The sequence below is a fragment of the Symplocastrum torsivum genome, from assembly GCF_059505465.1.
The window spans coordinates 1-57671 of sequence record NZ_JCACKQ010000027.1 but is presented as its reverse complement, the minus strand read 5'-3'; the positions used below and the strand labels follow the sequence as shown (position 1 = coordinate 57671).

Here is a 57671-nt window from a genome sequence, read left to right as displayed (position 1 = left end):
GGAGTAATTGAGACACCGTGCTGGTCAAGAAGTTGCTCAAGCGTTGACTGCTGTTCCGGTTCAATATCATAGATGATGATATTGTGGTTTGCTGTAAGCCGCATCGGTAGGGCAAATTGCTGAGCGATTTCTCGCAAAGCGGTCTTGAGGCGGAAATTCCCTTCATCCTTCACCCGACCATTCTCAATCGAAATCCCTAAAAACAGTTTGCCGTCTCCCTGTTCATTCCACCCCAGGTAGTCGTGATACTTGAACGCGGGTAACGGTTTGTAGGGAGCAATCTTTTTACCAAAGTAACCCTCAACCGTTTCCCGGAACTTATCCACACCCCAATCATTAAGCAGGTATTTCATCCTCGCATGACGACGATTTACGCGATCGCCATAGTCACGCTGTGTTGCCACAATCGCCTTCATCAAGTCGTAGACTTCATCCTTCGACACATAGCCAATGGCATCCGCCATCCGGACAAACGTATCTTCTTTATTGTGAGTACGGCCTAAACCACCACCTGCAAGAACATTAAATCCTTCCAGTTCCCCTTGGTCATTCGTAATTACCACCAGACTGACATCTTGCGTATAAAGGTCAATCGAGTTATCTCCGGGTACCGTTACCGCACACTTAAACTTCCGGGGCATATAATGTTCCCCGTAGAGTGGCTCTTCTTTATCGTGGAAGATGGTACCGTTCCCATTACGCTGACGCGCCGCCTTTACTTCTGGGTCTTCTTGGGCGCTAATTGCCTTTTCACCATCCAGCCAAATCTCATAATAAGCACCCGTTTGAGGAGTCAAGAGGTCGGCAATTTTATCGGCATACTCCCAAGCATATAAATAGTCTGGGCGATTTTTGTATGGGGCTGGGGGAGCCATGACGTTACGGTTTAAGTCACCGCAAGCGCCTAACGTTGAACCCATGTTGCGGATAATGGATGCGATCGCCGTTTTCAGATTTTTCTTCAGAATGCCGTGAATCTGAAAGCCTTGGCGAGTTGTAACCCGTAGTGTATGATTACCATACTCTTCTGATAACTTGTCGAGGGTCAAATACAGTTCAGGCGGCATAAATCCACCCGGACTGCGGGTGCGTAGCATGAACTGATAGTCTTTTTCCTGACCCTTAACTCGATTATCCCGGTTGTCTTGCTGGTAAGAGCCATGATATTTAAGAATTTGAATAGCATCTTCACTAAAGTGAGTCGTGTCTTGCCGCAGCTCAGTCGCCACCGGTTCACGCAAGAAGTTGCTGCGTTCTTTAAGTCCTTCTACTTTAGATAGTTTGCGGCCTGAGGAAATCTGAGAGTTAACCATTGGAGCTACAAGTCTGAACAAGTGTACGTTATTCCCGGTAAACCGAGCGGAATTTTGGTGATTACTATAGATCTTAATCTTAGCTATGTTAGCTTTCCTAATGAAGGGAAAGGATGAAAGAAATCCTAAAATCTGTACTATAGCCGCTAGCCGCCTAACCCAAAAACCCTACAGCTAGGGTTTTTGATAGTTTACCGACTTCAGCAACACATTACTAGCGATTCATCCTGGTTCGTCAGCCCTACGAGCCATTTTAGAAGCGCTGCGGAAATCAAACGTTATATTCCCCATTCCAACTTTCAAGATCGGTTATAGGCGCTAGACTGTTGCCAATCCTATAAGATTCCTCTTGTCTCAACATTTAGTTACATTTATATACGGCTTTGTAGAGTTTTATCTCTACCTTTTTGATGGTCAGCATTAACATCTTAATCATCTAGACAGAATGAGCAGCAAACCAAGTTTTTTATTGTCCGAATTATTTTCTAAATCTCTCTGACGACAGAAGATCCGTGTTGAATAAAATAACAAACTATAGTCATGAGCAAAAAACTATAAATTGCTCCCATTTAAAAAAAACAGTTTTCTGAGTTTAATCATGCACTCTTTAATGGATTCTTCTCCCGGCATTGAACAGATATACAGCCAGTCTCTGTGTTCTCGTCAAATCTCTCGATTCCATCTCCATCAGCTTCAATCCATCAGCCGAGACTCTAAGATAAACCCACAACAGAACCGCCTCATTAAGCGATTGCTTCACGCTTGCCGAAGAGGCTGGCTTAACATTACTGATTAAGCTTAGTCCTGTAGTAGAGACTAGCTTTAACTGTAACAACAGTTTTCTTCAATAATTGTTACAGACAGGGCGCATCTTAGCAATTTTTAATGAAGGGTAGTTAACAACTTAGCTCTCACCTAGAAGACGAAATATCTTTTCTCTAGGCAGAGTATTTTGAGAAGTCGCTTTATACATTTTTTTAACATCAACTAAAACGAAAAGGACAGGCTTTATAATAGCCTGTCCTCAATTATTTCTAAACTCGCTAGAGCGCCTTTATTTGAAATCTTATTCAAATAAAGCGCTAGCGAATCTAGAAGCGGAAACCAGCACCAGCTTGAACACTCACAGCAGTATTAGGGCTATTTTGATAAGCGTCAATGCCTATTTTGGTATCACCATAAACAACAATATTTTGACCAATCTGTGCTTCAGCGCCTACTGAAACTACAGGAGCATCTTGGTTACCTAAAGGTGTTGGTTTTCCATTCTCTTCTACAAAGGAATAGCCAGCACCGACGTAAACGTTGGCATTGTTAGTGACAGGAACATCGTAAGAAACCATGGGGATAATTGCACTGGTTTCATCACTAAATAGTACAGAACCACGTACAGAAACAGGAGCTTTATCAGTTGTGATACGGCCTTGAATGTTGCCACCAAAAGTTGCCGCATCACCATCTTGTCCGCCGTTAGTAACACCGGCTGCAACCCCAGCGCCGATGTAGTTTGCATCTGTTCCAGCAGGCTTAGCAGAAGCACTACCAGCAGATAGCAAAACAGGAGCGATTACAACAGTGGCTAATGCCGAGAGAGTTAGAACAGACTTAAGTGTGCGTTTCATAGTTCCTTTCATCAACAGGTAGAGTGTATTTTTGCGTTGTTACTACTAAGGTCGTTGGAAAGAAACAAAAGGTTCCAAGAAATTACAACTTTTTTTGTAATAAGGTTCTTTTTTTAAAAGTCAAGAGGAGCGTTATATTATAGACTATGTACTAATTTCTGAATTGTGTGTCCTCTAAAGATAGAAGAAGTTCTTCCTTTGTATATATAGGTAGACAATGAGTAAGCGAACTATCACTAAAATGAATTAGTTAATCGAGTTAGTGGACTATTTTTTAATTGGCACATTCAAATCAGTTTGAGAAGCTAATCTAACTGAGATTGATTTGTTTGAGGTACTGATTGAGTAGGGTTTAATCAGGTAAGGAAAAGGGCAATTGTTCATCCCTATTCTTACGTTGTAGTCCTCATAGACTATTTTCCTTCTGTCTCACCTGCAACAAATTGACGGTGCGATCGCCTTTAAGTGCCTCTGACGGGGGGAATAACTCTGATTTCCTGATTGCCTAGCCGTGAGAACAGCACTTGAAGGTTGACACTCCAGCGTACTGGAGGGTTCAGAATGAGAGAAGGAAACGCCTTATTGAGTCTTAGATGAACCTGAAGATGAAACCTATGCAACCAATCTCCTTGAAAAGTGGATTTTTAGCGTTTAGCCTTGTTGCGATCGCATCCGTAGCAGGTGGAGTTCTCTCAGCCTGTTCAACCCCCTCAAACCAAGCTCAAAATCCTCCGGCAAGCGATGCGGGTGGAATGCCTGGGATGAATCATGACGGCATGAATCATGGAAGTGGTGACAGTGGGATGAACCACAGCATGTCTATGGATTTAGGCCCTGCGGATGCTGACTACGATTTACGGTTTGTTGATGCCATGACACCACACCATCAAGGTGCAGTTGAAATGGCAAAAGAAGCATTAGAGAAATCTCAGCGTCCTGAAATCAAAAAACTTGCCGAAGATATCATTGCTGCTCAGGAGCGTGAAATCAACCAGTTAAAGCAGTGGCGACAAGCCTGGTATCCAAAAGCTGGCGATACCCCAATGGCTTATCACGCTCAGATGGGACACATGATGCCTATGTCTCCTGAGCAGATGCAGAGCATGATGATGAAGGGAGATTTAGGGGCAGCCAATGCTGAGTTTGACTTGCGCTTCATCAACGCAATGATTCCTCACCATGAAGGAGCGGTAACAATGGCTGAAGATGCCTTGAGTAAGTCTAAGCGCCCTGAAATCAAGCAACTTGCTCAAGATATTGTCGCTTCACAACAGAAAGAAATTGACCAAATGAAGCAGTGGCGACAAGCCTGGTACAAGCAGTAAGCCATGGGACTTACGCAGTAGCTTCACTAGTGGGGTGCGTCGTGACGCACCCTACGACATATAGAGTTTGATGAATGATTTTGCTCAAATCCTGAGCTGAGGCAACAAACTGTAGTTGATTTCACGGTGTTTTTTAGAGAAGGGCAGAACTAAGATCTGCCTAAACACCTCTTTGGATGGAGCTATCCACCACCATGACACCAATGCTATCTCAGTGCCAGAATCTGCAAGAACAGGTAGAGAGTCTGTTACATCTGTTACATCAAGAGCCATCATTACGGACATCGCAGGATGTGACAGTGGTTCAGGCATCTCTCCGAAAAGCGATCGCTCCTACATTTGAGATTGTCTTTGCGGGTGCCTTTAGTGCAGGAAAGTCGATGCTGATTAATGCACTGCTGGAACGAGAACTCCTCTACAGTGCAGAAGGACACGCGACGGGTACGGAATGTTACATCGCTCATGCAGAACCTAGTCAGGAACGGGTAGTACTGACATTTTTGAGTGAGGGGGAGATTCGGGAACAGGCAGCAACGTTGTGTCAGCGATTGGGATTAGTGACGGCTAATGTTAATCAACCGGAAGTGATTGATATGCTACGCCGGGGATGTATGGCAATTCTCCAGCAGGAAGGTGGGGAGAGTAAGTCAGAGAGAGCAAAGCAAGCGAAGGCGCTAGATTTGTTGCTGGAAGGGTTTGTGAGCAATCGCGATCGCATCCACACTGTCACCAATGCCACCTACTCAATGGAGCAATTTGACTTCTCTAATCTGAAGGAAGCGGCTGGTTATGCGCGTCGTGGGAGTAATAGCGCCGTTCTCAAGCGGATTGAATACTACTGCAATCATCCCCTCTTACAAGATGGCAATGTGCTGATTGATATGCCGGGGATTGATGCACCAGTCAAGAGGGATGCCGAACTGACGTATCGCAAGATTGAAGATGAGGAAACGTCAGCCGTGGTGTGTGTACTGAAACCTGCGTCTGCTGGGGATATGACGACGGAGGAGACGGAACTGTTGGAGAAGATGCGGGGTAATCCAGGGATTCGCGATCGCGTTTTCTATATCTTCAACCGTATTGATGAAACTTGGTACAACAACCAACTGCGGCAACGCTTGGATGATTTAATTAGTTCCCAGTTTCGGGATACACCCAAGGTTCATAAAACGAGTGGATTACTCGGATTTTATGGCAGTCAGATAAAAAGTACGAGTGGACGCGATCGCTTTGGTTTAGATTCTCTCTTTGCTGCTAGCGTCAAAGGCATGGCTGGCGGGGAGGATACTCCGCAATTTGTCTATGAATTTCTTCGCTACTGTACCAACTCCGGCAAGTTATCTGCTAATCGGTTCCGTATTTCTGTCAACAATTACGAAACACCCAACCAAAACTATGTACGGATTCTTGCCGAACAAGGAACGCCACTGATCGATCAACTGATTGAGGATAGTGGGATTGAAGAGTTTCGTGCAGCGATTACTCGTTATCTCACTGAAGAAAAGCGCCCCCAACTCTTTGCGAATCTCGCTGATGACTTACAACCGTTGTGCATTAGCTTAAAGAAACAGTTACTGAGCGTTCATCGAGACTTAGATAGTCAACCCCAAGAGATTGAGGCGATGAAAGCGCGGGAGTTGGAACGTCTCAACCAAGAATTACAGCAAGTTGGCAAAGAGTTTTGTACCCACATTGCTGAAGAAGTCAATCAAGTCGTGAATAACGCTTGCCCAAATTTTGAGGCAGATTTTCGCCAACTCCAAAGCCGAATGATCCAACGCCTCGATGAGTTGCTGAATACTTTCTCTGTTGCAGAAGCTTACAGCCGTGCCACTCGCAACCATCCTCGTAATGCTACAGCACCACTACTTGCAGTTTTAGTGGAAGCACTTTATTACCTGGCTAATGAACTAGAGGATGTTTTGGTAGAGGTGTCACTTGAGGTGGCTTCTTGCTTTTTTCAACGGTTGATCGAGCAAGTGCGTCGTTCCGATTACTATAGTCACCTCTATCGCTTGCTAGGGAATGATGGGGGGATTGAGCAACAGCTAAAGGTGCTGGAGAAGCAGGTATCTCGCGCTTTGATGAGTGCAGCAAGAACAGAATGCGATCGCTTTGTGCGAGAAAGCCCTCGTTTTTACGATGAAGGCACCTTTTCAATTTACCAATTCCGGCAAACCTTGCAGCAAACCTCTCAAGGCTATGATGCCGAGAGCATGATTGAAGCTGAACCAGCAATTCGGCAATTACTAAAGTTAGATTTTGAGCCAAAAGTTTCTCAAACAATCAAGCGCAGTTTCCGCCAAACTATCAATCAAACTATCAAAACGCTGCTATTACCAATGGCAGATGAGCAGGCGGATGCAATTTTACAGCAATACAATCAGGCACGTACTTTTTTAGAGCAAACTCTGGAGAAAGAAGCGGAGGGAAAGATTAAATCTAATCGTCGTTTACAGGATGAGGTTGAGCAAAAGATCGAGGTTTATAGCCAAGCAGTAGCTGGGATTAATAGCTGTCTGCAAGGGATGCTGTTAAACAGGCATCAGTTACCTGCGATTGGAGAATCTGATTTAATAGCAATTCCTATTTCTGTTGAATCAGAGGGGTTCGATGTTAGCCCAGGCTTTGATGCTGTATCAGATTCAGATGATGTGGTAGATGCTCTAGAACCGGAGAGTTGAGGAGAAGATATCCGGGTGAGAGGAAATCGCGGCTACACAAACAAAACCCGCGTAGGCGGGTTTCAACTCTATTAGTCCGCGTAGGCGGACTTCGTTTGTATAGCTGCGAATTCTATTCGCCAAGTAGATTAGCTGAGACACCCCAAATATTAAGGTAAAATAATTTTAAGGAGTAGAGATTGATATGGAAGAAAAATTTTCTTTGCAAAACTGTGATGAGGATGATGTTTTATTATTTGGGGATGATACTTTCAAAGTAAGTAAATTCAGGAGAGCAGTAAATGCAGCATTTGGAAATAATTTAGGAGATCAGCTTAATCGTCAATTAAGCTCTTATCATGGAATAAAAATAGATAATGCAATACTAGCTCCTAAGGGCGTAAATGAGCCTTATGCGAGGTGGTTCACTGATGGTATAGACTGTGAGATGCTTCAGCTTGGCTCAAAAAGCTGGCAAAAAGGAAAAGTAAGAATTAAAGTCAGTGTTGAATTTTATGTTGAAGAAGATTCAGAACAACAACTTATTGAGTCATCCGAAATTGAATTACCAGAATCACCACTAGACGATCTTCGCCAGATGATGAACCAAGAAAATCAGCAGTCATAGTTATGGCAAAAATACCCAGAATTCCCATTCCTTCAGAAGTGAGGAAATATGTATTTGAATATCTAAATTGCCACTGGATGACATTCGTTGAATGATGAACCAGAATAGTTAACAGGAAGATTGTTTAAACTGGAGCTTGACATGGACACCAAATTTGAACAATTGGGTCAGGATGATATTTTGTCTTTACACGCGCCAACTTATGGTAGGGAATTTAATGTGTCATCTAACAACTTTGCCAGCATCTATCTCAAATCACCTGAGTTTATCGAAGTAATTAAAAGGCGCTTAAGCATAGGGGAAGGAATTAAAAATTCTTTGTTTGCTAACGGTCTAGATTCTGAAGTTTTAAGAGTTGGTAAAAAAGCTTGGCAAAAAGGCAAAGTCAGAATCAACGTGTCCGTAGAGTTTTGCCCTGATGAGCCTGAAATTGACGAAACAGCGCCAAGCAATGAAATTCCCCAACCCGAATCCCCGCTTGATGATATTCGCCAGATGATGAACCAGGAAAATCAGCAGTTATAGTTATGGCAAAAACACCCAGAATCCCCATTCCTCCAGAAGTGAGGAAATACGTATTTGAACGCGATCGCTACCAGTGCCAAAGCTGTAGTAAAACTAAGCTAGAAACTCAACTAAGTATTGACCACATTATTCCTCTTGCTCGTGGTGGTCAAAATGACATTAGTAACCTACAAACCCTCTGCATTTCCTGTAACCAGCAGAAAAAACACCACCTTGACTCCCGCTTCCGTCGTTACTTCAGTGATTGAATAAAACTGTGAGATTCTATTTAGGGTAAAGATACATCCACTGGTGAACTAGAATTAGCGAACTACGGAGCGCAAGTCTGAGGAAAGTAGGTATTGCGTCCTGCGGCTTTTGCCTGATACAACGCCGCGTCAGCAGAGGCAATCAGCATTGTTGGTTCAAGGTTAAGGTTTGGCTGGGTGCAAGCGATACCCAAACTAAGCGTAACGTGATGGCTCACAGCAGACTGAGCATGAGCAATCTCTAAAGTATTAACAACTGCCCGAATTTCTTCGGCAACTTGAGACGCACCAGCAACGGTAGTATCCGGCAAAATCACCGCGAACTCCTCTCCACCGTACCGTGCTACCAAATCTACTGAACGTCTTGCACAAAAGCTTAGAGCATCAGCAACTCGACGTAGACAGGCATCACCCGCTTGATGACCATACGTGTCGTTGTATTTCTTAAAAAAGTCAATGTCACAGAGAATGAGAGATAGCGGCAAATTCTCCCGTGCCAAGCGTTGCCACTCCGCATCAAGGTATTCATCAAATCGGCGTCGGTTGGCGACACCTGTGAGTCCATCCAGATTAGCCAGACGCTGCAACTCCCTAGTCGCTAGCTCTAGTTGTTGATAAAGCTGAGACTGTTGCAGGAGACGCCGTACTCGTTGACGCAGCACTGCCCAATGAATCGGTTTGGTGAGGTAATCAGTTGCTCCAACAGCAAACGCTCTATCTACCGACTCTTGGTCATCAAGACCCGTAATCATCAGTACAGGTGTGCGTGAAGCATCTTGTAAGCTCTTGATGTGGGTAAAAACCTCAGCATCCCGTATACTCTCACTAGCGATTAATTGCAGTTGAGTGCAGCAAGCAAAGCCATCCATCACGGGCATCAGCGCATCTAACAGGACAAGATGCGGCTGAAGGCGTTTGTAGACTTCTAAGCCCTGTTCACCATTAACGGCTTCCACGACTCGATACCCGTCTTTTTCCATAAATCTGCGTATTACTGCACGCATAGACGGGTCGTCGTCCACCACCAGAATCACTGGTGGGTCTTCGGGGAGAGAGACTACGTTCATCCTTGATATCGCTGATATGGCTGCCGTTGGGTATCTAACGTTACCTCGACCCGCTTATCGTCAACCTTTATCTGGGACACCAGCTTCAGTGCCGCATTTATCGTGCCATGCTTGCTCATGTCTTTGGGAGCCTGAGACAACTTGTATAGCCTTAATGCACCCAGTTTGGCACTACTTGACTGAAAAGTGTAAGTCCTATCAAGTAACACCATGACATTGCCCTTGTTAGCGCCTATGCTCCTCACTTGTAACAACTGAGGAGCATCTTCTAGGTAGCGATCGATTACCAGCACTGTCATCCAGCGTCTTTACTATAGTATCAAGGCAGCACTTGTAGTGCCTCTGCGTCAATGGCAGTCTGGGCTACCCGTTATATCAGAAGAGCTAACTGAATCAACTGTTCCTAGTTCTGAGCGGCTGCTTTATCTTTAGGAGCTTCAGGAGGCTTTTTGTTAAAGTAAGCTTCCATCACTTGACGCACCATCGGTGCTGCCACCTTACCACCACCACCGCCAGAATGTTCTGCAAACGCCACAACAACGATTTCTGGTTTATCAAATGGTGCATAGGCTCCAAACCAAGCATGAGGCTTGCCAGGAGGAGCCTCTGCTGTCCCACTCTTCCCCGCAACGGGTGGGAGATGTGGCACTTTCAAGGCTGCCCCAGTCCCATCAGCAACAACGGAGCGCAAACCCTTTCGCAGCATTTCTAAGGTAGTTGGCTTCAGATTCAGCGACACTCGCGAATTTTTCGCCTGCTCATTGTTCTTGAAGAAGTGAGGTTTGACTCGATAGCCGCCATTCGCAGGAGCAGCAAACATCACAGCGACTTGTAGCGGTGTGGCTTGGGTAAATCCCTGACCGATAGACATATTGACCGTATCGCCAACCGTCCACTCCCAGTCGAATTGCTTTCGCTTCCAAGCGTCATCCGCTACTAATCCAGTGGCTTCGTCTTCCAACTCAATCCCTGTTTTTTGACCAAAGCCATAATTCCGCGACCATTTAATCAGCGTTGGTCCGCCAACACCTCTGCCGATTTGACCGTGAAATGTATTACTGCTCATCGCCATAGCGCGAACATATCCTATAGCACCAAAGCCAGCATGGTTCCACTCGCCAAAGGAAGTTCCACCAACGTTCAAAGCAGCAAACGTCTGCAACACAGTACTAGGTGAATATTTACCAGATTCCATGCCAGCGGTTTGGGTGACAACCTTGAATGTACTGGCTGGTGGAAAGCCTCGCATGGCGCGATTGACGAAAGGAGTGCCTTTAGCTTGCAGTTGTTTCCAAGTATCTGCTGTAACACGGGTAGAGAAGATGTTGGGGTCAAAGGTTGGGCGGCTGACCATTGCCAAAACCGCACCCGTGTTGGGATTAATGGCAACAATCGCACCTTTTTGATTGCCTAATGCCGCCTCTGCTGCTTTCTGGGTCGTCAGATCTAATGTAGTTTGGACATCCTTACCCGATTTTGCGTCTTTCTCACCGAGAATCCGCAGTACCTGACCTGCACCATCAACCTCAACCTGCTGCCCCCCCCATTCTCCTCGTAGCAGTTGTTCATAGGACTCCTCGATACCCATTTGTCCAACAATGTCACCGAGGCGGTAGCCTTCGGCTTTACGCTTTTCTAGCTCTTGATCGTTCATCTCTCCGGTGTAGCCTAAGATATGAGCCGCCAAATCACCGTTGGGGTAGTCCCGCACGGCTTCAATATCAACTTCTACGCCTTTAAGCTGGCTGCTATACTCTGCCAACGCCGTAATTTGGGCAGGACTGATGCCCCGCTCAATCCGGATGAGCGAAAGTGAGTTAGATCCTGCTTTTTCAACACGCTTTTGGATCTCGTCTTGAGGGAGATCCAATAATTTGGAGAGGAGTTGACGGGTTTTTGGCCACTCTGCCTCTTTGATGGCAATCGGCCAGAGAAACACAGCGTGAGACAACCGACTACTCGCCAACACTTTCCCCTTGCGGTCAAAAATATTGCCCCGCACGGGTTGTTTCGGAACCAGACGAATGCGGTTGTTTTCTGCAAGTTGCCGATTACGTTCTCCCTGAACCAACTGCAAATAGGCGAGGCGAGAACCCATACCTCCCAGCAGGAAGATGCTGACTAGCAGCATGACAAACAGGGATTGATAATTGCGTCCGACGGTACGGGGCGTAATTTGACGCCCCACTGGAGAAATCTGCATCACGGTTATATTAGAAAGTTTCAGTGGTTGAGTTTAAAAGAAATTTCTACCCAGTTTATTGCTGATTATGACAATTTGGCATGATGGATATCGCCAATGTTTAATCCTGTATAGGACGACACACTTTTGGGTAGTGCGAGGTGAAGTGATTACTCATCAAGATTAAGGACTAGACAGATAAAATAAACCAATGTACAGAAACACAGCTTGACAATTCAGACAGAATTACATTCCAGATTAGGCGATCGCCACTGTAATTGAATAACCAATATGTCTCAAACTTCCGTTAAAAAACAACGCTCTCCGGATACTGCTGCTGAGCTTGATGTTGAACTTCGCAAAGTTTTCAAGGTTTTCAATGGCGAGACAGCTGTCCGAGGGATTGACCTGAGTGTTCGTCGGGGTGAATTTTTCAGTATTCTCGGTCCCTCTGGATGTGGGAAAACAACCACCCTACGCTTAGTCGCTGGGTTTGACCTGCCCTCAGCCGGAGAGGTACTGATTCAAGGGCAATCGATGAATCAGGTTCCCCCCCACCGCCGACCTGTAAATACCGTATTTCAAAGCTACGCATTATTTAATCACTTGAGCGTAGTGGAGAATATTGCCTTTGGTCTACGGCTCAAAAAGCTCAAAGCCGCAGAAGTTGATGAGCGGGTGAAACAAGCCCTCAAGCAAGTAAAGATGGAGGCTTATGCCAATCGCTTCCCCGCTCAACTGTCTGGAGGACAACAGCAACGGGTGGCGTTAGCACGGGCGCTAGTCAATCGTCCCGCTGTATTGTTATTGGATGAACCGTTAGGAGCGTTGGATTTCAAACTACGCAAAGAAATGCAGGTAGAACTCTCGAATCTGCATCAAGACTTAGGCTTAACCTTCATCATGGTGACCCACGACCAAGAAGAAGCCTTGAGTCTATCTGACCGTATTGCTGTCATGCGATCGGGGAAAATTGAGCAAATTGGTACCCCTACAGAAATCTACGAACGTCCCCGAACACCATTTGTCGCTGATTTTATTGGTGATACAAATTTATTTAGAGGACATTTAGAAGCCGCTGATGCCTCAACCCTGCAAATTACAACGTCAACAGGCTTGAAGATTGTGGTGCAGCCCAAGTCACCTAGGGATACAGCAAGCAATACTAAAGATATTGTGGTAAGTGTACGCCCTGAAAAAATTCGCCTGAGCCTTTCTCCCCCAGACTCAAGAACTAATTGCTTTGAAGGACATCTTAAGCACGTTATGTACTTGGGAACCCATGTTCACTATGTTGTTGAGTTAAACAGTGGCGACCTCCTGACTGTCAGGCTACCCAATGTTACCAACAAGTTACCAGATGCCAATACGGCTGTTTATGCTCGTTGGGCAGCCACGGATTGTCTGGCTTTGGAGGAGTAATCATATAGCAGAAAGCTGTCAGCTATCAGCTATCAGCTTTTTTGTTGTCCTTGCTCTGTCTCTTTGTTTCACACACTTCCCTCTGTACCTAATCCAACTGAAAACCGCTATATAGCTGTTGCCATAAAGGTAAGGACAAATTTAACGACCCAAGCGACCATGTACTAGTAATAAGCCTTCTGCCTTTTGCTACATCACATAATTTATTTTTCAAAGCTTTCTAACACGTAGACCTTCTTAACCCTTAGTCACTAGACAATTGTGCCTCCCACAGATCGACGGACATCCCTAAGACATTCCACACGGCGTCAGTTCTTACAGGTAGCGGCCTCGGCAACTCTAAGTAGTATTGCGTTGTCTGGATGTGGCTGGACGCTTGCTAATGTACGACCACCAGCTAGCCGTTCCAGTTCTTCCACAGAGTTGTACATCTACACTTGGTCTGGCTACACCGATCAGGATTTGCTCAACCGCTTTGAGAAGGAGACAGGAATCAAGGCTGTAGCTGATGTTTTTGACTCCAACGAGTCAATGCTGGCTCGACTTCAAGCGGGAGGTGGTGGTTCTTACAGCATTATCTACCCGTCTGACTATATGGTGCGGGAGATGGTGAATAAAGGGCTATTAGCTGAACTTGATTCATCGCGCCTTCTTGGTCTAGAGCAGCTATTTCCCAAGTTTCTTAATCCTAAATATGATCCAGGAAATCGGCACAGCGTACCCGTAAGTTGGGGAACTACAGGTTTAGTTTACAACGCTCAAAAATTGAAACCGGAACCTGTTGATTGGAGCTACCTATGGCAATACCGGGAACAACTATCAAGACGAATGTCGTTACTGAATGATGTCCGAGAAGTCATGGGTGCTGTGTTGAAATTGTTGGGGTATTCGTATAACTCAACTAATCCTCAGGAGATTCAACAGGCTTATACAAAATTGGTAGAGTTGAAGCCTTATCTAGCCTCGTTTACTTCTGATGCTTGGCGACCTCAAGTGTTGAGCGGAGATTTAATCGTAGCGATGTGCTACTCCTCTGATGCCAATGAAATCATGGAAGAAAACGAAGACTTGCGGTATGTACTTCCTAAAAGTGGTTCTTCCGTATGGATGGATACGCTAGCGATTCCAAAAACAGCTCCAAATGTTGAGGGAGCCTATGCTTGGATTAACTTCATGTTACAGCCCGATGTTGCAGCTCAAATTTGTGAACGATTAAGCTTCGCGACACCGAACCAAGAAGCATTTGAGCTTTTACCTCCAGAAATCCAGGAAAATCAAAGCTTATTTCCGTCAGAATCAGCATTAGAGCGTTGTGAAGGTGTTGCACCTGTTGAGGAAAAGATTACTGAAGTGTATGACAACTATTGGACGAGACTGACCAGTGCCTAATTGCCTTTGTCTAATGTGCATTCTTGTTCTAGTGTTCTAGAACCAGCGCAACCTTATTCCCCAGTTCAGAGAAACTACCTGTGTCTACTAACATCACCCCTCCTTCTCTACCGAATCCCAGTACAACGGATAGTGTCGCTGAACTGCCAGTTCTGAACGAGACGAAACGCCCTCGGTGGCAGTGGTTGGAACCCTTGATCTTGCTCTCACCTGCGGGTCTTTGGTTAACGTTGTTGCTGGTGCTGCCAACGCTGGTGATTTTTGAGCTGAGTTTGGTTCCCGATATCCGACCAGGAATGGTGGTTAATCCGTCTGGGATTGGTAACTATCTGCGGGTATTTGAACCGATTAATCTACAAGTGATGTGGCGATCGCTTTTGTTTGCGATTGGCACAACGGTAATTTGCCTGCTTCTGGGGTTCCCTGTCGCCTACTGGATAGCACAGATGGCACCGAAGCGCTGGCAAAATTTGCTGCTGTTGGGGTTTATCTTGCCTTTGTGGACTTCCTCACTGTTGCGATCGTATGCCTGGATTACGATTCTGCGACCGACTGGGGTACTCAACACTGTGTTAACCAGTATCGGATTACCCGCTTTAGAGTTATTAAATCGTAGTCCTGCGGTGTTAATTGGTATGGCTTACAGTTACCTGCCATACATGGTTTTGATTCTTTATGCTTCTCTAGAAAAGTTAGATAAGCGCCTGCTGGAAGCTTCTGCTGATTTAGGGGCGAATGCTGTTCAGACGTTCTGGAAGGTGACAGTCCCGCAAACTTTACCAGGAATTGCAGCAGGTTCATTGTTGGTATTTATTAGTGGTTTGGGAGATTTCGTCGATCCAGAGTTGCTAGGTGGTGCGTCCAGCATGACAGGCGCACGTTTGATTTATAACCAGTTTTTGGGAGCAACTCAAAACTGGGGATTTGGTTCAGCTTTGAGTATGGTGTTAATTTTTGCCGTAAGTGTTGCGATCGCACTTTTGCTTAAATATGGCGATCGGGAAGCAGCACAGCGTTAGAACACGTCTACTTTTCTCGTTGAAGGGCGAAGCATTATGGAAGATCCAGATTCTCTGGATCGACTCCAAGCGATCGCAATTGCTCTGCAAGCCTTCGGGCGCGTTGCTCGGCTTGTTGGGCGCGTTGCTCGGCTTGCTTAGTACGTTCTTCCGGTGTCGGCAACCGTGTAGATAGTTCGTCATACCAATAAAGCCACTCTCGCGTTACACCTCCATAAGTTCCCCGTTCAGCCCCAATTCCTAAGCCAATTTCCGGTAACCAAACTGGATTTTCTGGTTGCAACACATAAGCACCATCAACCAAGCGATGTACTTCCAATCGGGGCTTTCTCCGACGACGGGAGGAATAAATCACGTAGTACAACACACCCATAGAAGCATACACTTCCTTTTTGGTGCTGTATTCTCCCCGATAATTTTGGGAAACCACTTCTAACACCAGGATTGGGACAACATTCTCTTCCCAAAGCGGATAACTTAAGCGCAGTTCTTCATCAAAAAACCGCTCTACTCCCAGACTCAAAAATCCATCGGGTACAATTGCAGGTTTATCGGCATCGTAGTAAATCCCCATATCTATGCCGAAGAACCAATCCATGCGCTCTGCCCACAGCATCAACAGTATTGCCTTCAACAGACCAGGAATCAATTCTTGTAGTTCATTATCCACAGGCGTATCATCAGAGTCAGGTAGCTCTTCGGAAGAAGGAAAGTATCTCTGGGGGTTGTACTCTAACATGACAGTCCCAAAACTAATGAAAAAATTATAGCGATGAGCATTTATTCGGTAAATTGAGAGCTACTGAGCAAGTAAGGGACGCGATGCCTAAAGGCAATAGGTATGACTCAATGAAAGATACACTTTCGCATCAGCAGGAAGAGGAGATTCCCAGAGATATCTTGCAGTCTAAATCCAAACCCAGCTTCTCCTGGCAAGGGATTTTTTCTGTACTGATGTTCTTCTATATGTATCTACCCATCTTTGTGCTGACGTTTTATAGCTTTAATAATTCGGCATACAGCGCGGGTTGGAAGGGATTTACTCTCAAGTGGTACACGCGGTTACTGGGAGACTCCCGGATTCTTACGTCACTGCAAAATAGTTTGATAGTTGCTCTCGCCGCTGTTGGGATTTCGGCTGTGATTGGAACTCTGATGGCAGTCGGTTTAGCACGCTACCAATTTCCCGGCAAAAGCTTGTATCGAGGTGTATCTTACCTGCCGCTGATTATTCCTGATATTGCAATCGCGGTTGCTACGCTTGTCTTCCTCGCTGTTATTGGTACACCCCTGAGTTTGTGGACGATTGTCGCTGCCCATGTGGTCTTTTGTCTAGCTTATATCGCAATTGTCGTCTCCTCAAGAATTTCTGGTCTTGACCCTCACCTGGAAGAAGCAGCGCTTGATTTAGGCGCAACTCCGCTACAAGCCTTTATCAAAGTTCTGTTGCCAGAATTGATGCCAGCGATTATTGCGGGTTGTCTTTTATCCTTCGTTCTCAGTATGGATGACTTTCTCATTGCTAGCTTCACAGCAGGTACGGGTTCAACAACTCTCCCAATGGAAATCTTTAGCCGTATCCGCACAGGAGTTAAACCAGATATTAATGCCCTAAGTGTTCTGCTAATGCTAGGGTCTGGGGTAGTTGCCTTCATTGCAGAAACCATACGTTATCGGGCGGAACAAAAACGTTTTAAGTAAGTAGCTATAGCAGAAAGCGGTCAGCTATCAGCTATCAGCTTTTTTGTTTTCCTTGCTCTATCTAGATTTCACACACCTGAGATGTACCTCATCTCTCCAGGAAACTGTTATAAGCAAAATTAAGTATTGAGTGAAAAGAAACATTGCTGTTTCTGAGGAGAACGTTTAGATAACAGGAGATATTAATTGGCTCAGTTACAACGGTTGGTTATTGCACTAGAACAACGAATAAACCAGCAGATTCTTTTAACTGACGCGCAACAGCATTATCTGGGTCGAGTACTACGGCTGGGTAATGGCGATCGCTTTATTGCAATGGATGGACAAGGCAGTTGGTTGTTAAGCGAGTTAGAAGCCAACCTCACGCAAGCTAGAATTATTGAATCTCTATCTGTTCAAACTGAGCTGCCTTTTGCGGTGACGTTAATGGCAGCAATGCCCAAAAGTAGCGGATTTGACGAGGTGGTGTATCAGGCAACCGAGTTGGGAGTTACGGCGATCATCCCGTTGAAAAGCGATCGCACACGGCTCAATCCCAGTCCCCAAAAAGTTGAACGCTGGCGACGCCTTACCCAAGAAGCCGCTGAACAATCCGAGCGTCAAGTTGTACCAACAATCCTCGATCCTGTTGACTTTGCTACTAGCCTTCAGCTAGCTGACACTCCACACACCTACCGCTATATTTGCGTCGCTCGTGGCAATCCTCCTCATCTCCTCAGTTGCTTACAAGACATAAGAATACAACTTAAAACAGCTCAGGCTTCTACCCCTCAACTTCCCTCCGTTGTCATTGCGACTGGACCAGAAGGGGGCTGGACAACTACCGAGGTAGATAAAGCCACTGCTGCCGGATTTCAACCTGTTTCCTTAGGATGCCGCGTCTTAAGAGCTGTAACAGCTCCAATCGTTGCTCTATCTCTTGTCGCTTCAGTTTTAGAGTAGAAATATTCAGGAAGATTCCTCAGCTAAGCTACCCTTAGTGTGAATTTCCGCCACTCCCAATTCCCAATTCCCTGCCATCATGATTGACCAAGTTGCTGATGCCTTTGAGCGAAAAGATTATCGAACAGCTACCCGATTACTCAAACAGCTAGTAAAGCAGGAACCGAAAAACCCTTGGGTACGGCTTTATGTTGGACGACTGCATGAAGAGACAGGTAAGCCGGAATCGGCTGAAACAGTCTACCGTCAGTTACTCCAAGGTACAACGAACCCTAAGATTATGACGCAAGCGCGTCAGGGACTAGGACGCATAGAAAGAAGGGAAAAAGAGCAACGACAGCAAGCACTTGCTCAGGCGACGGCTAACCCCGATAGTACAGAATTAGGGCTTTTAATCCTAGAACCCATCGCTGCTGAAGTGAAACAGGCAGCTGCCCAGAAGCTTGCTCGGATTATGCAGATAGATGCTTACACCGCAAGGCTACAACTTCCAACACGAGGCTGGCGTCTGTATCGCGTTGGTCCTGTAGGAGAACTGCAATTTTATGTTTCATCGCTGCGACAAGCGGAGATTCCCTGCTTTTCAGGAACTCTACGTGGTATCCAAGAAATTAACGTCTTTAACGTCAATTATTTTTCTAGTAGTGAAGCAGGGACAACGTTAGGAACGTCCAACAATCGTTCGTCTCAAGCTACAGTTGTTTGCAAAAATGCAGACGGACAGTTAGGAACGCTTGCCTTCAAGTGGTCAGAAGTGACCCAAAGAGTAGAAGGGCTTTTGCCTCTATTTGACGAAGTTGTAGATTTGGACGCACGCCGCAATCTACAACGCAAAACTCAAACTCTCGATTATGTGCAGTTTTGTGACCTACATTTACCTGAGCGTCGTACTATTTTGCGATTAGGCGATCGCAATTATCAATTTCAGCAGGGAATTCCTCTTTCCCAAATTCAGCCAAATATTCAGCACCCTAAACCAGACGTATCTTCCTTGCACCAAACAACGACTAGAAGAAGCTGGAACAACTTGCTAGCTTTCCTCAACCAATCACTGCCTCAGGTACCAGTCTGCTCAGATTTCACAACCTTTGCCGAAACAGCCATCGATTACAAAGAAATGCTGGGACACTTGACCTCTCACATCGACTTATTTCGACGTAAAGAAACGCCTTGGGACCCAGCATTTCAGTTGTATAGCGGATTAGTTTTCCTCAAAAATGCCTCTGGGCAATAAAAGCGCTTAACCAGGCGTTTTCACCTGACGCGCCATATCACGGAACATATCAAGGCTTGGCCCAGGACGACGGCGACTCTGACTAGCTGTCGGCATTAAGTAGTTGGGAGCAAAAGTTTGTTCAGCTTGAGGTTCAACTTTGCCATTTGTGGATGGGGCTGGTGGGTTTGGCTGAGCTTCAACTTTTACTGTCTCGTTCTTGGATGGGACGGCAACCTTGCCGGGATCGGGCTTTTGGGCTTTTGCTTCTGGCTTCTTGGCTTCTGGCTTCTTGGCTTCTGGCGATGGTTCGGTTTTGGGCCGATCTGCCACGGCTACACCTACGGTTTCCTTTGCAGATTCTAGCTTTTCGGCTACAGTCCCCGCTGCGGCTTTCAGCGGTTCTGCTATCTTCTCTTGAACTACTGCCTTAGCATTGTCAATTTCGTCTAGCTCTAGGTAAAATCCTTTTGATTTTTTAGGCTTGGGAGCAGTTGACGTATTATCTTGAGATTTTTTGCCACCGATAAGCCCACCGAAGAAGGCGGCAATTCCACTGAACAACTTTTTGATAAAACCGAACATTTACCAATACTCCTGGCTTTAGATGAATTTAATGGTGTTGCCAAAGATGAGAGCCGACTATTCCAACTTTGATACAAAAGGTTATTAGCGCGGCTTGGCTCAAGTGACGACTTTTTAGATGAAGTTTGCCCGAAAGTTCCTGCCAGATTGAATTATGAATTTTTACGGCGACCCAGTGCAAGATTCACCTTAGCTTCTCCACAAAACTTTACAGTCTGTCTCTAAACGGTATAAATGCTCAACTTCTGCTTAGTCAAGGTCACAAGGGAATTTATCTATATTTACAATCATCTCATGTTTCCTGTACAGATTGGGACACTCTCACTGGGTGTACCACAGTAGCGATCGCTTAGGGTATGGGGCTGACTAAGCTGAGGTTAGGTAAGTTATTCGATTGACTATGAAAATTGCAAGTGATTACGCTACGCCCAAACTTCGCGATCGCAATCCTGTATTGTTGATTCACGGCATTACCGACACAATCGCCGTTTTTCAGGGTATGGCTACCTACCTGAGCGCCCAAGGGTGGTCGGTACATAGCTTCAATTTGATACCGAACAACGGTGACCTTAGTCTTGACCAGTTAGCGGCACAAGTAGCTGATTATGTAGCTAAGACCTTTGACCCCAAGCAATCGATAGATGTCATTGGCTTCAGTATGGGGGGCATTGTCTCACGCTACTACATTCAACGGTTGGGTGGTATCGACCGAGTGCAGCGCTACATCAGCATCTCTGCGCCCAATCATGGCACCTTAGCCGCTCACCTCTCTTGGCGTCCTGGCTGTATTCAGATGCGTCCAGATAGTGAGTTTCTACGGGATTTGAATCGGGATGCCTCAATAATGCTGGAACGGCTGAACTTCACTGTGATGTGGACACCTTATGATTTGATAATTGTCCCAGCGAAGAGTTCTCAGATGCCAGTGGGTAAAGAAGTGATAGTGCCTGCTCGCCTCCATGCTTGGATGCTAACCGATGAGCGATGTCTCAAAGCTGTTGCCGCTGCACTCTCGGAGCCAGTTTTAGTGGCTGATGATAAGACCGTATCATCTCCAAGTTAGTTGCAAACGCGATTTACCTCAGTAAGTACTTCTGTAAACTGTTGCCTAAGGTGAACTGTGCCAACGCTGTGCAAATGTTATGAAAAAACGCCAAATTACTAAACTTTACGCATGGTCGTTAGGAATTTTCTTTCTCTGTACCACTCCAACTTATGCCCAAATACCAACATCTCCCCTGCAAGAACAGCAACAACTTACTCAACAACAGATATTGCAGGAACTTGGGCAAGCTGATGTTGTTTACCTGGGAGAAACACATAATCGCGCCGAAGACCATCAAGCGCAACTAGAAATCCTGCAAGCACTCCACCAGCAGAATCAAAAAATCGCCGTTGCAATGGAGATGTTTCAGCGTCCCTACCAGGACATTCTTGACCAATACTTAGCAGGGAAAATTACAGAAGCTCAGTTAGTTGAGCAAACTGAGTATGACAATCGTTGGGGTTTCCCTTGGGAGTACTATGCACCGATACTTCGCTTCGCTAAAACTCATCAACTGCCTGTCTTAGCCTTGAATACACCGACAGAGGTGACACGAAAAGTTGCTCGTAGTGGGTTAGAAAGCCTAACAATTGCTGAACGTCGGCATATCCCACCCTTTTCAGAAATTCGGACAGATAACGCTGAATATCGAAAAATGGCAGAGGGAAGCTACCAATTGCATCATCAAGCAGGACAGGGCAACAGCAACAGCTTTGAGCGGTTTTTCACAGCGCTGGTGTTGTGGGATGAAACAATGGCAGAAAAAATTGCCCAATTTATTAGAGCCAATCCAGACTATCAAGTGGTGGTGTTAGCAGGGCAAACTCATATTGTTTACGGACACGGGATACCGAGTCGTGTTGCGCGACGCCTTAATAATCAGTTAGTACAGCGTTCAGTCTTGTTCGATAGTCCTCAAGATGCCCAAGTGGTAGGAGAAAACGCGATCGCAGATTACTTTTGGCAACCTATCCAACAGTAGCTTGAGGGTAGATCAAGATTTTGTAAGTATCGGGGGTTGGTGTAATCGCTTGTTCAACAGCCTTTGCTAATTTTTGGAGAGGATAGCGATCGCTAATTAACGCATCCACATCAATGCGCTGGTTAAATACAATATCAGCAGCAAGAGACTGAAGGCGATAGGAGGAACTGTAGCTTCCCATCAGGTCGATTTCTCGGCGGTACAGGATATTAGGATTAATGGGAATTTCCACCTCATCCGGGAACTCGGCAAAAAATAGGATTTTTCCACCCTTGCGTGTACAGTCAAGCGCTTGGAAAAAGGCTTTGTCACTAGGAACAGCTAAGAGAGTCGTATCAACACCCATACCCTCAGTAAGGGAGAAGACTTTCTGTTGTAAATCAGCATCACGGGCATCAAAAGCGGCTTCCGCACCAACAGCTAGTGCTTTCTCAATGCGGCTAGGGATGAGGTCAGTTGCGATCGCTCTTGCCCCAAAACACTTCACCAACATAATGAACATTAGCCCAATTGGACCCGCACCCGTTACCAAAACCGTTTGTCCGGGGCTAACTTGCGCTTTTTTTACCGCCTTGAGGCAACAGCTAGTCGGTTCGACAAAACTCGCTTGTTCAAAACTAACGCGATCGGGGATTGGAATTAACCCCCCACACCGAACAATATGCCCTGGAACCTTGACATACTCTGCAAAGCCACCACCACTAGGCGTAAACCCAGCCGTTGTCGTGATGTTTTTATAAACCTCGCACATTGAAAAGTTGTCATTTAGACAGTAGCCACAGCGCATACAGGGAATGTGGTGCATAACAACCACCCGTTGCCCAATCTGCCAACCCTTAACATCCTCTCCTAACGCCGCTATTATCCCAGCGGTTTCATGCCCATAAATGCGGGGTGGTTCATAGAGAGGATAGCGAATCTTTTTAATATCCGACTGGCAAAGTCCTACGACTCGCACCTGTACCAACACCTCATCACTTTGGAGTTCGGGTACTGGCACCTCTTCGTAATTCAGTTGATTAACCCCTCGGAATACTTGTGCTTTCATCCTGCTGCTTTTAGTAACTTCCGCGATTTTAGACTTTACCACTCGCTAGACCAGGCTGGCAGAAATAACTGACAAAAAATCCCAATCTCCGCATCTCCTCATCGCTTTTTAAGTGACGGACTGAGAGAATTTTTTAATTCCTAATCCGGGTAATGGCTAATGAATGAATTAACGACTGATGTTTTAGTGGTTGGGGGTGGTACCGGTGGCACAGCCGCGGCTATTCAAGCTGCACGTCAAGGTGCCCAAACCTTACTAGTGAGTGAATTTCCTTGGTTGGGGGGAATGCTGACTTCTGCGGGTGTCTCAGCGCCTGATGGGAATGAACTTGTCGCCTTTCAAACGGGTTTATGGGGGGCATTTTTGCGGGAACTGCGGCAACGGCAGATAGGTGGATTAGACAACAGTTGGGTGAGTATGTTTAGTTTTGACCCTCGCACAGGTGCGAAGCTACTTGCTGATTGGGTGCAGCAGCTACCTAACCTGAAGTGGATTGCTGGGCAAACTCCCTTAGAGATTTTGCGCCAAGGCAACTGCATTACGGGTGTTCGATTTGAAAATTTCACCGTTAAAGCCAAAGTCACGCTAGATGCTACGGAACTGGGAGATGTGTTGGCTTTAGCCGAAGTGCCGTACCGTTGGGGGTGGGAACTGCAATCTGAGTTTGAGGAACCTAGCGCCCCGGTGTCAGTTAATCAGTTGACTCAGCAGTATCCCGTACAAGCGCCAACTTGGGTAGTCGTCCTCAAAGATTTTGGGGAGGCAGAAGATGCCCCAGAGATTCCTGCCCCTCCTGATTATTCCCCGGAGCAATTTGTGGGTGCTTGGGACAATTATGGGGCAGAGCAATTTCTAAATTACGGACGCCTACCAGGAGGACTGTTTATGATTAACTGGCCTCAGTGTGGCAATGATTATGGTGAAGGCGTTGGGCGCTTAGTTGAATCTAGTGATAAGCAGCAACAGTTTCTTCAGGAAGCCCGTTGGCACACTCAAGGTTTTGCTCACTTTATTCAGTCTCAGCTAGGGCATCGCTATGGTTTAGCTGATAACATCTTTCCCAACTCCCAATTTGGTGGAGGGGCTTATGCGCTACATCCTTACTACCGCGAAAGCCGTCGTCTTCAAGGACTCGTTACGGTGCGGGAGCAAGATTTATTGCCAGTTGCTGACGGACGAGTAGCAGCGTTGCCTGTCGATATTAGCCGAGGAAATGCGATCTGCGCTGACGCTCGTTTGCGAAGCATGCGCGAAGCGCGTAGACTCGCTAACGCTTCGCTATCGCAGCAGCGCTTCGCTATCGCCTCCATTGCTGTGGGTAACTATGCTAATGACCACCACTATCCCGGTATCAACTTTCCTTTAAAACCGAAATCCATTCGCTGGGGAGGGCGCTGGACAGGAACACCGTTTACGATTCCGTATGGCTGCTTGATCCCGGTTTCAACCGATGGTCTTTTGGTCTGTGAGAAAAATATTTCTGTGTCTCACATTGCTAATGGTGCAACGCGGTTGCAACCCGTGGTTATGAACATTGGGCAAGCGGCGGGGATGGCAGCCGCCTTATCCGTAAGCTTGAATTGTCAACCTAGGGATTTGCAAGTTAGATCTATTCAAGAAGCCTTATTGCAAGATCCAGTTGCTCCAGCTGCGATTATTCCTTTATTCAATTTGCCTTCAAACCATCCCGACTGGCTGTCCTGGCAACGCTACTACCTGGATAATCCAGAGAACTATCCAGCGACAGGTAATACGAAAGGACTAGTACAAGAAGGCAGAAGGCAGGAGGCAGAAGGCAGAAGGAAAGAAAGCTTGAAAGGTAAGTTTTTTAACCTTTTTCAACTGGATAGTTATTTCGACCACACTGCACTAGGAAGTGTCGAGCCTGAAAGTAACGTCACAGCAGAATCTTCCCAACCACCAGTCCCTAATTCACAGCCCCCAACACGATTCACAGGCATTTTTCAGCGCTGCAATCAGCAAGATTACTGTATTACATTGACGGCTCCAGAGGCTCATGAGGGTCAAACCTGGAGGCTAATTACTCTACTCTCCAGCGTGGATGAGCAACTACAAGCTTGCCTCGACCAAGAACAGCTTACGGTTTGGGGTCGTCTTAACCACTCAGGTTGCTGGTTAGTCGTCGAAAAGATTGAAATACCGTAATTACATTCGTAAAATCTGTAATTTTAACACCAATTCTCGCACAAGAAAATAAACTTCCAAGGAAGTTATTCCTGATGTGCCTTCAGGAACTCCGTATCAGGTACTAGAAACTCTGATACGGACATCTGCTATGAGCATTTACACTACTTTCTTTGGTCAATCGCTCTCGGCTAAAACTCAGCAAGAAGACAACAAGGCTCCTCATCGTGGTAGCGGACGCTGAATCCCCAATTATACATGCACCAATGAATTTTTGGGAAGGTGTAGGAGGAGATAGTAAGCTAAGCTTTGCTCTTCGGGTAGCATTTCCGTGGGGCAACGGTGAATGTAGAGTCCTTCAGCACACCCGCGACTGTGAGCGGCAAGACTATGGTAAGAAGCGATCGCGCTACTCAAAAATTACCAGAGTTTTGCCGCTCTGCAAGTAAGCTTTGACGAGAGTTTGTCCTGATCCCATAGCAGAAATCTCGTATCAGGGACTAGAAACCCTGACACAAATTTTTGTTATGCGTACTCTTACCTCTACTATTGTGTTTACTCTACTAGCAATTCCACTTTCTGTTGGTTCTCAGGTCATCACCGACTGGAGAATAGCACAATTACAGGATGCTTCTGCTACCCAATTGCTAGCGGCAAAAACTACAATAAGAGGAAATCCAGCACCACATCCCGGAAGTGGACGCAAACCTTTGTTTCAATTACAAGAAAATCCATTTACCCAGCTATGATTGTTACTGGAAGACCTTCATCTATCTTGCTTCCCTTCGTGGTAGCGGAGTTTTTTCAGTTTTTACGCTTATTAATTTGTTTCCTATAATAGAATATTCAGTTTTAAATATTAGGGTGCTTAACGTAAGCGCATGTTCTGCGGCGTGAGGTGAACTCACTGATTTGGTGCAACGGTGAGGCAAATCACTTAAAGAACAAAACTTCTGTACCTATGCGATATAACCGCCCCTAAGATGATTAACCACCTCGATCTGATCAAAAGCCTCAGCCCCAGCGCAATGGATCAGATTATGCTGTACCTGGCTTTCAGCGCGATGAGAACCAGCGGCCACCGACACGGGGCTTTCTTGGATGCAGCAGCAACGGCTGCTAAATGTGCGATATACATGACCTACTTGGAGCAAGGTGAGAATACCCGGATGACTGGGCATTTGCACCATATTGAGCCAAAGCGGGTCAAAGTAATTGTTGAGGAGGTCAGACAAGCTCTAACGGAAGGGAAGCTGCTGAAGATGCTAGGTTCTCAGGAACCGCGCTATCTGATTCAATTTCCCTATGTTTGGATGGATCAGTACCCTTGGCAACCAGGGCGATCGCGTATTTCTGGAACAAGCCTTAACTCTGAAGAAAAACGATACATCCAGGAAAAGCTGCCAGATAACTTGCCAGATGCTCAGGTGGTCAATTCGCTTCAGTTTTTGGAACTGATTGAATTTCTGCACACTCGTTCTCAGGAAGATTTGCCCAAAGAGCAACGCCTCCCGTTGAGTGAAGCGATGGCTGAACACATCAAGCGTCGCCTAATCTACTCAGGGACAGTAACGCGAGTTGATTGCCCTTGGGGGTTGCCATACTACGCACTCACCCGTGCCTCATATTCACCAGTAGATGGAAAAGAACGTACCTATACCGTAGTAGAGGATACGGCGCGGTACTTCCGGTTGATGAGGGATTGGGCAGATCGAGAGCCAAAGGTGATGCGGTTACTGGAGGAATTGGATATCCCGCCAGAGAATATCGATCAGGCAATGGAAGAACTGGATGAAGTTATCCGCGCTTGGGCGGATAAATATCATCGTGCGGATGGTGAGCCAGTGATTCTACAAATGGTTTTTGGTCCACAAGTGGAATAAATAACTGAGGGTGGAAGGGAATCGCTTAAGTTAAGCGATTCCGGTTGTACCCAAGCTTAACCCTTGCCATGCTAAAGCCAACAGTACCGCTGAGATCGCACCAATCAGTGTATTAAAAACGTTCACCAGTTCATTCGTCATCCAATCAAATTTTGATTGCAGCGTTGCCCCAATTACACTTTCCAGGTTGGTGGCAATGAAGGCGGCGATTATACAAATCGCTACACCTCTCAAATCAATGAGATGAACCCCCCAACCAACAAATGCGATCGCGGCTGAAGCAACGATCCCTGCCAGGGTTCCCTCTAAACTAACCGCTCCTTCAGTTCCCCGCGCCACAGGCTGTAAGGTAGTGATGAGAAACGTGCGCTTTCCATAAGCTTTTCCAACCTCACTAGCAGTGGTGTCAGAAAGTTTTGTAGAGAAACTTGCCACATATCCCAGTAACAGTAGGGATATAAGACGTTGCGCTCCTACGTCTTGATTAAAATACGGAACTAGCAGTACTCCCAAGGCACACAAGGCTCCGGCAAGGGCTGAACCCCAGACATTTTCTGGGCCTCTTGCCCCTGATCGCTTTTCCGCAATTCCCTCGGCTTCTTTCTGGGCCATACCGATGCGAGTAACGCCTGAACCTACTAGAAAGTAAAACAGTACTACCAAGTAGCCTTGCCAGCCAAGCGTCCCCCAGATCAAGACACCAAGTAGCCAACCGTGGAATAGTCCTGCGGGTGTCAGTAACTTCTTGGGAGCAATAAAAGCGATCGCGAGTAAAGCCGTATTTAATCCAACAGCAACTAGCCAGGGATTGAGAAAATCAGTAGAAAGCATCGCTAATCAGTTGGAAACATCCTACTGTGATTTTAGATTTAGAATTACAAATCCTCACTGCCTTAATCTAAAATCTAAAGCTTTTCATAGTTACAGTTAGCTTCTGAGAGACATTCTTTGAAAGGCGATCGCATTTAACAGGTTCAGACTGACTGATATGTTCTATGACCTGAAAGTGCTTCCTAAACAAGTCAAGGTTAGTGAGATCGCACAAATGACTAAATAAGCGGTTCTAGGGATTGCCTATTCAATTTTGGGAAAAGGAAAAAGAGCATTAGCTTTCCCCTTGTATCAAACAAGTAGTTTTATCATCTTGTGGGGGTTTGGGGGAACGATAAGATCTGCGCTGTACTCGAAGAGTCAGCGTCTGGAGATGTCACCTTTGCTCATACAGGATTTGAGCGAGATCGTTGCGTAAAAAGGTTTCTTCCTGGGTATCTCCGATCGCATTTGCCACTGCGATCGCTTGTATGTAATAAGTCCGGGCATTGGACAAATTGCCCGTGACTTGAGAAAGCTCAGCAAATAGCCGTAGTGCGATCAGTTCTTCAGAGCGGTTGGCTTCTTTTTGCGCCAGAGCGATATATTGGTTAAGCGATCTAAATGCCAATTGATACTCTCTAGCTGCACTGTGAGACAGTACCAAGCCCCTCAATGCCCGAAATTGGTTGGTGAGATCACGACTATCTTCAGCGAGTATCCGTGCTAGTCGGTAAGAAATTTGAGCCTCTGCTTGACGTTTAGCGGCACGATAGGCATCTCCCAAATTATTGCGCGTATTTGCTTGCCCTAGTCGGTCTGTCGCGGCACTCCGAAAATCCAAGGCGGCTTCGTAGCGATTGATTGCCTCCGTATAGTTTCCTGCTTCAGCGGCTACTAAACCAAGATTACTCAGACTTAATCCTTCACCCTCTCGATTTTTAATACTACGGGCAACCGTCAGGGCTTGTAAAAAAGTATCTTGTGCGGCTTCCAGATTCCTATCTTTTAGTAGCACTGTACCCACATTATTTAAGGCATAAACCTGTGCTTGAAAATCGTTTAGGGTACGAGCAATTCCCAAGCGTCGGCGGAAGGCATCTTCTGCCTGTCGGTAGCGTCCCAGATTGACATAGGCTATACCCAAGTAATTGTAAGTTTGACCTAATCCCTGTAAGTCACCCGCTTGTTGATAAAGGTCAAGCGCTTGCAACCAGGTGGCGATCGCACTTTCCAAATCTCCACGGCGCTGCGCTTGTCCTCCCTGTCGCAGGAGTGAGTCCGCTTGATCTCTCGATTCTCTCTGAATACCGTTGTTTAACTGGATATTCAGTTGCTCGTCGAGGTCAATTATTGGGAAACCACTGGGTAAAGTTTGCCCAAACGCACCCGTACTGGTGACTAGCACAGATGCTAGAAGCGTTAGTAACCCCACTCCCGAAGAACTAGCGATCGCCTTTACCAACAGATACCCTCTCTTCATTGCTGCTCTTTGTGCTAGCTACCCTATCTAACCCGCCGATTTGGGAGTGTTTGCCAAACACTAGCATGGCTAGAGTGTACTGACTGCCGACTTGCGCTCTGGATGAGCGGCTTCCCCACCCAAATAAACCTCACGAATATCATCAGGGAGAGCTTCTTCCAAAAGTTGATACCCTTGGTTTAGCTGAGTTCTCACTTGTGCTGGTGAAATGACTTCTCCCTCCGCTTGTAGATACGCCGCAATCCGCGTTTCGCTCCAGTGGAACGTCTGTGCCATCACTACCATTAACCGAATTACGGCTGGCAGTTTTTCCATGGCTTGTTCGAGGTAGCACCAAAATGGTGGTGGTGCGGCTTTGAGGTTGTAGTGAATCGACTCCACTGGCGGTAAATCGGCTTGGTTAATACAGACAGCCGTCATATTGATGAGCCAGTTTTGGAAAGAATTCGACCCAGGCGTATTATCGTCACGTAAATCCAGTCCACCCAGTTCGTAGAAAATATGACGCCAGGTGAGGGCAAATAGATAATCTGCCTGCACAGGCGATCGCGCTGAATGCCGAATTAACGTAAAGACAATGGGACTATAGCGACAGAATATTGCCGTGAAGTACTTCCCATGCTCCGGGTGACGCTGAAACAGAGTTAGCAACTCCTGATCGCTGTGATGAAACAGTGACTTGACAATCAGATGATTGGATTCAGAAAAATGCGGAATTTGCACAATCTTTAAATTCCCATAGAATCAGCAAAATCAAAGCAGATGCTTCCCACTATATCTATCGCTCCTTTGCCCTCAGAATAAGGCAGCTAGCTACTTTCCCACCATCCTGTTTCCAGACTATGGAGAAATGATAACCGACTGCTTCATGTTGAAGCCTTTGAGAGTGATGATATAACTTAGCTAAAATTAGTAACATCTATGGACAGGTCTGGTGGTAATAATCTTACCCGTAACAGGACAACAGATTCATCAAAGTTAAACTTGATTCATTACGCTTTGTCAGTTCATGATTCTATCAGTTGATATTATTTCCTTCCTAGTTCAGCCTCTGCCGCTTGGCGCTTTCTTGCCTGGTCTACCTTTAGATAGCCTGTTTTCTACACAGGGCATCATGGTGATGCTATTGGCAGCCTACGCGGTTGCGATGTGGATGTTTCTCACCAGTGCCCCAAAAGTCCATACTGTAATGGTGTCCGATATGGAAGTGGCACGACAGTTTTATGAGGGTTTGCTCAATTTAGCAGCAGCAGAAGTCCCTCTACACTACTACTACAACTACGAGCAAACATTAGGAGCCACAGGTCTTGACCCACTTTATATGTCAACTAGCCTGGGAACCACCAGTGCGACAAGGATGAATGGTACTGATGGTTTATGGTATCAGCTCAAAAAGAATACTCAGCTCCATGTCATCTCCGGGGCAAGCATAGGCAATAAAAACCAACAACGCCACGTATGTTTCGACCACGATTGCCTAGAACAAGTGTTGATGCGCGTACAAATGCGACGACTCAAGTACAAAGTTCGCAGCGAGAAGCCTCTAAATTTTTTGGTGAAGGATATGGATGGTCGGGTGATTGAATTGGCGGAAGTTTCTAATTAGCGGTTAGGAAATCGCACATGAATTGTGTCGGCGTGGGGGCAAGGCTTTCCCTCACGCTTTTTTATAGTTGCAGGTGTTACGCACTTGCTCACCTTATCCCCCAATTCTGGGGAACGTTGATACTAATTGATATTTGATAACAGCACTTTGTTTTTGCTAATAAGCTAAATACTCTTCACAATAAGTGTGTTTTTATGATATTGTCCTCAGCAGGTTCTAAGTGATAACGAATCAAGGACACATAACTGTGCTAAGAACGCGCTACAAAAGCACTCCTCCACCTACCTGCACCTACTAGGGCAGGAGGTTCAGTTTTTATCTAGTGGCTTCGCCTAAGGCTAAGCCAAAATAACACTATACCTATCCTGCCCTCACGGCTCGGTCGTTGTTTATCTTGTGAGGCAAGGATAGTTTTTTCATGAAAATTCAAGCTGTAGCTCAGGGTAGCTCTACCTATGGGCTGTTGTTGATTGTGCTTTCAGCCGTCCTGTGGGGCACAGTAGGTGTGGCGATCAAAGCACTTTATGGCTTGGTGGATACTAATCCGCTTTCAATCGGGTTTTTTCGATTAGCGATCGCACTACCAGCACTATTTTCGGCTTGCTGGTATACCTTGGGAGTCCGAATGTTCCGAGTTCGACGGCGTGACTTAGTGTTAATGCTGTTGCTTGGCGCAATGATGGCGTTTTACCAAGTCTGCTACTTTGCTGCGATCGCTCAAATAGGAGTTGCGATCGCAGTTCTCGTGACACTGTGCATTGCACCTGTAATCGTTGCCCTTCTCTCCCTTTGGCTATTTCGGGAAAAACTCACGCCAAGGCTAATCGTCGCTCTTAGTTTTGCGCTTGTGGGTACAGCCTTGTGTGTGGATGTCCAACCCAATACGGTGGGAGAACAGGGTAATGCGGCGCTAGGGGTTCTGTTAGCCTTAGGTTCAGCGTTTGGTTACGCCGTAATTGCTCTATGTAGCCGTGCCTTAGCTGGACGGTATCACCCACTCCAGTCGCTCACGATTGGGTTTGGTACAGGTGCGGTTATACTGCTACCCTTTGCCCTGTTTAGTGGGTTAGTCGTTAGCTATCCAGCAATTGGTTGGTCAATATTACTGTACTTGGGACTCGTTCCTACTGTCCTCGCCTATGTGCTGTTCCTATCGGGAATGCGCCATACGACAGCGACACTCGCTAGCATCACAACCTTGCTGGAACCATTAACTTCAACATTACTTGCCTGGTTATTCTTCAAAGAGCAACTCGGTTTCTTCGGGTTGCTTGGGGGAATGCTATTAGTTGGAGCAATTCTGCTGTTATTCAGAAATGATTCCAGCAAGAATAGCTAAATTTGAAGTTCAATAAACGAGTCTCCCTAAGTGCTGACAACACTCAGGGAGACTTTGTTCCTCGTTCATTTTAAGCAAAAAGCCACTGGAGCAGGATACCCGTTGTTAGTAAACAAACAATTCCAGCGACACCAGCTAAGGGATTGGCACCTAAGCCAGTTATCCAGGTTGGACCTTTACCTGTATAAGAAACTAGTTCAGTAGAGTCCAGACAAGTTAAGCCCCAAATCCAACCCGTGTGGAGTCCCGTTGCCAAGCCCAGACTACCACCATCTACCCAACGGGCAAGCACTAATACCATCCCCATCAGCCATAGTCCTGGCAATTGAGGTAGGGTATTTTGCTGCTCCCAAATTAAGTGCAATAAGGCGAAAATTACACTCGAAACTGCTGCTGCTACCCAGACTGAATAATCTTGTTGAAGCGTATTCAGTAAGAATCCACGAAAGACCAACTCCTCAGTGACACTAATCCCTAACCCCAACAAAAATACTGGCAATAATACCTGCCCTAAGCGTGGGGAATGTTCAGAACGCCACTCGATCCAGCCGAGTGTCCATTGCCCAGTAAAAATAATTACTAAGCTGAGAACAGCTAAGCCTAAACCCAGCCCTAATGACACCAAAACAGGTAATTGCCAGTTCAAGCCGTAATCCGAAAAAGACTCCTGATCTACCCAAGAAGCCCCCCATAAAATGAGAGGGGCAATGAGGTAAAGTGCGACTATTAATGGTAACTTTTGCTTTACTGCCAAAGGCATAGGAGGATGCCATTTCAGCGCTGTAGCGATCGGAATTGCCAGAGGCAGCCATAAAGCAGCCCAAGCGAGGAAAAAAGCCGCTACTTTCAAAAGAGCCGTCGATGTCCTCAGTGACATCAACCCCTGACTTACTGCCTGATCAAAGATAGCCATTGGCTTTTTGCGGCAAATTGTAAGGATCTATAGATCATGATTCTGTACAAAGGATAGATAAAACTAAGATCTATCCTTGAGCAGAAGTGATTAGTTCTATTAGTCCTCTTCGATTTCCAAGTCGTCATCTTCTGGGTTTTTGGCTGTATCACTATCCACCTGTTTTAAGTGAATATGCTTGTAACCCAGTTTAATTTCAAACTCGTCACCTGATTTTAATCCCATTGCCTGAGTATAGGTTGCACCAATAACAATTTGCCCATTTTTATGGACACTTACTCGATAGGTCGGTTCGCGACCACGACCATCTTTTGTTCCCTCTGGATCAAGGGGAACACCCTTCGCTGCCAGCACTGCGTCATAAAAGTCTGTTAAATTGACGCGAGTTTGGTCGTTTTTAGTTACGGTGTAATAGCCGCAGCGTTTTGCTGTTTCTCGCCGGGGCAAGTGTGATAGCTCTTTTACTTTTTGAAGCAATGCTTTGCCCGTTAGTGGAGCAGTGGCGGTCTCTATCATAATCTCGTAAGATATCCTTCAAATTTCAGGATGGTATTGGTCATTTTTTACAAAGCTATGAAAGCTCTATAAAAAATATATCGTTAAATCTCTCGACATTGACAAGTATTTTTTTATCATTCTTAGAATCTTTACGCATTTGGAGCAAAGGTAGATTAACATCACTCAATAACGCTTCTATCTGTAAAATTCTATCTATGGCAATTAGCTGGGTCGAATGATCAAATTAGAGATGGGTTTTAGTACATGAGGACAGCACTGGTGTCCTAGACTATAAGCAGTGATCATAAATCTGGAACGTTTATTATAAGGAAAGATAGATTAGCTGAGAAGGCGTCATGTTTGTCATGCCTCGCGGATTGCTAGTTTTTCATAGAAATGTTTAGATAATCAAGAGCTTGTCAGTAAGTTATGCAAGTTTGTTTTAAAATTATTCGCCAGACTCAAAATACCTCCCCGATGATCCAGACTTATACGCTGGATGTGGAGGAAGGAAACACGATTCTCGATTGTCTGAATCGAATTAAGTGGGAGCAAGATGGGACTCTTGCTTTTCGTAAGAATTGTCGGAATACAATTTGCGGCAGTTGTGGAATGCGAATCAATGGTCGCTCAGCTTTGGCTTGTAAAGAAAATGTGGGCAGTGAATTGGCGAAGCAGCATACGCACAATGAATCTGGGATTCCTGAAATTACTGTCGCACCGATGGGTAATATGCCAGTGATTAAGGATTTAGTGGTAGATATGCATAGCTTCTGGGATAACTTAGAAGCGGTTGATCCTTATGTCAGCACAGGTGCAAGAGTTGTTCCCGAACGCGAGTTTTTGCAGAGTCCCGAAGAGCGATCGCGTTTAAATCAAAACGGTAACTGTATTCTCTGTGGTGCCTGCTATTCTGAATGCAACTCCCGTGAGGTGAATTCGGATTTTGTTGGTCCTCACGCCTTGGCAAAGGCGCAACGAATGGTAGCAGATTCCCGTGATGCCAAAACAGAAAGCCGTCTTGAGGAATACAACAAAGGAACCCAAGGCGTTTGGGGTTGCACTCGCTGTTATATGTGCAACGCGGTTTGTCCAATGGATGTTGCCCCAATGGATCAAATCGGTAAAATCAAACAGGAAATTCTTGATCGAAAAGATGACCAAGCTAGTCGCCAAATTCGTCATCGCAAAGTGCTGATTGACTTAGTCAAAGAGGGCGGTTGGATTGATGAGCGCCAGTTTGGCTTACAAGTAGTAGGTAATTCTTTCCGAGATATTCAAGGCTTACTTAGTCTTGGTCCACTGGGTTTAAGAATGTTAGTACGAGGTAAATTCCCCTTAGGATTTGAGCCGTCAACAGGCGTATCCCAAGTGCGATCGCTGATTGAATCAGTGCAAAACTTAGAGTCCGTAGACAGTTGAGAAGGAAGTTAAGCCAAAGCCATGAGTTCTGAAACCCCTACTGCTACTTCTAACCAGCCCCCTCAAGGCTCTTATAACCAACCTGAACCTGCTTTTGGTTGGACACCTTATGCTGAGCAAATCAATGGACGGTTTGCCATGATTGGATTTGTCGGTCTATTATTGCTGGAATTGCTCACAGGTCACGGTCTATTAACGTGGTTAGGTCTACTCTAGCAAACCCCAGGAGAAGACTATTCCATAACAGGATTAGTTAACTACTTCGTTATTTAACAACCTCTATCCTATAGCTGTTGTTACTTTACAGAATCCTGGGGTTTGTGCAAGATGTCTTAAGATAACTCCAAATACTTTTTGGCTAGTCTAAGTGGCTTGAGTTAGCCCTTATAAAAGGCTCAACTTTAAGGAAAAAAATCACTCCTATAGAAAGATAGAAGCTTTCCTAAGAAGTTGGGCTGATAAACCTCTCGGTAGACAGAGGTGATATCAAATTAATCTCTCATCAATATGAACGGCATTTACTGACATAAGGATGAAAATCTATCTCCCCATTCCGACCAAGGAGAGGAAGATAGATTTTCTTTCCGTTTGTGTACTGTTCACCTTAATTGAAGATAGATTTTTAGGTGCTATGGAGTACGCCCTTCATGATCGACTACTTACTCTCTAATAGTTAAAAGATAGCGACCGCGACCTCTCTTGTCGTAAGCATTGACAATCACTCGGTAGACACCACTACGGGGCAAGGTAACGGTAAGAGTAGAATTGGGATCGTTCTCATTCGCGTCATCATTTTCGCCAATTAGCTGACCGTTGGCATCGAGCAGTGCGATGTAAGTGTCAAAATCAGGGCTTGCTAGCTCAATTGTCACTGCCTGTCCGGCGCGACCTTGAAAATCATATTCCTGATACAGACTCCCATCAGAAGGCAGTACAGCAGCATCAGAACCAAGGATACCCTCTTGCCTTAAGATAAAGCCTCCCTGGTTTACGGCATTCCCGGCACTAGCACTAGTTGCCTCGGCTTTTAAGCTATAAGCACCCGCTTGTCCTGCTTCATAGGAATTTGCCATCAATAAGTAGGTGCCATCGGCTGGCAGTGTCGCAACAATTCTGGAGTTTGGACCACCGCCGCCGTCATCATCTTGAGTAACTTCGTCACCATTTGGGTCAAGCAGAATCAAGTAGGAGTCAATTTCCCGACTTGTCATGTCAATTTGGACTCGCTGACCTGCTTTACCTTCAAAAGCATAAAGGTCAAAGAAGCTGTTATCTACTGGCAAAACACTGCTACCCCGCCCCAGTCTGCCTGTGACAGGAGTACCATTGAGAACTAGTGGTTTAGGCGGAGTATCACCTGGAACGGGTCCTAACCGCTGAGCGGTACGGGAAGCGCGTCCTTCTCGTACTGCGGTCAGGAAAGGCTGTACTTTGTCAATTGCGATCGCAAAACCAATCCCAATATTGCCACCTCTAGGGCCACTAAATATTGCCGTATTCACCCCAATCAATTCGCCCTGTCTGTTTAGGAGTGGTCCTCCAGAATTACCTGGATTGATCGCAGCATCGGTTTGAATCAAGCCGCGCTCATTGTCAATACGGCTGACAATCCCTGTCGTAAAGGTTCCCTGAAATTGACCGAAGGGATTACCAATGGCAAACGCTCGTTGACCGACTTGCACGGGACTCTGGGCAAAGGAAATTGCAGGAAGATTAGTCTGCCCTTGAATTTTCACAACCGCCAAGTCAAGACCATTCTCACCAAAGCCAACAACATCGGCTTGAAACTTCCGACCGTCTGCCAGAACTACCTCGACAGTCTGAGAGCCTTGTACAACGTGTGCATTGGTCAAGACCAAACCATCTGAGCTGATGATACTGCCGCTACCCGTTCCATCACCTGCATTGATGGAGACGACCGCTTGACTTGCCCGTTGATAGACTCGGATGTTGGTTTGTTCATCAATGTCTTGGGCAAAAGCGCTATTCGGCTGGAGGGATAAATTCAGTAACTGTATCGGAGCGATTGCGTCAATGGTCGTGGCACCGATAGCAGCTACAGCAATCATTCCCGATGTAGCGATACGCAGACGTCTGGTACTCATGGGTTAGTGTGCATGAATCTGGTGGAACTGTTTTAGCATATTGAGCATGGCAGCGATGGATGGTTTGAAATCAAATTCTATTTATAGCAGTAGCCACGAATGTTAGGACATTAAGGGGAGAAGAGCGTTCCTTAACTAGAGCTGATTTGACCCAAAGCTGACCGCTGAAAGCTGACTGCTGATGGCTATAATCCATATTTCCCTATCTTCCATCGGTTCGGAACAAGGGTTAGGCAAACGGGGCTAATCAGATTCCTCCAATCGGCTCATAAGAACAAGACTCTACCAACCCAAAGCTAGTTTCTTCAACGCTAACAACTCAAAGCTTTATTTAGTGTCTAATTTGACAACTGCAATGTTCCACTGACCGAGTTGACTTGTTTCATAGGCGACATACTGCCCATCGCCAGTAATTGTTGGACGCCTGAGTGAGCCTTTAACACCACCAGTTAAGAGCCGTGACTGTTGGGTTTGTCGGTCGTAGACCAAGATATCTGTTTTCCCTCTTTCACTGGAGACATAGGCAATATAGCGACCATCAGCACTCAGCGCTGGTTGGTCTTGACTAGAGTTCGGGCGATTAAGGTTGGGTAAATCAATCAGACGCCGTTGCTGTAAGTCGTAGAGGAAGATATCACGAGAGCGATCGCGATCAGAAGCAAAGGCTAGGTAACGACCATCGCTACTATAGGCGGGAGACTCATCCGCTCGTTGGCTGTTGAGTCCACCGGAGAGGATTTGCGGGGGGGAGTTGAACTGAGTCCCGCAACCACTGGTGAGGAATCCTACCAAAACGAGTAACCAGCAAGACTTGGGGATTAGGGATTGGGGATTAAGGATTGGGGAATTGGGAATTGGGAATCGGGAAGAGGATACCCCGACAGGAAGACACTTTACTCCGGAGAACATCTCTACAGAATCTCCTTACATTTCGGCATCTTCCCAATCCCCAGCCCCCAATCTTTATTTCCTTTCATCAACAACTTCATCGAATCGGTATAGACAAATTGAGTGGTTTTCCTGAACGGTCATAAATGGCAATATCCCACTGACCGTTCTCACTAGTTTCAAAGCTGATCCTACTACCGTCGGCACTAATCGTTGGGTTACGCACTTCGGCTTGGAGTTTTTCTGTAAGGTTCCGTAACTGGCGCGTTTCCCGGTTGTAGAGGTAGATTCCTGTACGCCCTTGGCGTGTAGCAGCAAAGACAATGGTTCGACCATCTTCGGAGACAGCGGGGTGAGAAGCGATCGCATCTAAAGCATTGAGTCCCGGCAAATCGATCAGATTGCGGGCAACCGCGTCATATAAATAAACATCCTGGCTACCACGTCGGTCAGAAATAAACACGATGTACTGCCCTGCGAGATGGGGAGCCAATTCTGACTGGAGACTATTCAAACTGCGCCCTGCTGGGTCAAAGGGAAAATCGAGTAGCTGCACAGAACCCGTACAGCTAGTTAACAAACTGGTGAGGGTAATGGCTGCTGATAAAAAGAGGGAGCGTTTCACTGCTACACCCCTTTATTGTCGAAACGATGTGCTTCCATCCGGAATATCTAATTCAATATTAGGTCCCCGGTCTAGCACTTCAATGTCCCATTGACCGCGACGACTGGTTTCAAAGGCAACGTAGCGACCATCGGGACTCAGGGTTGGATTCCGTACCCAGCTACGATAGTTGCGAGTGAGAATTTCGGAGCGTTTAGTTGCCCGGTCATAGATGGCTACTTCTGAGCGTCCTTGGTCGCTGGAAATGTATGCCATGTAGCGACCATTACGGCTGAGGCTGGGACTTTCGGCGATCGCTTGTTGTTGATTCAAGCGTGGCAAATCAATAAATACTTGTCGTTCCAAGTCATACATCACAATTTTGCGATCGCCATTCCGGTTAGAAACAAAGGCAACATACCGACCATTGCCGCTTAATGTCGGTTGCTCATCTGTGTAGCGGCTATTGAGAGTAGTTGGCTCTTGGATCGGGTTAACTGGAGTACAGGCGACAACAAAGCCCATCAGAAACCCCACACGCCAGCGACGCGATCGATAGATTTTCCGGACAACAGTCAATCTTCTCACCTTGGGCTGTACAGATTTAGCTGTACTAAAACGCTTTGCCTTGCTCAATACTGGACACTCTTTCAGTAAAAGCACCCCTAGTGCATTAGGCAATCTTTTAGTAGTCAAAACGCCCGGATGAATTATCGCTGTCTCTATCGTCCTCTGGAGAATCTATGGGTTGATAATCGACATAATCGGCTGATGCCGTCTCCACCTCTCTAGTAGGTACAGAGGCTTGCCTATCTTGCGGTGGACGACGCTTTCTTGGCTTCGTTGGTATCTCTGAGTCGCTGCTTTCCGGGCGATTGCTAGGACGAGGACGGCTACTGCGAGACGGTTTTTCCTCCCAGCCAGTATCTAAGTTTGCTTCCCACGTATCCACGGAGCGTTCTGGAGGGCGGCTGGTGGGACGAGGACGACGTTTTGAAGGTCGCTCTCCTGACCCCAATCGTTCTGAACTCCCTCGACTCCGGGGACGACGAGATTCTCCTTCATAGCGCTCTCTAGTGCTACTACGGGCATCTTCCGTTCCTCGAAGCCGTCGGCTTGTATATCTTTCCTCTTCCGGCTCTAGTTGGTCGTACAATTCTGCTTCTTGTTGATACGCATACGTCCTGCTAACAGGTCGCTCATCGTCCACAATCGGTGTATTCCGCTTTGCCTGTTCCGTCGCAACGCCCCGTAGACGAATGGCTTCATAGGCGAAAAAGATTGTCGTACCAGTCAGCAGAAACTGACCGAATTGCAGAATTGGATCAAGTCGCCATCCTTGGAATAAAAGAATGAAGCCGCACAAGAGTCCGACTGCCGCAAAAAAGATATCCTGGTCTCGTGATAGTTCTGGGCGTATCGAGCGCAAGAAATACAACGCTGCTCCTGCAACCGCCAGAAAAATGCCTAAAATACTAGCTGAGTTCAGCCCAAAATTTACCATTGCTGCTCTCCTAAGTCAGTCCTATGGTAGCGAGTTATCATAGCAAATCTCTACTTTAACTAGACGTTTTCGGTAAAGCTGGCTGAGTCGCAAACTCTACTGATATCAGCTTAAGCTACTCGCCTTTGCTTTAGGCAAAACGAAGAGTCACTAATCTGCCTCTAGATAGCATAAAACAGGGCAGCTAAGTGACCTACTGCCCTGTTTTTGAGTTGAGGTTTTGACAACTCGCTAGGTTTAGAAACGTTGGATTTTATCCTTCTGGCTAATAAAGATCAGCGCAACGGTTGCGGGGATAACAACAATCGCCGCACCCCAAAAGAGACTCCACAAAAAGTTTGCTAATGAAGGTGTCATAGAACTTCAACCCTTGTTTGATATTCTTCATACTAATTCTAATAGTGTGTTTCCCCCTTGAGAAGCCAATTCAGCTTTGAGTTTTCGATCTACCCTGACCAGCTTCTTTGCTAGTGAGTGTCAATAGCACAAAAATCCCAGATCCAGAAAGGGGTCTAGCTATTTCGGGGCTGTTCGCTCTCAGGATGGCTTAGCAGAAGTCGTAGAACAACCCGGATGACAATCTCAATGACTTAGCTGAGAAACGCCATTAACATTTAGTTATAAAGCGTAAAATTAACATATCTAGAGTTATGTCAGTCTTTCTAAGGCTGGGGCATGACTTTCATCACTCAACAACCCATGACTGCTGATAGCTTGATTAACTGGACTGTCGGTTCTTTGCTAGGACTGATGACGCTTTTGTTTATCTTTCGGATTGTTCTCACCTGGTATCCTCAGGTAAACCTGAATCGTTTCCCGTTAAACTTAGTGGCTTTGCCGACAGAACCTTTTTTGGTGCTGCTCCGCAAGCTTGTCCCACCAATTGGGGGCGTTGATATCACCCCAATTATTTGGGTAGGGATTTTTAGCTTGCTTCGGGAAATTCTTCTCGGTCAGCAAGGACTGCTGACAATGATGCACTAGGGCAACAGGCTTCGGGAGTGGGAGTCATAAGTATACTCACCATTTCCCGATGCTTTAGCCCTTAGCAGAGAGCATCATCTGTTCCACAAAATTGGTATAAACCTCACCCTCCAGAAATGCTGGTGTTTCCAAGATTTTTTGGTGGAAGCCAATTGTGGTTGGGACACCAGTAATTGCACACTCCCGCAAGGCTCTCTTCATTCGTTTAATCGCTGCGTCGCGGTTGGGTCCCCAGACGATTAATTTACCAATCAGGGAGTCGTAGTAGGGTGGGATTTCGTAATCCGTGTAGACATGGGAATCCATACGCACACCTGGGCCACCGGGTGGTAAGTAGCCGCTAATTCGTCCCGGCTGGGGACGGAAGTTATGTTCAGGGTCTTCGGCATTAATCCGACATTCGATCGCATGACCTTTGAGAGTAACCTGGTCTTGGGTGAGTTGTAGTTTCTCCCCTTGAGCAACGCGAATTTGTTCGGCAATTAAGTCTAATCCTGTAATCATTTCAGTGACAGGATGCTCAACTTGAATGCGGGTATTCATTTCCATAAAGTAGAAGGCACCGGAGGCATCGAGAAGAAACTCGACAGTACCTGCACCCACGTAGTTAATGGATTTTGCTGCCATCACTGCTGCCGTTCCCATTTTTTCCCGTAGTTCTGGCGTCAGAGCGGGACTAGGGGCTTCTTCTAGTAGTTTCTGATGACGCCGCTGAATCGAGCAGTCTCGCTCACCCAGATGGATAACGTTACCGTAGCTATCGGCGAGGATTTGAAACTCGATATGGCGAGGACGCACGACAAATTTTTCTAGATAGACTCCTGAATTACCGAAGGCAGCTTCGGCTTCTCCTTGAGCGGCTTGAAAAAGTCTGGCGAGTTCACTCTCTTCGTGGACAAGGCGCATCCCACGTCCACCACCCCCGGCAGTGGCTTTGATCATCACAGGATAACCGATTTTGCGGGCGATCGCTTCGGCTTGTCGCTCACTCGTCAGCAGCCCATCGCTTCCTGGTACTGTTGGCACACCAGATCGTTGCATCGTTTCTTTGGCGGTGGATTTATCACCCATCGCCCGAATTGCTTCTGGAGTAGGACCAATGAAGGAAATTTGATGATCAGCACAGATTTCTGCAAAACGGGCATTTTCTGCCAAAAAACCATAGCCGGGATGAAGAGCAGTGGCGTTGCGAGTCAGTGCGGCGGCAATGATGTTGGGAATATTCAAGTAACTTTTGCTACTGGGTGGTTCACCAATGCACACAGCTTCGTCTGCTAGTTGGACATGAAGGGCGTGCCGATCAATTGTGGAGTGAACGGCAACAGTGGCAATTCCCATTTCTTCGCAAGTTCGGAGAATCCGTAGGGCAATTTCCCCACGATTGGCAATCAAGATTTTTGAAAAGTGCATAGAACAGTGCTGCTACATCCGTATCAGATAGGATAAAGGCGATCGCGTACACTATTTGTTACTTTTTCTGGGAAATTGTTCCAGGTTAACTCACAGGGATAGGCTGAAAGGTCAGTGATTATAGCCAAAGGCAGAGGGCAGAGGGTAGAGGGTAGACTTAACTATTGCAAAGTAGATTCGGCGGCGATAAAAATAAAAAGTTACGATCTGCCTACTTTTTGCTATATTAGATAACTGCGCGGATGTGGTGGAATTGGTAGACACGCACGCTTGAGGGGCGTGTGGCGTAAGCCTTGCGAGTTCGAGTCTCGCCATCCGCATTACTAAGTGATGCCGGCTGATGAATAGGTGACTATGACTCTACGCATAAGTTGGACAAACGTTCATCTTATGCTTCACCTGTCAGGCGTTCATCTTATGCTTCAAAAGTAGTGACCCTCAACTGGAAGAACGGGTGCGATCGCTCGATTGGAGGGATTAGGAGAGGTGCTGTTGGATTTCTCTACAGTTGCGGATTTAGCAACTTGGTTAAATGAGCTAGAGCAAGAGGTTAGGGGCGCTATTATGGAATAAGGTTAAGTTATGTAAAGAACTCTAACTTTGAAACAAATAAACAGCTTTACTCTGCAAACAACCTGGCACGCCCTCAACCCCATCTGGGAGGGTGGGGAAGCAAATGTACAGCAAGGATTACCCCATAGCCAGCTAGCCCCAACTTGGCAGATCTTGCTGTTGGGAGATGGCTCTCCAACTCGTCACTTACAACTTCTTACAAGTGAGCCGACTGAGGTCGATGTCATCGATATGTCCATAATTGGAATGAGTGATGATGGGGCACCCAAGCATATCCAAGCCGTACCAGGACCAAGGCTACGACGACAGGTGTGGCTACGCACAGCGTCTGGTCAACGGTTGGCTTATGCGGCATCTTGGTGGGATGCTAACCATGTTGATGAGTATTTACAGAATCGGACTATACCGATTTGGGCAAGTCTTGCTCGGCTGCGGAGTGAGTTGTATCGAGATGTTCAAGGAATTTATTACGGTCACTCAGAGGCATTGGAGTCGGCTTTTGGTGAGAAAGGACCCTTTTGGGGTCGCCACTACCTGTTCTGGCACCATGGGCAACCTCTAACGCTAATTTATGAGGTTTTTTCACCTTATCTGAAAAAATATCTCGGAGAAACGCAGATCAAGGTATGAGGGGATTGGTACAAAAGGCAGAGGGCAGAAGGGATGGATATTGACGAGTCTTGGTTTCAGTATGAGAGCGAGAGTCAAGAGTGGCCAAGGCGATCGCTAATTCAGCAAAGGAACTTCCACAAAAAAACTATCCATAAGCATTCTGTAGGAGCGCAAGATTTTGCGCCCCCATAGCGACTATTCAGCAGAGATGGTTAGACTCTAGCTACTTTTTCCAACATAAGTTTGGAACGCTTGACTAGTTCTGGCACTGGAACCGGATAATCACCAGTGAAGCAGGCAGAACAGAAGCTGTTGGGGTCTTCACCAGTCGCTTCAAGCATTCCCTTCCAGCTAAGGTAAGCAAGGCTATCTACGCCAATCTGCACAGCAATTTCTTCCACTGACATTCTTGCGCCAATCAACTGATCTTGGCTATCTGTATCAATGCCATAGAAGCAGGGGTGAGTGACTGGTGGCGAAGAAACTCGCATATGCACCTCAGTTGCACCAGCGTCACGCAGTGCTTTAACAATTTTGCGGCTTGTAGTACCCCGGACAATCGAGTCATCAACAATCAAAACTCGTTTTCCTGATAAGACATCTTTCAGGGGATTGAGCTTCATGCGGATACCAGATTCTCGCATCGTTTGGGTGGGTTGGATAAAGGTACGACCCACATAGCGATTTTTAATTAGCCCTTCAGCGTAGGAAATACCGGATTCCTGGGAAAAGCCAATAGCAGCAGGAATACCAGAGTCCGGTACACCAATTACAATGTCGGCATCCACTAGTGATTCTCGTGCCAATTGACGCCCTAGTCGTAAGCGATAGCTGTACAAGCTTTCATCATGCATGACGCTATCAGGTCTTGCGAAGTAAATCATTTCAAAAATGCACATCTTTCGTTCTGGCTTTTTGCTCCAGTGGAAAGATGCCATGCCTTCTTCGGTAATCCAAACCAATTCTCCCGGTTCAACATCACGCAGGTACTCAGCACCAATGATGTCTAAGCCACAGGTTTCAGAGGCTAGAACGTAGTAAGGGCGATTTGTGGAGTCACTTCTGGGAAGAGTCCCGATAACCAGAGGACGAACACCATTCGGGTCACGGACACCCATTAAGCCAGCAGGAGTGCCGATCGCTAAGCTATAAGCTCCTGTACAATGCTCAAAAGCACTGATGGCGGCTTCCAACCAGTCTTTGCCACTGTCCACTTCTGAACCGATCGCGATCGCAATCATCTCTGAATCGGTAGTTGTAACAAAGTTACAATTACGCTGAAGCAAATGCTCCCGCAGATCTTTTGTATTTACCAAGTTACCATTGTGCGCTAAAGCTAACGTTCCCAAGCGAGTCTTAACAACAGCAGGCTGGGCATTGGCAATACGGCTAGAACCAGTGGTAGAGTAACGAGTATGACCAACTGCCATGTCTCCTGGTAGCTCGCTCAAGATTGCCTCATTAAACACTTGGGACACCAATCCCATATCTTTGTGTAAATGCACCTGTTCTCCGTCGAAGGTAGCAATTCCTGCTGATTCCTGACCTCGGTGTTGAAGGGCATAAAGACCAAAGTAAGTCAGCTTAGCGACATCTTCTCCTGGTGCATAAACACCGAAGACTCCGCAGGCTTCCTCTTGTTTGTCGGGTCGCTGTATAGGCTCCTCAGGGGATTGAGCAGGGTTGTTCTCAGAGAGGGATTGGTGGGGGATCATAGTAAAGATTGCTCCTGATAATGGTGGTAAGTCATATCAAATCCGCTTGTTCATTGCTTCCGTATTGGGGAAACTGCCCATCGCTTTGAAAAACGAGAGCAACTCTAGCTAGGCTCGCCTCCCTATCCCTAAGGTTATGAGCCTTTGCTGTTTGTTCACTAGTTCAGTTGCTGAAAGCAAAGCAGACAGAAAAAGTAGATCCATAAAATGAATTAATCAAGCGGATTTGATGGTGGTGAGACTTGTATCAAAGCTGATAGGCACTGGAAGGTTAACCAAGCTTAACATTTTCTTAACAAGACCACCAATGACAGTACCGAAATGATGCTCCCTGATGGCACTGTTGGATAATCTGGTTTGTCATCACTCAGTCTTATAGCTAAACTGCCAAACGCCGTTCGATAGCGTTTGAAAAGCGATCGCTTATATCTGTGATAGTAACGTCGATTAGAGGTAGGTTGTCAGCCATCAGAAGGTGTAAACCAGCATCTTTACTCTTGACACTGCCAAGGAGTTGCCAGTAATGGAGTTGTTCTCCTAGTTGCTCCTTTAGATAGGATTCCCAATGAGCCTGTTGCTGGGAACTCACAGCTACTAAAATGCGACTGGCACACTCACCAAAGAGAACTTCATCCCAACGGCTTAAGAGAGACTCTTCTGTCAGCCCCAAGTTGATTTGGGCACCCAGTTGACCTGCAATACAAGATTCAGCAAGGGCAACAGCCACTCCTCCCTCAGCACAGTCATGAGCGCAACGAATCCAACCTTGACGAATCCCCTCCCGTGTCACAGCTTGGACACGACGCTCTAAATCAAAATCCACCACAGGCGGTTTACCAGCCACTAAACCATGAATTGTTGCCAGGTATTCAGAACCACCCAACGAGAGGTGAGGAGTGGAGTCAGCCAGAGGCAGTCCCAACAGATAAATTAAATCACCTTCTGCTTGCCAGCCTTGACCACAGACTTGGCTAAGATCAGAAATTAATCCCACCATGCCAATCACTGGCGTTGGGTAGATGGGTTGGGGTTGACCAGTAGCATCCAGAGTTTCGTTATAGAGAGAAACATTCCCCCCAGTTACAGGTGTTCCCATCTCCCGACAAGCCTCTGCAATGCCCTGACAAGCGGATGCCAACTGCCAATAGCCAATCGGCTTTTCTGGACTGCCAAAATTGAGATTATCAGTAACCGCCAAAGGTTCTGCACCGACACAGCTAAGATTACGGGCTGCTTCTGCGACGACTGCCTTGGCTCCTTCGTAGGGGTCAAGATAGACGTAGCGGGAATTGCAATCTACTGTTGCTGCAACACCACGTTGGGGCGCGGGGACTGCATCAACCGGACGGACTCGCACAACAGCGGCATCAGCCCCACCAGGTAAAATCACTGTATTGTTTTGTACTTGATGGTCGTATTGACGATAAACCCAACGTTTAGAAGCAATGGTAGGGGTATCTAATAGCTGGAGGAGGATATCATTCCAGCTTTTGTGATTGCCTGAGATTTCAATTCCCTTGGCAGTGCACTCAGGTAAGGATTCTGCTGTCCACGCCCAGGCTCGACGAGCATAGTCCGGTGGTTCTGCTAAGATTTCTCTATGATAAATGGGCGTGTTATCTGCCAAAGCGGTTGCGGGAATTTCAGCAGCAACCTTACCCTCAAACAGAATTCGCACAATTGGTTCTTCAATGACTTTGCCTGCTACCACTGCCTGAAGTTCCCAACGGTGGAAAATATCAATTAATTCCCGTTCCCGACCTTTGTGGGCAACAAATAGCATTCGTTCTTGGGATTCTGACAGTAGGTATTCATAAGGCACCATGCCAGCTTCTCTGACTGGGATGAGGTCTAAATCCAATTCAATCCCTACCCCACCTTTCGCTGCCATCTCCGATGTAGAACAGGTAATCCCTGCTGCCCCCATATCCTGTGCCGCCACGACAGCACCCGTCTTAAACGCCTCTAGGCAAGCTTCAATTAAAGATTTTTCTAAGAAAGGGTCGCCCACTTGCACCGCAGGACGGTCATCTACTGATTTATCACTAAGTTCCGCACTAGCAAAACTTGCGCCGCCCATCCCATCCCTACCTGTGGTGGAACCAACGTAAAGGACTGGATTGCCAATGCCTGCTGCACCAGACTTTACAATTTCTGTTGTCTCCATCAAGCCTAGTGCCATGACATTGACTAAGGGATTACCACTGTATGCCGAGTCAAAGTAAACTTCACCTCCAACTGTCGGCACTCCTACGCAATTTCCATAGTGAGAAATTCCTTCTACTACGCCGTTAAAAAGCCTTCGCGTCCGTGCATCTTCCAGGGAACCGAAGCGTAAAGAGTTGAGTAGGGCAATTGGACGCGCCCCCATGGTAAAGATATCCCGCAGGATGCCTCCTACACCTGTCGCAGCACCTTGGAACGGTTCGACGGCTGAGGGGTGGTTGTGAGATTCGATCTTAAACGCTAGTTGTAATCCATCTCCCAAATCTACAACTCCGGCATTTTCTCCGGGACCAACAAGAATGCGATCGCCTTCTGTAGGAAACTGTTTCAGTAGTGGGCGCGAGTTCTTGTAGCAACAATGTTCTGACCACATTACGCCAAACATTCCCAACTCCGCCTTATTGGGATGACGCCCTAGCCGTTGAACAATGTCTTCATATTCTTCAGGCTTCAAGCCTTGAGCGGCAATTTCTTCGGGAGAAAAAGGAGCAGAGGAGGTTGTAGACATAGAACCCTTGCACAGATAGCACAGGGTTAATTTTATCGGTTTATTGGTGTATTGCTGTCATATGGCACCACCAGGGCGAGGCACTAAATTAAACTCGTCATCAAAACATGAGCGACAAGTCCCCTCAAAGGCATTGATAAACTGCTCTATCATATCGGTGTCTTGCCGAAAGACAGTCATCCAGACCGACCAGAATCCTCTTGTTCTTGCTGTTTCTACAATTTGCTCTCGCATGAACACTGTGTCATTGTTTCTCAGATTTTGCAGTGATCTTTCTGCAATATCCCAAGCCTTGCGGCGATTGAGCCAGCGCCGATCTCTCATAGCAGGATCATTTCCAGGAATACGATCTAATCCAGTTAATTTAAGAGTCTTGTCCGCTTGCTGCTGCTCAGAATCCCTTAGGTTTGGGTTAACGCGCACAAGCCCACCAGTTAGGTAAACAAAAGCACGAGCTGTGTTGTCACGATCAGGCCAATAATAGTCTGACAACACAATATTTTTATACCCTTTAGTCGAATTGCAATTAGTACAGGCAAGCAGGAAATTATTCCAATCCCCTTCAAGTTCTGGATTCAAATTTTTAGGTAGAATGTGTTCTATCGCCAAAGATGCACCTAGAGGAGTTTCGCAAAAGGAACAATATTCTCCTAATCTGTTGATTAAATCTCCCCGTGCATCTTGATACTTACTGAATATCTTTGGTACACCCGCTTTATCTATCGGACAGGAACCTCGCTCAATCGGTCTCATTTCTCTGTGCTGCCAAGTCCAGATGCTTCCCGTTCCATTTTCAAAAAAGCTTGATAAGCAGGATCGTCACTGTAGGGTATTGTTAGCTCATCTAGTCTGGCTTTTAGTTCTTCGATCCGCTCTGGATTAGCATCTTTTGCTTCTTGTAGAACCCGATAGTATTCCTCAGCCGCTTCCATCATTTCAAGATAGCGCTCACTTTTCTGAGGCATTTCGACTCCCATGACATTTTCGGCAATATCTTCAATACTTTTATCGTGATATTCTTCCGGAGGTTGAGAGTCAAGATTGATTAGTTCTCCCTCACGAAGGGATTGCACAATAAACGGTGAATGTGTGGTGGCTACGAATTGAATAGCAGGGAAAGTCGCCCTTAAATCCTCTACAACACGCCGCTGCCAGTTTGGATGTAAATGCAAATCAATTTCATCAATTAATACAATCCCAGGCGTTTTCTGGGCTGCTTCACTTCCAAGTTGAGGATTTAAAACTGCGGCTCGATACGCAATATCAGCAACCATAGCTAACATATTACGGACACCATCACTCAGCATCCGAAATGCCAGTGTGCGTCCATCTTTAAATGTAGCAATAAGTTCATCTTCAAGAATGTCGTATTTGACACTGTGACAGTTTTCTATGCAATTAGTAATTGCAGCTTTTACTGCATTGAGTACTCCAAGAGATCCTCCCCTTTGGAGAGACGCTATCTCCATCGTTTTGAACCACCCCAATAGCACTTTTTGGTTCGATGCTGGATTTAAACAATCTATATATCCCAGCATCCGCGAGCCAGGTTTAACGGTTTCAACAGACTTTTCCTCTTTTTGTAGCCAGAGACGACCAGTGCCATAATAGGCAAGCAGGGGTAATAATACGTCCTCTCCCTTACGAACTTTTTCCAGAAGCTGTTTTGAGATATTCACTATCTTATGGGAGTATAAGGATTGATTTAAGAAGGGACCCTTATTATCTCTATCGAGGAGCTGTAAGGTCCGCTCCCAGGTAATTTCAGAGCCATCAACAACACCAATACAAGAAACTGACACAGGATATTGCGGTTCAATTGTTGGTGTCTGTCCCTTTTCATATCTCACGCGACGCACCTCGTCGTCGCTAATAGGACGTTGGAGATTTTCAAAGTTATCAAACCTAGAAAAGAGGCAACCTGCGCCAATTGCTATGGCATCAAGGATGGCAGTTTTTCCAGTGCCGTTATCTCCAATGAGTACCGTAAACTGGTTGGAGAAATGGAATATCTGATGCTCAAAGCCTCGGAAATTTATAACTTCAAGTTCGTGAATTTTCATGCCCCTCTCCTTGCTGATGAGCTGGGTTGGTGGGCTTTGTTGAGACTCAGCTAGCTACAATTATCGATACTATCAAGGGAAGATGGGGACTGGGAAGCCATCTGCTTGTCTCAGCAGGCAAGTGTTAATCCCTCCCTTCAATCCTCAAATCATCTTCAATAACCCAAATTTATACTTTCAGTGTTTTGCCTTAACTCTCCCTGAAAGCGATCGCTCTTATCTCCACGCTACCTAGTGGCTTTAACACCTGAAACGGGCAGAACACAACTAGGCGATCGCCTTTTTACCTTAGGAATTGCCTATGGGCTTACTTGCAAATTTTTCAGGATAAGGTCAGCCCTCGGACTAAAACCCTCTGCATATTCCGCAGGATAATGGGTAATGACATAAAAGGCTTTGCCGTCAGATTCACCAATGTACACCTCACCGCCTATTGGTTCAGAAGCGGTACGTTGCTCGTAGAAGGTAATCTTTTCCTTTGCCCAGGAATAAGGAACCTCTTCCGTCTGATTCACGACTTGCCACTGATTACCTTGAAGCAATCCGCCTTGTTGCGTCACCAACTTTTTAATTTGCTCTAGACTTGTCGCTTGGGCAGGGAAGAACATATGAACATAAACTGCTTCATTTTTTGCCCCACCCGCACTGAAATAAAACCGAGCGCCTGTTCCTTCCCCAGAACCACCCGATTCAGCAACAAAGTCATTTTCTGGAAAATAAGTGGTAAAAACCTCACTAGCTGCGTCGTAAAGCTTTAAAGAAATTTCAGTTTCTTCCCCTTCCACACTGATGACATCGGTTTTTGTACGTGATTGTTGTGTGTTCGGCGGTGTTTGAGCAACTTGAGTGGATTGGCTTGTCTCTGTTGTCGTGGTTTGTGTGGTTGAGCTTCTACCTTTAGTCACTGCCTTTTCTGAGGCAGACGCACAGGCAGCCATTGTACTCAGGAGAAAGGCTACTGCTAGTAAAGAAAAAATCTGAGTAAGCTTCATTTATGTTTCTGTATATTAATTAAGGAATTGACTCTAAATAGAGGCATATTTGTTCCACTGCCATCTTGTCGAAGCTGATAAAGCACAGTAACTAGAGCGTGTTTACACGATCGCTTTGTTACATAACTTTGTGTACTGATTTGCCTGAGTACACATTCCCTTAGGATAGAAGCCTCATTCATCGGCTAATCAACGTTAAATTAACAAGTAAGTATTGAATACCACTCAGCAGACAAGCTAGTCTAATCAACTGTTCGCAATCACATAGACGCATCCATGCCAAGAAATCAACGTAACGATAACTTCATCGACAAAAGCTTCACGGTAATGGCAGATATGATCCTGAAGGTTATGCCTGCTAACAAGAAAGCCAAAGAAGCCTTTGCCTATTACCGGGATGGTATGTCAGCTCAGGCTGATGGTGAATACGCCGAAGCTTTGGATAACTACAAGGAAGCGCTTACTCTGGAAGAAGATGCCTATGATCGCAGCTATATTCTTTACAATATGGGGCTGATTCACGCAAGTAACGGTGATCATGACACGGCTTTGGATCTCTATCATCAGGCAATAGATCTCAATCCGCGTCTACCACAGGCACTCAATAATATTGCGGTGATTTATCACTTCAAGGGGGATAGGGCGGACGAAGTTGGAAACAGCGAAGCGGCTGAAGCTATGTATCAGGAAGCTGCCGAATATTGGAAACGAGCGATTCGCCTTGCCCCCAATAACTATATTGAGGCGCAAAACTGGCTAAAAACGACAGGTCGCTCAGCAATGGATATCTACTTCTAATGATTTGCAAGTTGTCAGTAGTTAGTGACTCATTAGCTACTGACAACCAATAACCAACAACTAACAACTAACAACCATGATTGACCGTGAGCAAGTTCACAAAGTTGCAAATCTCGCCCGTTTGGAAATGACGAACGAGGAAGAAGAGCAGATTGCGGCTCAGATGAACAGTATCTTGGAGTATTTTGAACAGCTAAGTGAACTCGACACTGCCGATGTCCCGCCAACTACACGAGCGATTGACATTAGCAATGTGACGAGACCTGATAATTTACAACCTTATCCGGATCGGGAAGCAATCTTGAAGGGAGCACCTGATCAGGATGGTGATTTCTTCAAGGTGCCAAAAATTCTTCAGGCTGAAGAGTAACAGGTATTTGAGATTTAAGAGTTGATGATGGCAGATAGTCTCCACAGAAGGACGATTTAAGTCTTCGTTGATACAAGCATTTATAGGGAGTCATCATGGCATTAGGGCAGTTAGTTGAGGGAAAGTGGGTATCCAAACGTGAGCAGGAAGACACGAAAGGACGGTTCCTGCGCCCATCAACGACATTTCGCGATCGCATTACTGCCGATGGTTCGAGTGGTTTTAAGGCAGAGTCAGGACGCTATCATCTCTATGTCTCCTGGGCTTGTCCTTGGGCGCAGCGCACCGCGATTATGCGGAAGTTGAAGGGGTTAGAGGATGTAATCACGCTTGCCGTTGTCGATCCATTCATGGGTGAAGAGGGCTGGGCATTCTCGGATTTTCCAGGCTCGATACCTGATACGGTGAAGGGTACCCAATATCTTCGAGATGTTTACCTGAAAGCTGAGCCTAACTACACAGGACGAGTGACAGTTCCGATTCTCTGGGATAAAGAAACGAACAAAATCGTCAACAATGAATCCCGCGAGATTATCCAGATGCTTGATACACAGTTTGATGCTGTTGTCAAATCCGATAGGAACTTCTACCCGGAGGAGTTGCGGGAAAGTATAGATAAGACGATTGACGCTATCTACCAACCCATCAACAATGGTGTCTATCGAGCGGGATTTGCGACGCAACAAGAGGCATACGAGGAAGCCGTGACAGAACTATTCGATGCCTTGGATCACTGGGAAGGGGTTCTGGAAAAGCAGCGCTATCTTTGTGGTGATGCCATTACTGAAGCTGACTGGTGTATATTCACGACTTTGTTCCGCTTCGATGCGGTTTATTACGTCCACTTCAAGTGCAACCTGCGCCACATTTTTGAATATCCAAATCTCTGGAACTATCTCAAAGACTTGTACCAACAGCCAGGGGTGAAGGAAACTTGCAATCTTGAACACATCAAGTTGCATTACTACAAGAGTCATCCCAACGTTAACCCTCATGGCATCGTTCCCAAGGGACCAATTCTTGATTTTGATTCGCCGCACAATCGGCATTAATCAAGCCAGGTAGTCGCTAAAGCCATAACACATTGTCAGCTTTTTTGCTAAGATTCTGGCTCACGCAAAACTTCTGGCATCAGCAATGAGTATCTCCAACGCCTCACCCAGAGTCCTATGGCTGCAAGTCTGGGGACTAGCCGCTGTCCAGGGAGGGATCGCTTTAACTTGGGTGATTTACAACCTTTACCTGCTGAAACTACTGACAGATTTTGGCTTTCCCAAAACACTAGCTACAGGACTGCTAGTTCTAGAAAATATCTTGGCAGCAGTAATGGAGCCATTGATGGGTGGACTTTCCGACCAAGCGCAGCGTTGGGTTGGCACTCGCTTCCCCTTTATCTCTGTGGGAGTTGTCTTGGCATCAGCCTTATTCATTTCCATCCCAGCCTTTTTGGTCTTCGGCTCTCCGACAGCCACTATTCGCTGGGTATTGCCAGTGTTAATGGTAGCTTGGGCTTTGGCAATGACTGTGTTTCGGAGTCCAGCCCTATCATTATTGGGGCGTTATGCCTTTGGCACAAATCTCCCGCAAGCGGCTAGTATCCTTACCTTAGTAGGGGGCTTAGCTGGGGCGATGGGTCCACTCGCCAATCAATTTATTCTTAGCTTAGGTCCAATTGTCACGTTTTCGATTGGCTCATTCACATTGCTGGTTGCTGCCGTTGCGTTAAGGTCGGTAAACCCGAACAGTAGTGTACAGCAGGAAACGTCGGAGTCTTCTCTAAGTCCCCAATCATCTAGTAGTTGGCGGCAGATTTCCATTCCCCGTTTGGCGTTGGTGTTTGGTGCGGGGGTGGGAGTTGCTTTGGGATTTCGCTTGATGATGCAAACGTTTCCCCAAATTCTGGATAGTCAAGTTCCAGGTGCGAACAAAGGTTTGATTTTAGGCGGAATATTTATCGCTCTGGCAGTGACTGCAATTCCTGCCGGAAAGCTTGCCTCACGTTTAGGAAATCGTCAGGCAATGGCTTATGGTTTGGTGGCAATGGCTGGATTTATGGGACTGATGGTTTTTACTCGCAATGGCGCGATCGCGTCTGGAATTGCGATCGCTTTAGGTGCAACCTTCAGCCTCGTTTCTAATGGGACGATTCCGTTTGCTCTATCAATGGTGCCGCCAGATAAGGCAGGTTTAGGGACTGGCATTTATTTTAGTGGCGGAGCAGTTGCGTCTAGTGTCTTTGGTTCTTTATTCGGTCAGCCAGAGAGTCTATCACCAATTGTTGGTGTGCTTATCGGAGCTGCCGCCTTTTTGGCAGCAGGTCTTTTCGTGGCTAGTAGCGGCAAGCTACAGGCAGCCAAATAACTAATGAGGGTATAGTTCAAGCTTAAGTAAGCAAACGAGTTCCTGGGGAGTAAATCTGTTGGCTGCGATTACACTTGTGAGATTTATCTCTGGTCGCAGAGTCGTTGCAAGGTGGTAGTGAAGTCAGGGTAAGAGATAGCAGCAGCTTCAGCACCGTGGATCGTAGTCGTGCCAGTAGCATTGAGTGCGGCAACGGCAAGACTCATGGCAATGCGGTGGTCGGTATGACTATCAACATCAGTACCGACTAAAGGGGTGCCACCAGTAATCTCCAGACCATCCGGTAATTCTGTAACCCGTGCCCCCATCTGGTTCAACTGAGATGCCATAACAGCAATGCGATCGCTTTCCTTAACTCGCAGTTCCGCTGCATCCCGGATTACTGTCGTCCCTTCCGCAAAAACGGCGGCTACTGCCAGAATTGGAATCTCATCAATCAATCGGGGAATCAAATCACCTGCAATTTCGCATCCTTTAAGCTGTCCGTGTCGTACCCGTAAGTCTGCTACTGGTTCCCCAGCAACCACTCGCTGATTTTCTAGGTTAATATCAGCCCCCATCATCAATAAGGCTTCTAAAACACCAGTGCGGGTGGGATTAACACCGACATTTTCAATTAGTAATTCTGAACCGGGCACAATTGCACCAGCCACTAACCAAAAGGCAGCTGAGCTAATATCACCAGGAACAATCACCGTTTGCCCTTGCAACTGGGCTAGTCCTGTTATGGTAACGCTCTTGCTTTCCGGATCAACGCTGAGTTGGGCTCCAAACGCTTGCAGCATTCTTTCGCTGTGGTCACGCGAGAGGGCTGGTTCAGTAACCGTGGTTTGTCCTTCCACCATCAAACCAGCCAGGAGAATACAGGACTTAACTTGGGCTGAGGCGATCGGGGAGTGGTAGTGAATTGGTTTGAGCCGTTGTCCTTGAATGGCTAGAGGCGCAAGTGTTGCATCCTTACGTGCCCAGATTTGCGCTCCCATTTGTTGCAAGGGTTTGATAACACGGGACATAGGACGCGATCGCAGTGAACTATCTCCTGTTACTGTGAAAAATAGTCCGGGTTGAGAAGCTAGAATGCCGAGCATTAGCCGGAGCGTTGTGCCAGAGTTTCCAGCATTCAAAACATCCTCAGGTTCCTGCAATTGTCCTAATCCTATGCCCTTTACAATGACCTGTTCTGTATTCAACTCAGAAATCTCTGCACCCATAGCCCGGAAACAGCTAGCGGTGCTGCGAGGGTCTTCGCCCAGAAGTAGTCCTTGAATCTGGGTTTCTCCTTTTGCGATCGCCCCCAACATTAAGGCACGGTGAGAGATAGACTTGTCCCCTGGCACCGTGATGCATCCCTGTAGAGATAGACCTGATACAGGGCTTTGAATCATCAAATTTTGCTGATGTTCAGTAATATTCAGCGTGACAACGGCAGCAGACATTTGGATAAGCTGGGATGAAACTGGCTCATAGAATCCTACCAGGCTTCTGTCAAATTTATTTAAAGCCTCGTGCAGTCTTCTCTTTTGTTTTACCCTTACCTTTGGACTTTGATTTGTTGACCTCTGCCATGGCTTCTTGAAAGAGTTCGTGTAAATGAATAGGCACACTTGCTATTTCTGGGAGTTCTGGCTCTAGAGGTTTATTGTGTTCTTGCAGCAAAGCCTCTAAATCACGCTCAATCTTAAAGTCTGGACGCTCCAAGAAGGATTGTAAGACCTTTTCTAGCTGAGTTGGATAGAGTTGAGCTAATTTGTGCCAAATGAATACGTTAATCGTTGGGTCTTCCAGGTATTTGCGAACCAGCTTATTAGTAGCTGGATTGCTCTGCCAGTCTTCTGATTCTAGGATTGTCTTGAACTGAGTGTAGGTCGGCAAAAATATTTGACCCCAGCGAGGATGTGTGAAAACGGTTACTTGTTCTGCCTTCTTAAGTTCAGCAGGTAAGTCAACCTTAGGCATTACCATTTTCGTCAAGCCTTTGCTGCTGTCAAATAGTTGAGAAACTGCCTCAGACTCAGCCCCTGCTTCTTCAGCCGCCGCTTTTATCTCTTCTTCGGTAACTCCAGCTTCTTCTGCTATCTCTGACAAGGATTTTGATTCATCAATGCCTGCCTTTAATAGACGACGCTTAGTCATTAGCTCTTGCAGTTCGTTAATTTTCTTATTGAGCTGATAACCAGGTAGAGTTACTTCATCACTCCCAAAAAAGTCAAGAAATTCTTGATGATACTCTGCAACTGAGTTCCATGCTTCTTCCAGTAAATCTGGGGCATCCCTGTAAAGAGCATCTTTATGATTGTCTTTAAAGCTACCAATTGCTACCGCCAGTTTCGGTTTACCCAAAGAACCCATTGACCGACAAGGACCAGAAAACATCCAATCATCGTCACTTACAGGAGCAATACGGGTTAGCAAAATTTCCCCTTCTTTAAACCGCGCCATTTCTTCCAGGGTAACGGCATCATTCGGCTTGACAATGTATTGCTTGGTTGTTAACCAGTTCATCAGCTCAAAGCCATCTGGGAGAAGTTGGCTGACGGCAAATAAACCAATGAAGCTGCGCCGCCAACTCCTAACTAAGGCTCGATCAGCTTCTGACAATTCTGGAGTGCTATCAATAAATAAATCTAGAGGAGTTTTTTCTCCAACTTTTCCCTCTGTCATAAAAGAATCAATTAGCAGATTCTGTTCATAAGTTGCATCATAACGGTTGCCTTGGGAACGCGATTTGGAAGCAACATAGGACTCTAAAGATTCTGCTAGTTCTCCCTCGGCATCAAGAACAAATTCTATTAAGGCTTGCTTGAGTTCGCGCGATCGCTCTAATATTGCATCCACAGCAAATTCTCTAGGCTAAATACTCTTAGGATATCGAGAATAGGCAGAAAATAGCAAAGCGCCCAGCTTTGCTAAAGTGGGCGCTTTACTATGAAAATTGACCTG

General features: G+C 46.3%; 56 protein-coding genes and 1 tRNA gene (1 of these 57 running past the window's edge). 30 read left to right on the top strand and 27 right to left on the bottom strand.

Features of this window, described 5'->3' with window-relative positions; translation table 11 throughout:
• Window positions 1-1313, bottom strand: partial view of a sulfite reductase, ferredoxin dependent gene (gene sir / locus AC5JL3_RS09420; protein ID WP_496074237.1) — the 5' portion only. 655 nt of this gene lie to the left of the window's left edge; only the first 1313 of its 1968 coding nucleotides appear in the window; the start codon lies at window positions 1311-1313; its stop codon lies beyond the left edge, outside the window.
• 1091 nt (window positions 1314-2404) lie between these two features.
• Window positions 2405-2935, bottom strand: coding sequence for an outer membrane beta-barrel protein (locus AC5JL3_RS09415; protein ID WP_496074236.1), 531 nt, complete (start codon window positions 2933-2935; stop codon window positions 2405-2407).
• A 614-nt stretch (window positions 2936-3549) separates the two neighbouring features.
• Between AC5JL3_RS09415 and AC5JL3_RS09410 the strand changes: the two genes are divergently transcribed.
• The 5 genes from AC5JL3_RS09410 to AC5JL3_RS09390 all read left to right on the top strand — a co-directional run bounded on the left by AC5JL3_RS09410 (window position 3550) and on the right by AC5JL3_RS09390 (window position 8324).
• Window positions 3550-4260 (top strand): DUF305 domain-containing protein, encoded by a 711-nt coding sequence (locus tag AC5JL3_RS09410; RefSeq protein ID WP_496074235.1) that lies wholly within the window; start codon window positions 3550-3552, stop codon window positions 4258-4260.
• A gap of 194 nt (window positions 4261-4454) precedes the next feature.
• A complete protein-coding gene (locus tag AC5JL3_RS09405) occupies window positions 4455-6944 on the top strand; it encodes a dynamin family protein (RefSeq protein WP_496074234.1) in 2490 nt (829 codons plus the stop codon).
• Between the two features lie 184 nt (window positions 6945-7128).
• Entirely contained in the window at window positions 7129-7551 is a 423-nt protein-coding gene (locus AC5JL3_RS09400; protein WP_496074233.1) for a KGK domain-containing protein, read from the top strand.
• Window positions 7552-7671: 120 nt separating this feature from the next.
• Window positions 7672-8076: a KGK domain-containing protein gene (locus tag AC5JL3_RS09395; RefSeq protein ID WP_496074232.1), complete on the top strand. Its 405-nt coding sequence runs from the start codon at window positions 7672-7674 to the stop codon at window positions 8074-8076.
• Between the two features lie 2 nt (window positions 8077-8078).
• Window positions 8079-8324, top strand: a complete 246-nt coding sequence (locus tag AC5JL3_RS09390) for an HNH endonuclease (RefSeq protein ID WP_496074231.1) — start codon at window positions 8079-8081, stop codon at window positions 8322-8324.
• A 62-nt stretch (window positions 8325-8386) separates the two neighbouring features.
• Here the strand turns inward: AC5JL3_RS09390 and AC5JL3_RS09385 are convergent, their stop codons facing one another.
• The 3 genes from AC5JL3_RS09385 to mrdA all read right to left on the bottom strand — a co-directional run bounded on the left by AC5JL3_RS09385 (window position 8387) and on the right by mrdA (window position 11594).
• Window positions 8387-9391: a diguanylate cyclase domain-containing protein gene (locus tag AC5JL3_RS09385; protein WP_496074230.1), complete on the bottom strand. Its 1005-nt coding sequence runs from the start codon at window positions 9389-9391 to the stop codon at window positions 8387-8389.
• Window positions 9388-9690 carry a hypothetical protein gene (locus tag AC5JL3_RS09380; protein WP_496074229.1) on the bottom strand — a complete coding sequence of 101 codons (303 nt, stop codon included), beginning with the start codon at window positions 9688-9690 and terminating at the stop codon, window positions 9388-9390. The genes AC5JL3_RS09385 and AC5JL3_RS09380 overlap by 4 nt, the downstream gene beginning before the upstream one ends.
• Window positions 9691-9794: 104 nt before the next feature.
• On the bottom strand, window positions 9795-11594 hold the full coding sequence (mrdA, locus tag AC5JL3_RS09375) for a penicillin-binding protein 2 (protein ID WP_496074228.1): 1800 nt from the start codon (window positions 11592-11594) through the stop codon (window positions 9795-9797).
• Between the two features lie 270 nt (window positions 11595-11864).
• On the opposite strand from mrdA, the gene AC5JL3_RS09370 reads away from it, so the two are divergent.
• The 3 genes from AC5JL3_RS09370 (at window position 11865) to AC5JL3_RS09360 (ending at window position 15403) form a co-directional block, all read left to right on the top strand.
• On the top strand, window positions 11865-12995 hold the full coding sequence (locus AC5JL3_RS09370) for an ABC transporter ATP-binding protein (RefSeq protein ID WP_496074227.1): 1131 nt from the start codon (window positions 11865-11867) through the stop codon (window positions 12993-12995).
• A gap of 261 nt (window positions 12996-13256) precedes the next feature.
• Window positions 13257-14384: an ABC transporter substrate-binding protein gene (locus AC5JL3_RS09365; protein ID WP_496074226.1), complete on the top strand. Its 1128-nt coding sequence runs from the start codon at window positions 13257-13259 to the stop codon at window positions 14382-14384.
• 80 nt (window positions 14385-14464) lie between these two features.
• Complete coding sequence (locus tag AC5JL3_RS09360; protein ID WP_496074225.1) at window positions 14465-15403, top strand: ABC transporter permease; 939 nt, start codon at window positions 14465-14467, stop codon at window positions 15401-15403.
• A gap of 34 nt (window positions 15404-15437) precedes the next feature.
• Here the strand turns inward: AC5JL3_RS09360 and AC5JL3_RS09355 are convergent, their stop codons facing one another.
• Window positions 15438-16142, bottom strand: a complete 705-nt coding sequence (locus AC5JL3_RS09355; protein WP_496074224.1) for a Uma2 family endonuclease — start codon at window positions 16140-16142, stop codon at window positions 15438-15440.
• 110 nt (window positions 16143-16252) lie between these two features.
• On the opposite strand from AC5JL3_RS09355, the gene AC5JL3_RS09350 reads away from it, so the two are divergent.
• The 3 genes from AC5JL3_RS09350 to AC5JL3_RS09340 all read left to right on the top strand — a co-directional run bounded on the left by AC5JL3_RS09350 (window position 16253) and on the right by AC5JL3_RS09340 (window position 19280).
• Window positions 16253-17104 carry an ABC transporter permease gene (locus AC5JL3_RS09350; protein ID WP_496074223.1) on the top strand — a complete coding sequence of 284 codons (852 nt, stop codon included), beginning with the start codon at window positions 16253-16255 and terminating at the stop codon, window positions 17102-17104.
• 186 nt (window positions 17105-17290) lie between these two features.
• Window positions 17291-18046 (top strand): 16S rRNA (uracil(1498)-N(3))-methyltransferase, encoded by a 756-nt coding sequence (locus AC5JL3_RS09345; RefSeq protein ID WP_496074222.1) that lies wholly within the window; start codon window positions 17291-17293, stop codon window positions 18044-18046.
• 79 nt (window positions 18047-18125) lie between these two features.
• Window positions 18126-19280, top strand: a complete 1155-nt coding sequence (locus AC5JL3_RS09340; RefSeq protein WP_496074221.1) for a tetratricopeptide repeat protein — start codon at window positions 18126-18128, stop codon at window positions 19278-19280.
• Window positions 19281-19286: 6 nt separating this feature from the next.
• Here AC5JL3_RS09340 and AC5JL3_RS09335 read toward each other — a convergent pair whose 3' ends face one another.
• A complete protein-coding gene (locus tag AC5JL3_RS09335; RefSeq protein ID WP_496074220.1) occupies window positions 19287-19844 on the bottom strand; it encodes a hypothetical protein in 558 nt (185 codons plus the stop codon).
• Window positions 19845-20244: 400 nt separating this feature from the next.
• Between AC5JL3_RS09335 and AC5JL3_RS09330 the strand changes: the two genes are divergently transcribed.
• On the top strand, window positions 20245-20907 hold the full coding sequence (locus AC5JL3_RS09330) for an esterase/lipase family protein (RefSeq protein WP_496074219.1): 663 nt from the start codon (window positions 20245-20247) through the stop codon (window positions 20905-20907).
• Between the two features lie 79 nt (window positions 20908-20986).
• Window positions 20987-21871 (top strand): ChaN family lipoprotein, encoded by an 885-nt coding sequence (locus AC5JL3_RS09325; protein ID WP_496074218.1) that lies wholly within the window; start codon window positions 20987-20989, stop codon window positions 21869-21871.
• Here the strand turns inward: AC5JL3_RS09325 and AC5JL3_RS09320 are convergent.
• A complete protein-coding gene (locus AC5JL3_RS09320; RefSeq protein WP_496074217.1) occupies window positions 21858-22919 on the bottom strand; it encodes a zinc-dependent dehydrogenase in 1062 nt (353 codons plus the stop codon). The genes AC5JL3_RS09325 and AC5JL3_RS09320 overlap by 14 nt on opposite strands.
• A gap of 159 nt (window positions 22920-23078) precedes the next feature.
• Here AC5JL3_RS09320 and AC5JL3_RS09315 point away from each other — a divergent pair, with 159 nt between their 5' ends.
• The 4 genes from AC5JL3_RS09315 to hetR all read left to right on the top strand — a co-directional run bounded on the left by AC5JL3_RS09315 (window position 23079) and on the right by hetR (window position 26947).
• Window positions 23079-25085, top strand: coding sequence for an FAD-dependent oxidoreductase (locus AC5JL3_RS09315; RefSeq protein ID WP_496074216.1), 2007 nt, complete (start codon window positions 23079-23081; stop codon window positions 25083-25085).
• 245 nt (window positions 25086-25330) lie between these two features.
• Window positions 25331-25513, top strand: coding sequence for a hypothetical protein (locus AC5JL3_RS09310; RefSeq protein WP_496074215.1), 183 nt, complete (start codon window positions 25331-25333; stop codon window positions 25511-25513).
• 78 nt (window positions 25514-25591) lie between these two features.
• Window positions 25592-25813 carry a hypothetical protein gene (locus tag AC5JL3_RS09305; RefSeq protein ID WP_496074214.1) on the top strand — a complete coding sequence of 74 codons (222 nt, stop codon included), beginning with the start codon at window positions 25592-25594 and terminating at the stop codon, window positions 25811-25813.
• 234 nt (window positions 25814-26047) lie between these two features.
• Window positions 26048-26947: a heterocyst differentiation master regulator HetR gene (hetR, locus tag AC5JL3_RS09300; RefSeq protein WP_496074213.1), complete on the top strand. Its 900-nt coding sequence runs from the start codon at window positions 26048-26050 to the stop codon at window positions 26945-26947.
• 30 nt (window positions 26948-26977) lie between these two features.
• On the opposite strand, the gene AC5JL3_RS09295 is transcribed toward hetR, so the two are convergent.
• The 3 genes from AC5JL3_RS09295 to AC5JL3_RS09285 all read right to left on the bottom strand — a co-directional run bounded on the left by AC5JL3_RS09295 (window position 26978) and on the right by AC5JL3_RS09285 (window position 29963).
• Window positions 26978-27778, bottom strand: a complete 801-nt coding sequence (locus AC5JL3_RS09295) for a TIGR00297 family protein (protein ID WP_496074212.1) — start codon at window positions 27776-27778, stop codon at window positions 26978-26980.
• 376 nt (window positions 27779-28154) lie between these two features.
• Window positions 28155-29240: a tetratricopeptide repeat protein gene (locus AC5JL3_RS09290; RefSeq protein ID WP_496074211.1), complete on the bottom strand. Its 1086-nt coding sequence runs from the start codon at window positions 29238-29240 to the stop codon at window positions 28155-28157.
• A gap of 69 nt (window positions 29241-29309) precedes the next feature.
• A complete protein-coding gene (locus AC5JL3_RS09285; RefSeq protein ID WP_496074210.1) occupies window positions 29310-29963 on the bottom strand; it encodes an RNA polymerase sigma factor in 654 nt (217 codons plus the stop codon).
• A 286-nt stretch (window positions 29964-30249) separates the two neighbouring features.
• Between AC5JL3_RS09285 and AC5JL3_RS09280 the strand changes: the two genes are divergently transcribed.
• Both AC5JL3_RS09280 and AC5JL3_RS09275 read left to right on the top strand, forming a co-directional pair.
• On the top strand, window positions 30250-30846 hold the full coding sequence (locus tag AC5JL3_RS09280) for a VOC family protein (protein ID WP_192222070.1): 597 nt from the start codon (window positions 30250-30252) through the stop codon (window positions 30844-30846).
• Between the two features lie 418 nt (window positions 30847-31264).
• Entirely contained in the window at window positions 31265-32185 is a 921-nt protein-coding gene (locus AC5JL3_RS09275; protein ID WP_496074209.1) for a DMT family transporter, read from the top strand.
• Between the two features lie 70 nt (window positions 32186-32255).
• Here AC5JL3_RS09275 and AC5JL3_RS09270 read toward each other — a convergent pair whose 3' ends face one another.
• Window positions 32256-33098 (bottom strand): CPBP family intramembrane glutamic endopeptidase, encoded by an 843-nt coding sequence (locus tag AC5JL3_RS09270; protein WP_496074208.1) that lies wholly within the window; start codon window positions 33096-33098, stop codon window positions 32256-32258.
• Window positions 33099-33197: 99 nt separating this feature from the next.
• A complete protein-coding gene (locus AC5JL3_RS09265; RefSeq protein ID WP_192222067.1) occupies window positions 33198-33614 on the bottom strand; it encodes an AbrB family transcriptional regulator in 417 nt (138 codons plus the stop codon).
• Between the two features lie 411 nt (window positions 33615-34025).
• Here AC5JL3_RS09265 and AC5JL3_RS09260 point away from each other — a divergent pair, with 411 nt between their 5' ends.
• Window positions 34026-35018, top strand: coding sequence for a succinate dehydrogenase/fumarate reductase iron-sulfur subunit (locus AC5JL3_RS09260; protein ID WP_496074207.1), 993 nt, complete (start codon window positions 34026-34028; stop codon window positions 35016-35018).
• Window positions 35019-35039: 21 nt separating this feature from the next.
• Window positions 35040-35234: a chlorophyll a/b-binding protein gene (locus tag AC5JL3_RS09255; RefSeq protein ID WP_496074206.1), complete on the top strand. Its 195-nt coding sequence runs from the start codon at window positions 35040-35042 to the stop codon at window positions 35232-35234.
• A 443-nt stretch (window positions 35235-35677) separates the two neighbouring features.
• On the opposite strand, the gene AC5JL3_RS09250 is transcribed toward AC5JL3_RS09255, so the two are convergent.
• The 6 genes from AC5JL3_RS09250 to psbX form a co-directional block, all read right to left on the bottom strand.
• Complete coding sequence (locus AC5JL3_RS09250) at window positions 35678-37123, bottom strand: trypsin-like peptidase domain-containing protein (RefSeq protein ID WP_496074205.1); 1446 nt, start codon at window positions 37121-37123, stop codon at window positions 35678-35680.
• Window positions 37124-37450: 327 nt separating this feature from the next.
• A complete protein-coding gene (locus AC5JL3_RS09245; RefSeq protein ID WP_496074204.1) occupies window positions 37451-38032 on the bottom strand; it encodes a TolB family protein in 582 nt (193 codons plus the stop codon).
• A gap of 76 nt (window positions 38033-38108) precedes the next feature.
• A complete protein-coding gene (locus tag AC5JL3_RS09240) occupies window positions 38109-38636 on the bottom strand; it encodes a TolB family protein (RefSeq protein ID WP_496074203.1) in 528 nt (175 codons plus the stop codon).
• Window positions 38637-38648: 12 nt separating this feature from the next.
• Window positions 38649-39296 carry a TolB family protein gene (locus tag AC5JL3_RS09235; protein ID WP_496074202.1) on the bottom strand — a complete coding sequence of 216 codons (648 nt, stop codon included), beginning with the start codon at window positions 39294-39296 and terminating at the stop codon, window positions 38649-38651.
• 4 nt (window positions 39297-39300) lie between these two features.
• Entirely contained in the window at window positions 39301-40119 is an 819-nt protein-coding gene (locus AC5JL3_RS09230) for a Ycf66 family protein (RefSeq protein WP_496074201.1), read from the bottom strand.
• 237 nt (window positions 40120-40356) lie between these two features.
• Window positions 40357-40476: a photosystem II reaction center X protein gene (gene psbX, locus AC5JL3_RS09225; protein WP_192222060.1), complete on the bottom strand. Its 120-nt coding sequence runs from the start codon at window positions 40474-40476 to the stop codon at window positions 40357-40359.
• A 342-nt stretch (window positions 40477-40818) separates the two neighbouring features.
• Here psbX and AC5JL3_RS09220 point away from each other — a divergent pair, with 342 nt between their 5' ends.
• Window positions 40819-41103 (top strand): YggT family protein, encoded by a 285-nt coding sequence (locus AC5JL3_RS09220; RefSeq protein WP_496074246.1) that lies wholly within the window; start codon window positions 40819-40821, stop codon window positions 41101-41103.
• Window positions 41104-41157: 54 nt separating this feature from the next.
• Here AC5JL3_RS09220 and accC read toward each other — a convergent pair whose 3' ends face one another.
• Window positions 41158-42513 carry an acetyl-CoA carboxylase biotin carboxylase subunit gene (accC, locus tag AC5JL3_RS09215; RefSeq protein ID WP_496074200.1) on the bottom strand — a complete coding sequence of 452 codons (1356 nt, stop codon included), beginning with the start codon at window positions 42511-42513 and terminating at the stop codon, window positions 41158-41160.
• A gap of 238 nt (window positions 42514-42751) precedes the next feature.
• Between accC and AC5JL3_RS09210 the strand changes: the two genes are divergently transcribed.
• From AC5JL3_RS09210 to AC5JL3_RS09195, 4 genes are all read left to right on the top strand, one after another.
• A tRNA-Leu gene (locus AC5JL3_RS09210) sits at window positions 42752-42833 on the top strand.
• Between the two features lie 148 nt (window positions 42834-42981).
• Entirely contained in the window at window positions 42982-43086 is a 105-nt protein-coding gene (locus AC5JL3_RS09205; RefSeq protein ID WP_496074199.1) for a DUF4351 domain-containing protein, read from the top strand.
• 51 nt (window positions 43087-43137) lie between these two features.
• The gene (locus AC5JL3_RS09200) at window positions 43138-43716 is read left to right on the top strand and encodes a chorismate lyase (protein ID WP_496074245.1); all 579 of its coding nucleotides are present in this window, start codon (window positions 43138-43140) and stop codon (window positions 43714-43716) included.
• A gap of 33 nt (window positions 43717-43749) precedes the next feature.
• Window positions 43750-43890, top strand: coding sequence for a hypothetical protein (locus AC5JL3_RS09195; RefSeq protein WP_496074198.1), 141 nt, complete (start codon window positions 43750-43752; stop codon window positions 43888-43890).
• Window positions 43891-43910: 20 nt separating this feature from the next.
• Here the strand turns inward: AC5JL3_RS09195 and purF are convergent, their stop codons facing one another.
• The 5 genes from purF to AC5JL3_RS09170 all read right to left on the bottom strand — a co-directional run bounded on the left by purF (window position 43911) and on the right by AC5JL3_RS09170 (window position 51202).
• Window positions 43911-45413 carry an amidophosphoribosyltransferase gene (gene purF / locus AC5JL3_RS09190; RefSeq protein ID WP_496074197.1) on the bottom strand — a complete coding sequence of 501 codons (1503 nt, stop codon included), beginning with the start codon at window positions 45411-45413 and terminating at the stop codon, window positions 43911-43913.
• Between the two features lie 379 nt (window positions 45414-45792).
• A complete protein-coding gene (gene purL / locus AC5JL3_RS09185; protein WP_496074196.1) occupies window positions 45793-48147 on the bottom strand; it encodes a phosphoribosylformylglycinamidine synthase subunit PurL in 2355 nt (784 codons plus the stop codon).
• A 57-nt stretch (window positions 48148-48204) separates the two neighbouring features.
• A complete protein-coding gene (locus AC5JL3_RS09180) occupies window positions 48205-48900 on the bottom strand; it encodes an HNH endonuclease (protein WP_496074195.1) in 696 nt (231 codons plus the stop codon).
• Window positions 48897-50210, bottom strand: a complete 1314-nt coding sequence (locus tag AC5JL3_RS09175; protein WP_496074194.1) for an AAA family ATPase — start codon at window positions 50208-50210, stop codon at window positions 48897-48899. The genes AC5JL3_RS09180 and AC5JL3_RS09175 overlap by 4 nt, the downstream gene beginning before the upstream one ends.
• Before the next feature lie 299 nt (window positions 50211-50509).
• Window positions 50510-51202 (bottom strand): hypothetical protein, encoded by a 693-nt coding sequence (locus tag AC5JL3_RS09170; protein WP_496074193.1) that lies wholly within the window; start codon window positions 51200-51202, stop codon window positions 50510-50512.
• Between the two features lie 276 nt (window positions 51203-51478).
• Here AC5JL3_RS09170 and AC5JL3_RS09165 point away from each other — a divergent pair, with 276 nt between their 5' ends.
• The 4 genes from AC5JL3_RS09165 (at window position 51479) to AC5JL3_RS09150 (ending at window position 54731) form a co-directional block, all read left to right on the top strand.
• Window positions 51479-52000: a photosystem I assembly protein Ycf3 gene (locus AC5JL3_RS09165; RefSeq protein WP_192222054.1), complete on the top strand. Its 522-nt coding sequence runs from the start codon at window positions 51479-51481 to the stop codon at window positions 51998-52000.
• 76 nt (window positions 52001-52076) lie between these two features.
• Window positions 52077-52370, top strand: a complete 294-nt coding sequence (gene gatC, locus AC5JL3_RS09160) for an Asp-tRNA(Asn)/Glu-tRNA(Gln) amidotransferase subunit GatC (protein WP_496074192.1) — start codon at window positions 52077-52079, stop codon at window positions 52368-52370.
• A 95-nt stretch (window positions 52371-52465) separates the two neighbouring features.
• Window positions 52466-53422: a glutathione S-transferase family protein gene (locus AC5JL3_RS09155; protein WP_496074191.1), complete on the top strand. Its 957-nt coding sequence runs from the start codon at window positions 52466-52468 to the stop codon at window positions 53420-53422.
• Window positions 53423-53507: 85 nt separating this feature from the next.
• Entirely contained in the window at window positions 53508-54731 is a 1224-nt protein-coding gene (locus AC5JL3_RS09150) for an MFS transporter (protein ID WP_496074190.1), read from the top strand.
• An 83-nt stretch (window positions 54732-54814) separates the two neighbouring features.
• Here the strand turns inward: AC5JL3_RS09150 and aroA are convergent, their stop codons facing one another.
• Both aroA and AC5JL3_RS09140 read right to left on the bottom strand, forming a co-directional pair.
• Entirely contained in the window at window positions 54815-56167 is a 1353-nt protein-coding gene (aroA, locus tag AC5JL3_RS09145) for a 3-phosphoshikimate 1-carboxyvinyltransferase (RefSeq protein ID WP_496074189.1), read from the bottom strand.
• 55 nt (window positions 56168-56222) lie between these two features.
• The gene (locus AC5JL3_RS09140) at window positions 56223-57566 is read right to left on the bottom strand and encodes a hypothetical protein (RefSeq protein WP_496074188.1); all 1344 of its coding nucleotides are present in this window, start codon (window positions 57564-57566) and stop codon (window positions 56223-56225) included.
• Window positions 57567-57671 lie beyond the last annotated feature (105 nt).

Coding starts and splice junctions, on each gene's coding strand:
- AC5JL3_RS09415 (WP_496074236.1), bottom strand. CDS start 2,935: ATGAAACGCACACTTAAGTCTGTTCTAACTCTCTCGGCATTAGCCACT.
- AC5JL3_RS09410 (WP_496074235.1), top strand. CDS start 3,550: ATGCAACCAATCTCCTTGAAAAGTGGATTTTTAGCGTTTAGCCTTGTT.
- AC5JL3_RS09405 (WP_496074234.1), top strand. CDS start 4,455: ATGACACCAATGCTATCTCAGTGCCAGAATCTGCAAGAACAGGTAGAG.
- AC5JL3_RS09400 (WP_496074233.1), top strand. CDS start 7,129: ATGGAAGAAAAATTTTCTTTGCAAAACTGTGATGAGGATGATGTTTTA.
- AC5JL3_RS09390 (WP_496074231.1), top strand. CDS start 8,079: ATGGCAAAAACACCCAGAATCCCCATTCCTCCAGAAGTGAGGAAATAC.
- AC5JL3_RS09385 (WP_496074230.1), bottom strand. CDS start 9,391: ATGAACGTAGTCTCTCTCCCCGAAGACCCACCAGTGATTCTGGTGGTG.
- AC5JL3_RS09380 (WP_496074229.1), bottom strand. CDS start 9,690: ATGACAGTGCTGGTAATCGATCGCTACCTAGAAGATGCTCCTCAGTTG.
- mrdA (WP_496074228.1), bottom strand. CDS start 11,594: ATGCAGATTTCTCCAGTGGGGCGTCAAATTACGCCCCGTACCGTCGGA.
- AC5JL3_RS09370 (WP_496074227.1), top strand. CDS start 11,865: ATGTCTCAAACTTCCGTTAAAAAACAACGCTCTCCGGATACTGCTGCT.
- AC5JL3_RS09355 (WP_496074224.1), bottom strand. CDS start 16,142: ATGTTAGAGTACAACCCCCAGAGATACTTTCCTTCTTCCGAAGAGCTA.
- AC5JL3_RS09350 (WP_496074223.1), top strand. CDS start 16,253: ATGAAAGATACACTTTCGCATCAGCAGGAAGAGGAGATTCCCAGAGAT.
- AC5JL3_RS09340 (WP_496074221.1), top strand. CDS start 18,126: ATGATTGACCAAGTTGCTGATGCCTTTGAGCGAAAAGATTATCGAACA.
- AC5JL3_RS09335 (WP_496074220.1), bottom strand. CDS start 19,844: ATGTTCGGTTTTATCAAAAAGTTGTTCAGTGGAATTGCCGCCTTCTTC.
- AC5JL3_RS09330 (WP_496074219.1), top strand. CDS start 20,245: ATGAAAATTGCAAGTGATTACGCTACGCCCAAACTTCGCGATCGCAAT.
- AC5JL3_RS09325 (WP_496074218.1), top strand. CDS start 20,987: ATGAAAAAACGCCAAATTACTAAACTTTACGCATGGTCGTTAGGAATT.
- AC5JL3_RS09320 (WP_496074217.1), bottom strand. CDS start 22,919: ATGAAAGCACAAGTATTCCGAGGGGTTAATCAACTGAATTACGAAGAG.
- AC5JL3_RS09315 (WP_496074216.1), top strand. CDS start 23,079: ATGAATGAATTAACGACTGATGTTTTAGTGGTTGGGGGTGGTACCGGT.
- AC5JL3_RS09310 (WP_496074215.1), top strand. CDS start 25,331: ATGAATTTTTGGGAAGGTGTAGGAGGAGATAGTAAGCTAAGCTTTGCT.
- AC5JL3_RS09305 (WP_496074214.1), top strand. CDS start 25,592: ATGCGTACTCTTACCTCTACTATTGTGTTTACTCTACTAGCAATTCCA.
- hetR (WP_496074213.1), top strand. CDS start 26,048: ATGATTAACCACCTCGATCTGATCAAAAGCCTCAGCCCCAGCGCAATG.
- AC5JL3_RS09295 (WP_496074212.1), bottom strand. CDS start 27,778: ATGCTTTCTACTGATTTTCTCAATCCCTGGCTAGTTGCTGTTGGATTA.
- AC5JL3_RS09290 (WP_496074211.1), bottom strand. CDS start 29,240: ATGAAGAGAGGGTATCTGTTGGTAAAGGCGATCGCTAGTTCTTCGGGA.
- AC5JL3_RS09280 (WP_192222070.1), top strand. CDS start 30,250: ATGATTCTATCAGTTGATATTATTTCCTTCCTAGTTCAGCCTCTGCCG.
- AC5JL3_RS09275 (WP_496074209.1), top strand. CDS start 31,265: ATGAAAATTCAAGCTGTAGCTCAGGGTAGCTCTACCTATGGGCTGTTG.
- AC5JL3_RS09270 (WP_496074208.1), bottom strand. CDS start 33,098: ATGGCTATCTTTGATCAGGCAGTAAGTCAGGGGTTGATGTCACTGAGG.
- AC5JL3_RS09265 (WP_192222067.1), bottom strand. CDS start 33,614: ATGATAGAGACCGCCACTGCTCCACTAACGGGCAAAGCATTGCTTCAA.
- AC5JL3_RS09260 (WP_496074207.1), top strand. CDS start 34,026: ATGCAAGTTTGTTTTAAAATTATTCGCCAGACTCAAAATACCTCCCCG.
- AC5JL3_RS09255 (WP_496074206.1), top strand. CDS start 35,040: ATGAGTTCTGAAACCCCTACTGCTACTTCTAACCAGCCCCCTCAAGGC.
- AC5JL3_RS09250 (WP_496074205.1), bottom strand. CDS start 37,123: ATGAGTACCAGACGTCTGCGTATCGCTACATCGGGAATGATTGCTGTA.
- AC5JL3_RS09245 (WP_496074204.1), bottom strand. CDS start 38,032: ATGTTCTCCGGAGTAAAGTGTCTTCCTGTCGGGGTATCCTCTTCCCGA.
- AC5JL3_RS09230 (WP_496074201.1), bottom strand. CDS start 40,119: ATGGTAAATTTTGGGCTGAACTCAGCTAGTATTTTAGGCATTTTTCTG.
- psbX (WP_192222060.1), bottom strand. CDS start 40,476: ATGACACCTTCATTAGCAAACTTTTTGTGGAGTCTCTTTTGGGGTGCG.
- AC5JL3_RS09220 (WP_496074246.1), top strand. CDS start 40,819: ATGACTGCTGATAGCTTGATTAACTGGACTGTCGGTTCTTTGCTAGGA.
- accC (WP_496074200.1), bottom strand. CDS start 42,513: ATGCACTTTTCAAAAATCTTGATTGCCAATCGTGGGGAAATTGCCCTA.
- AC5JL3_RS09195 (WP_496074198.1), top strand. CDS start 43,750: ATGGATATTGACGAGTCTTGGTTTCAGTATGAGAGCGAGAGTCAAGAG.
- purF (WP_496074197.1), bottom strand. CDS start 45,413: ATGATCCCCCACCAATCCCTCTCTGAGAACAACCCTGCTCAATCCCCT.
- purL (WP_496074196.1), bottom strand. CDS start 48,147: ATGTCTACAACCTCCTCTGCTCCTTTTTCTCCCGAAGAAATTGCCGCT.
- AC5JL3_RS09180 (WP_496074195.1), bottom strand. CDS start 48,900: ATGAGACCGATTGAGCGAGGTTCCTGTCCGATAGATAAAGCGGGTGTA.
- AC5JL3_RS09175 (WP_496074194.1), bottom strand. CDS start 50,210: ATGAAAATTCACGAACTTGAAGTTATAAATTTCCGAGGCTTTGAGCAT.
- AC5JL3_RS09170 (WP_496074193.1), bottom strand. CDS start 51,202: ATGAAGCTTACTCAGATTTTTTCTTTACTAGCAGTAGCCTTTCTCCTG.
- AC5JL3_RS09165 (WP_192222054.1), top strand. CDS start 51,479: ATGCCAAGAAATCAACGTAACGATAACTTCATCGACAAAAGCTTCACG.
- gatC (WP_496074192.1), top strand. CDS start 52,077: ATGATTGACCGTGAGCAAGTTCACAAAGTTGCAAATCTCGCCCGTTTG.
- AC5JL3_RS09155 (WP_496074191.1), top strand. CDS start 52,466: ATGGCATTAGGGCAGTTAGTTGAGGGAAAGTGGGTATCCAAACGTGAG.
- AC5JL3_RS09150 (WP_496074190.1), top strand. CDS start 53,508: ATGAGTATCTCCAACGCCTCACCCAGAGTCCTATGGCTGCAAGTCTGG.
- aroA (WP_496074189.1), bottom strand. CDS start 56,167: ATGTCTGCTGCCGTTGTCACGCTGAATATTACTGAACATCAGCAAAAT.